The following is a 47,258-nucleotide window of genomic DNA, read 5'->3' as shown; positions in this document are numbered from 1 at the left end:
ACCCACGTGTTACTCACCCGTCCGCCGCTAACATCAGGGAGCAAGCTCCCATCTGTCCGCTCGACTTGCATGTATTAGGCACGCCGCCAGCGTTCGTCCTGAGCCAGGATCAAACTCTCCGATAAAGCGTTTGACTGACTACGCACATCACTGTGCGATTTATTTAAAACTATGAATTAACAGGTACGTTTTGTCTTGTTTAGTTTTCAAAGATCATTATAATGGAGCGGGTGATGAGAATCGAACTCACGACATCAGCTTGGAAGGCTGAGGTTTTACCACTAAACTACACCCGCGTTTGTATTGGCGCGCCCGAGAGGAGTCGAACCCCTAACCTTTTGATCCGTAGTCAAACGCTCTATCCAATTGAGCTACGGGCGCTTATCAGGCGACTTAACTATCATACTACCAATCAGTTATGATGTCAAGTGTTTTTTTATTTCTTTCGAAGTCTTTTTCTCGACTTCATTTATTATACACGATTTTGAGAATTTGTAAAGTCTTTTTTCAAAAGATCATTTTCTCATTTGTCGTTATCGCTTTGTTCATCAGCGACGTTTAATAATATACCATGCACTTTAAATGAGGTCAACACTTTTACGAAACTTTTTTCTCACTTATTATTCCCTTCTATATAATAAATAAAAAAGCAGGATTCCTAGGAACCCCGCGTCTATTCAGATTACCCGCTCACCTCAGCTTCTGCGCTATTACGATCTGTTTTTTCATAAGCACGGAAGTTTTGTTCAAGCTGTTCGAGCGACAGACCTTTCGTTTCCGGAAGGAACCTTTTCACAAATATAACGGACGCTATCCCTAACAGGACAAAAATGAAGAAGGTTGCAGACAATCCGATGTTTGCGAGCAGGACCGGAAAAGTTAAACCAACAAGGAAGTTCACGATCCAGAGGCAGAAGACAGTGACCCCCATACCAAGCCCCCGCAATCGAAGCGGGAATATCTCCGACAGCATCAGCCAGGTCACCGGAGAGACAGCCCCCTGCTGAAACGCAAGGAAAGTGACTGTTAATGAAAGAACCACATAAGGAAGAGCAGGCGATCCTTTCAGCACGACAGACAGAACTCCGATCAAAAGCAGCACCGCAGTCGTTCCGATCAGCCCCGTCATCAGCATCGGGCGGCGGCCGACTTTGCCGAGAAGCCATATTCCCACAAAAGTCGCGAGCACCGAAATCACACCGTTGGCAATATTGCCGATTAATGCGGCTTTTGTCTCGAAACCGGCATCTTTTAAAATTTGAGTTCCATAATACATAATTGAATTCACGCCGGTGAGCTGCTGCACTACCGCAATTCCGATCCCGATAAACACAATGCGGCGCACCCACGGAACGGCAAGATCCTTAAAGGAGGCCTGCTCCATCTCAGCTTCCTTATGAAAGGCAGATTCAATCTCAGCGAGCTCAGACTTCGCTTTCTCTTCATTCCTTATTCGCCGGAGAACGTGCAGAGCATCTTCTTTTCTTCCTTTAGAAACCAGCCAGCGCGGACTTTCAGGAACTTTCAGCATACCGAAAAACAAGAATACCGCCGGAAGGGCCGCGATAACGAGCATATAACGCCAGGCGTGAGAGGTATCACCAAGCACATTGCCGATGATAGCATTACACGTGAAGGCAAGCAGCTGGCCCGTTACAATCATCAATTCATTTTGAGTAACCATTCTCCCTCGGCTTTTCGCCGGCGACATTTCAGCCAAATACGCCGGAACGGTTACGGATGCTCCCCCAACGGCAAGCCCCAGCAGAAAACGGGAGATGATCATAACCGATACGTTAGGCGCCAGTGTACATCCAAGCGTCGCTGCAAAGAACAAAACGGCAAGGATAAGGATATTTTTACGTCTGCCGTTATAGTCCGACAATCTCCCTCCGAAAACTGCTCCGATCGCAGCCCCCAAGAGCAGGGAGCTCGCCACCATCCCTTCAGTCAAAGCCGTAAGATTAAGCTGGTCAGCTTCCGCCATAAACGGCAGCGCCCCATTAATTACACCTGTATCGTAGCCGAAAAGTAGACCCCCGAACGTCGATACTAAAATGATGGTTCTTAAAAATGAATGCTGGCTGCTATTTTTATTCATCTTCAAATCCTCCTAGTTTTTACACAGAGATAATATCGGAATATTCAGTTATCAATATTTACACCTATAACGTCTGCATACAAGTTCTGACCGTCCAAAACAGTTATATAAGAAGAAAATGATCTGAAAGCGTTATCATTTATAGTGATTATTCGCTCTCCCCTCTCGTCAAATTGTTATTTTATAGTTACTTTGTAGTGAAGTTATAATGATATTATTGGTACTTATGTTATCATCATAATTTTAAAAGCGCTTTCAGTCAATAAATATTTCAGAAAATTTTATATCTTACCTTTATATTACCTATATGTAATCAATTTATATTTTTAATCAACTCATTTTCACTATATACTCAATAGTTAATCTCTTTTCAATAAATAATTGATTATATATTGAAAACCCCCAATCAGCAGTTGGGGGTTTTTGTTTTATTCTTCGTTTATCGTAACGATCGTTCTCCCTCTCGCTTCTCCTTTTAAAAGGGCAGGAAGCGTATCCGGCAGCTCTTCAAGTGTAATTTCCTTTTGAATAAAGGCCTCCAGATCTGCAGGCTTGAACTCATCAGCTAAACGCTGCCATGTTTTCTTTCTTGTCTCCATCGGACAGAATACGGAATCGATTCCCAAGAGACTGACGCCGCGCAATATAAACGGGAAGACTGTAGCAGGGAGTTTCGTTCCCGCTGTCAGTCCGCTCACAGCAACTGATCCGCCGTACTGAATCTGGCTGAGAACTGAAGCAAGCGGCTCACCTCCGACCGGATCGACGGCCGCTGCCCATTTTTGTTTTTGCATCGGTTTTAACGTGCCGTTATACACTTCATCACGGTGAATGACCGTCTTCGCTCCGAGGCTCTTCAAATAGCCGCTTTCTTCCTCTTTTCCCGTACTGGCCTCGACCTCGTAACCTAAGGTTGAAAGAATGGAGACGGCAAAGCTTCCGACGCCGCCTGTCGCTCCCGTCACCAGCACCTTCCCTTTTTCAGGAGCGGCATGGTTTTCTTCAAGACGCTGGACGGACAATGCGGCAGTGAAGCCGGCGGTTCCGATCGTCATGGCTTCTTTAAGTGTCAGACCTTCAGGCAGCGGCACGATCCAATCTGCCGGAATGCGGGCCATCCCGCTATAACCGCCAAAGCGGGAAACACCTATGCCGTAGCTTGTCGCAATGACTTTGTCCCCCTCTTTGAAACGGGCGTCATCTGAGGAAACGACGATTCCCGCTAAATCAATTCCCGGCACGAAAGGATACGACGTTACAATCTTGCCGTCAGGAATGGCAGCCAAGCTGTCTTTATAATTCACCCCTGAGTAGCAAACCTTAATCAGCACTTCACCCTCGGGAAGGTCCTGAACCGCCAGCTCCCGTACGCTGACTGAAAACCGGTCTTCACGTTGATCGACTACTAACGCTTTAAATTGATCTGTCATCACTACGTCTCCTTAAAATGAATTGAATGGCTTTGGAAAAGCATAGAATAAGTTTGATTTGATTTCAAATGTCCTGCCCCGTGTAGTATGATCAAAAGTAAAAACAGCGAAAGAGTGGTTACGCATCATGTCTGATAAACAAAACAAAGATAACAACAACAACAGCGGCAATCAGCCATTACCGGACATTATTCATACCGCCGTTTTCAAGGCGCCGATACAAGTTGTCTGGGATACGGTCTCCACTGCGGACGGCCTGTCTCTCTGGTTTATGCCGAATGATTTCACACCTCAAGAAGACAGTGAGTTTCAGCTGGAATCTCCGTTCGGTCCGTCTCCTTGCAAGCTGCTGGATATTGAAGCGCCGTACCGCCTTTCTTTTTCGTGGGATACGGAAGGCTGGATCGTTTCTTTTGTCTTAAAGGAAACGGAAAGCGGAGATACGGAATTCACTCTCATTCACGGCGGATGGAAAGAGCCGGAAGCCGTCATCAATAAAGTCAATCGGAAAAGCTCCGAGATTCACAGTACGATGGATCAAGGATGGAACGGGCTTGTCAACACGAAACTTCGCGGGGCGGTTGAGGCTTAACACAAAAGGACGGACACGCTTTCCGTCCTTTTTTTGATGCCGATACATAAAAACTGACTTTGCAAAGACACTAACAGAAGAACCAAAAACTTCTTTCAGGGGGCGCTGTTTATGTATTATTACAAAGAAGAGCTGATCAATATCATTAAACCGGACAAGCCGGACCCGGCCGCGGCCAAGGTGCTTCAGGAAATTTTAGGCGGGCACTACGGAGAAATGCGGACGATGATGCAATACTTTTTCCAAAGCTCTAATTTCAGAGGAAAAGAAAAACAGTTCCGCGATCTGCTTCGCGGTGTATTTTTAGAAGAGATCGCACACGTTGAACTCGTCCAAAGTACGATCAATGCGCTGCTAGATGAAAGCGGCGGTGAGGGCGCCGGAAATCAGGCAGCAGATCAGGCGCCGCTTGATGAAGCGGTGAAACACGCCAATCCGCACCATTTTATCATCGGGGCGCAAAGTTCTCTTCCTGTAGACGCCGGCGGCAATCCATGGAACGGGTCTTGGGTATACAACCACGGGAATCTGATTTCCGATTTATTGGACAATGTCGTGCTGGAATCAACCGGCGTGCTGCAAAAGACACGCATTTATGAAATGAGTTCAAATCAGACGTTCAGAGAAACACTCGGATTTCTGATCGTCCGTGACAACGCCCATCAAAATGCATTTACAAAAGCGTTGGAAACACTGGGTGTCGAATGGGGCAAATTATTTCCCGTGCCGAATTATGATATTGAAAAATACCCGGAATGCCGAAAATTCGTTGAGATGGGTTATCATAATACCCAATTTAATTTCAGACTGGATCCGACACGGATCGGAGAAATTCTGCAGGGAACGACGCCGAGCCGAAACGGCGGCGAATTAAGTGTGTCCGAGCCTCCTAAAGGTTTCCCCGTGCCGGAACTTCCCGAGCTTCCGAATGAGCACAGCCCCGGACTGAAAGATATGAACTTGTAACAAAAAACGCCTGTTTCGGGCGTTTTTTGTTTTTCTGAATATGAGGTTTGAATGTGTTTAAAACGGGGAATATAAGCCGGGAGATCTTGCCATACGGCCGTTATTATAATGTGAGCACATTGCTGTACATACTTCGTTTCGAAAGTTGTCCTAATTTTCCAGCCGGCCGGCTGGGTATGTTTGAATGATAATGGGAATTATGTAAAGAGAACAATGTCTTTTCTAAGGAGGCAGCGAATGTCTAAGCAAGGAAACTTCCAGAAAACTATGTCACTTTTTGATCTTATTTTAATCGGCATGGGAGCCATATTCGGTTCGGCATGGCTGTTTGCCGTCAGTAACGTCGCCTCTAAAGCGGGCCCATCAGGCATTTTTTCCTGGCTGATCGGCGGGGGAATCATCTTATTGATCGGCTTGGTTTATGCGGAACTGGGCGCCGCGCTGCCGCGGACCGGGGGAATTATCCGGTACCCCGTATATTCACACGGACACCTGGTCGGATATTTAATTTCCTTTGTCACCATTGTGGCATACACGAGTCTTATTTCTATAGAAGTCACGGCAGTCCGCCAATACGTGGCGTATTGGTTTCCCGGTTTGACCGTAAAAGGCTCCGATTCTCCGACAATTGCCGGGTGGATATTGCAATTTGCGCTGCTCTGCCTGTTCTTCCTCCTCAATTACTGGAGTGTCAAAACCTTTGCGAAAGCAAACTTCATTATTTCGATTTTTAAATATGTCGTACCGATTACGGTAATTGTGGTACTGATTTTTCATTTTCACCCGGGCAATATGACCGTTCACGGATTCGCGCCTTTTGGCTTCACCGGAATTCAGGCCGCGATTTCCACAGGCGGCGTCATGTTTGCATACCTTGGGCTGCATCCGATTGTGGCTGTCGCGAGTGAAGTGCAGAATCCGAAGCGGAACATTCCGATCGCATTGATTGTCTGTATTATCGTGTCTACTATTATTTACACCGTGCTGCAGCTCACTTTTATCGGGGCGATCCCGGCGGATACCCTGAAGCACGGATGGCCGGCTATCGGGACTGAATTCTCCCTTCCGTTCAAAGATATCGCCGTTTTGCTCGGTTTGGGGTGGCTGGCGACATTGGTCATTTTAGATGCGATTTTATCACCGGGCGGTAACGGAAATATCTTTATGAATACGACTTCACGTCTCGTCTATGCCTGGGCCAGAAACGGAACATTATTCAGCATTTTTTCTAAAGTCAATAAAGAAACCGGGACACCGCGTGCCTCCCTTTGGCTTTCGTTCGGTCTGGCTGTTTTTTGGACGCTTCCGTTCCCTTCTTGGAACGCTCTTGTCAACGTTTGCTCCGTCGCATTGATTCTGTCTTATGCGATTGCGCCGATTTCTTCTGCAGCGCTGAGAGTCAACGCGAAGAATATTAACAGACCGTTTTATTTAAAAGGGATGAGCATCATCGGACCGCTGTCGTTTATTTTTACCTCTTATATTGTATATTGGTCCGGATGGCGCACCGTATCCTGGCTTCTCGGTTCTCAAATTGTCATGTTTCTGATCTATCTCTGTTTCAGTAAATATGCTCCCAAAGATGATGTCAGCATACGGCAGCAGCTGAAATCAGCATGGTGGATCGTCGGCTTTTATGTCATGATGCTGATTTTCTCCTATCTCGGCTCGTTCGGCCACGGATTGGGCATTATCAGCAATCCGCTTGACCTGATTCTGATCGCCATCGGTTCGCTCGGTATTTATTACTGGGCAAAATATACGGGACTGCCGAAGGCTATGATCGACAGTGATAAATGACGAATGCCGGAAAGAAGTTTGGTCTTCTTTCCGGTATTTTTATTTTAAAGGATGACAAAAAAGCGAACATGCGATAAAATGAATGACAGTCATTCATAAAAGGAGGAACCCCTCTATTGGCAAAACAAAGCTCGGGAAAATACGAAAAGATCCTGCAAGCCGCGATTGAAGTCATTTCTGAAAAAGGATTAGACAAAGCATCCATTTCAGAAATCGTCAAAAAAGCCGGCACGGCCCAAGGTACGTTTTACTTATATTTTTCTTCTAAAAACGCACTGATATCCGCGATTGCAGAAAACCTGCTCGACACTACGCTGGACAGAATAAAAGGGAAAACGGACGGTTCTGAAGATTTTTGGACGTTGCTGGACATTTTGGTAGATGAGACATTTCACATCACCCGGCTTCATAAAGATATTATCGTTCTCTGTTATTCCGGTCTTGCCATCGATCATTCAATGGAGAAATGGGAAGCCATTTATCAGCCTTATTATTCCTGGCTGGAAGGCGTGATCAATACGGCCATTGAACAGGGTGAGGTCCACAGCGGCATTCATGTCAGATGGACAGCCAGAACGATTATCAACGTTGTCGAGAACGCGGCTGAACGGTTTTATATCGGCTGTGAACAGGATGTCGATCTCGAAGTATATAAAAAAGAAATATTCAGCTTTCTCAAAAGAAGCTTGCAGAAATGATTGGCGAAGACCGATCATTTTTGAACGCCGTAAAAATGACTGACATTCATTCATAACTGAGGTGACTGTATCATGTATTGGCTGCTTGTATTGATAGCCGGACTGTTAGAAGTTGTTTGGGCGTCCGCCCTGAAGCATGCGGATTCGCTCTTTGATTGGATCGGTATTTTCCTTCTGATTGCCGTCAGCTTTCTGATGCTGATCCGCTCTTATAAAAAAATTCCGATGGCTGCCGCATACACCGTTTTTGTCGGAATAGGCACCGTCGGCACATATGTAACGGGCGTCATTTTAGGCGAATCGTTTTCAATCGGGCAAATATTCTTTTTGGCTTTGCTGTTGTCCGGCATTTTAGGAATGAAGGTATTTACGAAAGAAACTGAAACAAGGGGTGAACATTAATGGCATGGCTGCTGTTATTTATTGCCGGAGCGGAGGAAGTTGTAGCGGCCGTTGCCATGAAACATATTGACGGTTTTAAAAAAAAGTGGCCGCTGATTGTCATGGTAACAGGCTTTATGCTTTCATTCTTTTGCCTTTCCGGAGCGATGCAGGTTCTTCCCACAGGTGTCGCGTATGCGGCTTGGACCGGCATGGGAAGCATCGGCGTTTCGGCCGTGGGCATACTTTGGTTTAAAGAAAAATTCAATCTGTCACAATTGGTGTCTCTGGGGCTTATCCTCATCGGTGTCATCGGCTTAAAACTGACAGCGTGACGGCCTGAGACAGCTTTTTAAATAAAAAACAAAGGACCCGAAGCGGGCCCTTTGTTTTTTTATGCTGTTTTGATCTGTTCCGCTTTTCCCGCTCCGACTCCGAAAATGAAAATCAGAACGGAGACTGCGATCAGCATGAATAACGGAACCGTCCAGCCGTGCGTGATGTCATGCAGCAAACCGAATACGAGCGGCCCGAACGCGGCAAGCAGGTATCCGAATGACTGTGCCATGCCGGAAAGCGCCGCGGCTTCATGAACATGCCGGGTCCGCAGGCTGAAGAACATCATCGCCAGACTGAACGCACAGCCTCCCGCAATTCCGATCAAAATGACCCATAGCGGAGTGAGAGCCGGGCTTCCGAAAAGAACGCCGGCAATGCCGATAAGGAAAAATAAAGCCGTCAGTCCGGCGAGTGCGCGCTGATTTTTCATTTTAGCGGCAGCGATCGGCACGATAAAAGTAATCGGCAGGACTGAGAATTGCATTAATGAAAGCATCCATCCCGCCTTACTTGAGCTGAGTCCATTCTGCTGAAGAATTTCCGGCAGCCAAGCGATGACGGTGTAAAAAATAAGGGATTGCAGCCCCATGAACATCGTCACCTTCCAAGCCAGCGGAGACCGCAGCAGACTGCTTTTCTTCTCTCCGTTTGTCCCAGTCGTGCGGACGGGCAGTTCGCGTCCTCGCATTTGCGGAATCCACATGACAAACGCAATGAAAGAAAGGATAGCCCAGCAGCCGAGCGCGCCTTTCCAGCCTAACCCCGCTGAAGAGGCGATCGGCACGCTGATGCCGGATGCAATCGCGCCGCACAGATTCATAGAAACCGAGTAGACGCCGGTCATGATGCCTAAATTTCCGGGAAACTTATGTTTAATGAGACTCGGCAGCAGGACGTTGCATACGGCGATCGACAATCCCAACAGGATCGTTCCGAAAAAGAGAGTGCCGATTCCGGCGATGGAGCGCAGCAGAGTTCCGGCTGTCAGGACAATTAATGATGACAGTAAGACAATCTCGGTCCCGAAGCGCCGGGACAATAAAGGAACAAACGGCGACAGACATGCAAAGGCCAAAAGCGGCACTGTCGTAATGGTGCCGGCAGCCGCATTGGTCATGCCGAGGCTGTCCCGAATTGAGGAAACGAGCGGCCCGACCGATGTCAGAGGCGCTCTGAGGTTGGCCCCTATCAATATGACTCCGATGACCAGCAATATCAGTTTTTTACGCTGACTTGCTTGCAGAATTTGATGTTCGTCTTTAATTTTCATGTTCATCCTCCATGTGTATTGTATCTTTAAATACTCTGATGTATTGGTTGACGGCCTCCATGGCCTGATCCGGTTTCTGTCCGATAATCGCGGCGGCAAGCTGGGTGTGGATCCGGATAGCAGGGGTGATTTCCAACAGGTTATGGACTGACGCACAAAGCGCCTCCGTCATATGCTCGTATAGATCAGAAAGCATGTTGTTATGGGCCGCCTGTACAATGGTTTTGTGCAGCTTAATGTCGGCTTCGGCATACCGTTTTCGATCTTCATTTTGCAAGGCCGCTTCACATTCATCCAAGCATGCCTTCAGTGCTTTCAGGTCTTCGTCATTACGCCTTTCCGCCGCCAATCGTGCAGCTTCTCTTTCGAGTGCGTACCTGACTTCTAATGTTTCAAGCAAATTTGATTTTTTAATATGGCGGTAAAATGCCGCGCCGAGAACACTGGATGAGCTGACATACGTACCGCTTCCCTGCCTTGTCTGAAGCAGGCCGGCATGTACGAGCGCCCGAATGGCCTCACGCAATGTGTTTCGGCTCACATCAAATTGCTTCATTAAATCCAGCTCAGGGGGAATGCGCGTCCCGACCGGCCATTTATCCGATTGAATTAACGATTCAATTTGCGCCACCACTTGTTCTACGAGCGACAGTCTGCTTGTTTTGGATATCTCCATCAAAACACCTCTGAAATTTGTAGGATGATTCTATCATTGGGTAATATAACATAAAAGAAGCGAAGATGTAAATCAGCGGCAACAAAAAAAGAGTGAGTTTTTCTCTCACTCTTCGGCGCTTTATGAACGTTTTATATTGACTGAGGTCACGACAAACTTGTCATGACGGTGGCGGGAAAATGAATATTCAAAGGGAGTGCCGTTGTCCAAAAAGCCTACATGCTCGACTTCAAGTATTGGGTCATCCGGCCGGCAGCCGAGATATTGCTGATCCATATCATCCGACTTGCACGCTCTGATTTTTCTGTGTGAGCCTGCGATTTTGAGCTGGAGTTCCCGCGTAATATGATCGTAGATGGAATGGTTGAGCACCTCGTCATTAATGCCGGGTATAAGGCTCGCCGGCATGTACGTTTTTTCAAGAACGTACGGTTCGCCTTCAACGATTCTGAGCCTCACTACATAATAGACGGGAGTCTTTTCATCGATGGCCAAATGTGCGGCGACATCTTGAGACGGAAACTGCACTTCAAACCGGATGACCTTGCTCTTGATATTCTTTCCTTTTAACAAATTGCTCAGGCCGAGAATTTCGTTGCTGACTACGTGAACGTGCTCATCCTGCATGGCTGATTGAATGATAAACGTGCCGTGCCCTCTTTTTCTGAAAAGCATTCCTTCAGCCGCAAGTGTATCAAGCGCCCGCTTCATCGTCATCCGGCTGCACCCGAACTCCGCAGCGAGCGTCTTTTCATCCGGGATCGGCTGATCTATGTCATATACACTGCTTTTAATCCTCTTTCTCATTTCGTTGGCGATTTTTTCGTACTTATTCATCGGTTTCCTCCGGCTGTATAATGTTTGATCTGTATAGACTCCTTACGGTTATCATAAATTTTTTTCCCTGCTTCATCAATGACGTTACAGCCGCCGATATTGAAATTTGAAAGGATTTCCTCGAATTTTCTATGGAATATCCCTCACTATTATGGTAGAATTTTTTGCAGAAACGGACACAACCGAATATTGCATACATTGTATAACCTCAATGATATGGTTTGAGGGTGTCTACCAGGAACCGTAAAATCCTGATTACAAAAATTGTCCCGTACACTTTTTGTAATCAGGATTTTTTATTTTCTAAAAAATAAAAAAAGGAGTATCTGTACATGAATTTCAAAGTATTTCTGCTTGCAGCATCTACCATCGCAGTCGGATTGGTTGAATTAATTGTGGGCGGTATTCTTCCGCAAATCGCTTCCGACTTAGATATATCCATCGTCAGCGCAGGGCAGCTGATCAGCGTGTTTGCGCTCGGTTACGCGGTATCCGGCCCGCTGCTTTTGGCAGTGACGGCAAAGGCTGAACGAAAGCGGCTTTATTTAATCGCACTGTTTATTTTCTTCCTAAGTAATCTGGTCGCTTATTTCAGTCCCAATTTCGCCGTACTTATGGTGTCACGGGTGCTCGCTTCCATGAGCACAGGGCTGATTGTCGTCCTTTCTTTAACGATTGCTCCTAAAATCGTGGCACCTGAATACAGAGCGCGGGCGATCGGCATCATTTTCATGGGGTTCAGCTCCGCAATCGCTTTAGGCGTGCCTGTCGGTATTATCATCAGCAATGCCTTCGGATGGCGCGTTCTGTTCTTGGGAATCGGCGTATTATCTCTCGTTTCCATGCTGATTATCAGCGTCTTTTTCGAAAAAATACCTGCTGAAAAAATGATTCCGTTTCGTGAGCAGATCAAGACGATCGGGACCGCCAAAATTGCCAGCGCACATCTTGTCACCTTGTTTACATTGGCGGGGCATTACACACTCTATGCCTACTTTGCGCCTTTTTTGGAAAGAACGCTTCATTTGAGTTCCGTTTGGGTCAGTGTATGCTACTTTTTGTTCGGTCTGTCAGCGGTATGCGGCGGCCCGTTCGGAGGCTGGCTGTATGACCGTTTAGGAGCATTTAAAAGCATCATGCTTGTGACCGTTTCTTTCGCTCTGATCCTGTTTATTCTTCCGCTGACAACGGTTTCTTTAATCATTTTCCTGCCTGCGATGGTGATCTGGGGATTGCTCAGCTGGAGCCTTGCGCCGGCGCAGCAAAGCTATTTAATCAAAATTGCGCCTGAGTCTTCCGATATTCAGCAAAGCTTCAACACGTCCGCTTTGCAGATCGGCATCGCGCTCGGGTCAGCCATCGGCGGCGGCGTGATCGGACAAACCGGTTCAGTCACAGCAACAGCCTGGTGCGGAGGTTTGATTGTCATTATCGCTGTCGCGTTAGCTGTATTCTCTTTAACGAGACCTGCTTTGAAAAGAAAATCCGCATAAATGTGAGACCGCAAAAAAGCCAAAGGAGTTCCTTCGGCTTTGGCGGTCTTTTTATTTTGCGGCAGCAAGCTCGTCTTCTGTCACCCATTTATGATTGGTTACTTTTTGGCCGCCGTCAGTCGGTGTATAGTCGACCATATAAACGGTTGTCTTTTTGGCTGAATCAATAACGGCTTCGGCGCCCTTCATGCCTTTCATATGGGATGCCTCGATCACGGCCTTGTCACCCGGTTTTAACGTTTTATTACCGGCGCCCTTCAGCTCTTCCTGAATGACCCATTTATGATCTTCGACGCGCTTTCCTCCCGTTTCCGGAGTGTAAGATACACTGTAAACCGTTGTATCATAAGCACCTTTTACGGTTCCTTGCGCATTTTTCATGCCTTTCATATGAGAAGCTAAAATCATGACGTCACTGCCGACCTTATAAGTCGGATTTTCGGCCTTCTTTAAACCTTTCGGCACCTCGGATGAACCTGAGTGATTCATGTCTTCGTGAGAGTGCGTTTCTTTGTCTTTCGCTTTTTCGCTTCCTCCTGAAGATTGGCTGTTGCATCCGGCAAGCGCCAGAACGGGGATCAGGAGAAACATGCTGAATAAAAATAGTCTCGCTTTCATTTCAAGAACTCCTTTGCCTTTTTGATTTTTCACTTTCCCTTTCGTTTCTTCGGTAAAACAAAAAGATGGCCTGTCATTTCTCCTAATTCTTCAAATCTCTCTTTATTGCCTTTCATCAGGTGAAATTGTTCACAAAATGTACACATTAATGGAGATGCAGTATAATTCAATTATCAGATAATAGGGGGAACTCATCATGAAAACGAAGGTTTTTGCGGTGGTATTGGGCGCTGTTTTAATGATTGCGGGGTTGGTTTTGGCAGAAGTTTCGCTTTATATGGAATACATCACAATGCTCGGAGCTATGATTTTTTCTTCTATATTTATGTCAGAGCCGAAAAGAAAATTTCGCGTCATCAAAGGGGTTTGACTTTTCTATTACCGCCGTCTTCTCAGGACGGCGGTTTTGTTTTGCATGTCACTCAGTCTATCCGCACAGCCGTTTCTTCTGTGCCGTCCTGATATAAAACAAAATGTGGGGCTGTTTGTGCTTTATCACCTGCAAATTCAATTTCAAGCGGCAGCGCCCTGACAAAATAACGGGTTTCCGTTATTGGGAATAATTCGAATGGTGTCTGCCCGTCTATTGTAAGATACAATCGGTTTTCTTTTACCGCCACCGATGCATGTGTGTCATCCTGAAATGAGTAATTGCCGGTAAATCTGCTGTAAATCGCAGGATCGATATCTGCTTTTTTCTGATCTGCCGGACGTTTCGGAATCACGTATGGCTGATCAAATAAGATGTTTACAGCCGCGGCAATTACAGCTTGTTCAAATTGATACGATTGTTCCATATTGCTGAGATAAATCAATGTTTTATTCTGGTCAATATACCGGATCATCAGAGTTGAATAGCCCGGCCAGCCTCCGTCGTGACTGATAACCTTCCCTTTTTGCCGGCTGTTTTGAATCATCCAGCCAAATCCGTATCCGAATTGCTCTTCTTCATTCCAATAGCCCGGTGTAAACGCTTGATCTTTAGACTCTTTGCCGATGATTTCTTCCGTATAAAGAGCCTGATCAAACAGATATAAATCTCTAATAGCGGAGTTAACGGTTCCGTCACCTTGAATCCCGTCAAGAAAGACGACATAATCGGTTTCCTCAAGTTCATCCGGCAGCACATATTCTCCGGAATGAACATCATACACATAGCCATATGCATAGTTCGGAATGTTTTCTTTACTCAGCCTTCTGTTATAAATCCGCGTATCGTGCATACGAAGCGGATGAAATACGGCTTGTTTCATAAATTCAGCAAAACTCATGCCTGATACAATTTCTATAATAACCGCTAACACCACATACCCCGTATTACTGTACAGCCACTCCTTGCCCGGCGGGAAATAAGCATCCGGCTTATGCTGCTTAAGCATATCGATCACATCTTGATTAACGGCAATTCTGTCCCGGTCCCAATGTGTTAAGAACAACTCCATATAGTCCGGCAATCCTGACGTATGATGGAGTAAATGCCGAATGGTAATGCCCGGATAAGGAAAATCAGGAAGCCATCGCTCTATCATATCGTCATAACGCAGCTTCCCTTGCTGCTCTAAAATGATAACGCCTAAAGCTGTAAACGGCTTCGATACTGAGGCCAATTCAAAGACCGATTGGTCATTCAGCATCCTCTTTGTTTTCAGTTCCGCAGCGCCGAATGAACCCTGATATAAGATGCGGCCGTTTTCCGCTGCCAATACAGCGCCGTTTATTTCATCTCTTTCGTCTAAAGTGCTGAAAAGCTGTTCAAAAGCTTGTTTTTTCTTATCGTTCATTTCACGAACCTCCATATACAAGCTGATTTACTCTTTTATACGAACGGCCGCTATAGAAGTTTCAATATTTTCCCTTCTCGAAACACCAGTCAGTATACTGCCGCTTCAGGCAGCCGCGGAGGTTTGATGAATGTCTTTTATTCACACAATACTGTGCAGGCTTCAAATTCAACATGCTTCTCGTCTTTATTTGCACCGGCAATTTCCATGGTCGAAAACATCGCGCAGACGACGGCTTTGTATTCGTTCATGACGGTTTGAATTTCAATCAGGAACCGTTCGGATGAAGCCGCGTATTCCGTTACGTACTCTTTCATTTTGCCGATAATATCATCTGCCTGACGGCTGAAGCCGGCCGCCTCCAAGTCACTCTCAAACTGGTTTTTGTTGATCATATGAATATGCATTTTTTAAAGGCTCCTTTCAGCAGCATTTTGTGGTTAGATCTACTGTAAAGGACAGGCTTGGATAAACTTTTAATAAAATATGAACAAAATATGAATTGGCTCATCGGCCTGACCGGCGGGCTTTCGGCTGTGCTCCGTTTCATTTGGACTACATGAAATAATGACTTCTTTACTCTGTTAAAAACAGCTCATATATGATCTAATACCAGTAAAATGTTTAGGAGGCGGCCTATGTCAGCAGCAGGAAATCGGCAAAAATTTTGGGTCATGGCGATGCTTATAGCGGTCTTTGCCGTGTTCGTTTTCTCTTTTTCTGAGAATCATTCACAAAAGGACTGGCACACGGCGGTTGACCAGGCGTCTGTGAATGTCTTCGGCCAGCAGATCTTTGAAAAAAACCGTCTGGCAAAAACACTCGACGCACGTGAGGCAGAATCTCTTCTGACTCTTGTGAAACTTGCAAATGAAGAACATCACATCATCTAAAAGCCATTATAAAAAGCCTGTTTCCCTTTGGCAGAGGAAACAGGCTTTTTCCATGTATTATTGAGCATGTTTTTGTTCAATAAACCGGTCGATCCGGGCGAGAACATCCTTCATGTTCGTACATTCTTTAAAGCTTTCATTAATGGCTTGAATGCCTTGTTTGTATTTTCCGTTATGCAGCACTTCTTCCGCGGCAAGCTTTACCTTTTCAGCGCTTACTTCATCTTTTTGCACGGTATAGCCTGCATCCAATTCAGTCAGGCGGCGCGCAACCATCGGCTGGTCTTTATCGTGCGGGATGACGACCAGCGGCACTTGATAATGAATGCCTTCATTTACACTGTTCATTCCGCCATGCGTGACAAACACGTCGGCCTGCTCCAGCACTTCAAGCTGCGGCACGTACGGTGCGATGATAAAGTTTTCCGGCGCCTGTTTGATTTTTGACAGATCGGCTTTTTCCCCGGCGGCAATGACTACTTTTCCTTCAAAATCTGAGAACGCGTCTATGCACAGATTGAAAAACGCTTCCGTGTCCCCGAGCACCGTTCCCATTGAGATATAAATGACTTTTTCATTCTTTAATGCGTCAATCGGGAAGTCGACGCGCCCTTTTCTCTTCGGAAAACTCGGACCGATAAATAAATACTCATCTCCGAATGTCTCACTTTCGGGCTGAAAATATCTGCTTGTATAGACGACGTTCAATTCACCTGTGTTGTTCATAAATTGAACCATGCTGTCAGGGGCGACACCGTATTTGTCTTTCATCTCGGCCAACAGCTCTTCACATTCCCTGTCCGGCTGAAACGGCACGGCCGATTCCGGGTGGAGCGGCAGTATTTTCAGACGGTCTTCATTGAACAGGAAGGACGCTGAAGAAGAGATGCCGGGAATGTTGAGATAATCCCGCACCAGCTCTCCCGCACCGAATTTATCATAATAGACGGCGTCGAATTGAATGTCCTCTGCCAGCCGCTGCACAATATGTAAAATCTCCAGTGACGTTTTGATATGAACCTTTAAAAATGCAAGTATGCCGGACGGACTGCCGGGATCAATGGGTGTCATTCTGAGCAGATCGCTGTGAAGATGAACTTTCGCCCCTACTCCTTCCAGTCTGCTTTTGTATTTTTCCGTTGAGATATAATGAACGTGATCGCCCCGTTCGCTGAAGGCCTTTGTCATACCCAATGTCGGGTTTACGTGTCCTTCTGCAGGAAAATTGATCATCAGAATATGTTTCGCCATTTTTCAAACTCCTTTGCCTTTTTTGCGTCTCTTCCATATCCATCATAAATGACGCGGAAAAAATCATGCAAGGAACATCCGTCAGGTCTTTATGACGGTTCGATGACATCGGCAAAAAAAAAGACAAGGCTTTTCACCTTGTCTATCGTGATGATTCGTCTGTTTCTTCCGCTCTCAGCACGCCTTTCAGATGTTCTTCATCATGCTTGAGATGCTCCGTCATATATTGCACGGCTTTTGTTTTGTCGCCCTTTTTTATTTCTTCAAAGATTTTTCGGTGCTCATGCAGAATAACCTCCGCACGGTCATCGCCTTTAAAATTAAGAACTCTGCAAAAATGAATCAGCACATTGACATGCTCAAGCAGCATGGCCAGCCGGCTGTTATGGCTGAAATCCACAAGGAGCTGATGAAACGTCTCGTTCAAGGAAATAATCTCAGTCTCTTTGACGCCTTTATTGATGGCTTCTTCCGTCTTGCGCAGCTGTTTTTCAATGAGGTCAATTTCACTCTCAGCCGCTTCATCAATAACCAGTTCGACTGCCAGTGATTCAAGTGACATTCTGATTTTATAAATCTCTTCAACATCCTTAACGGACAAAGAATAAATGACAAAGCCGTTTCGATCGTCTGCCGTCAGAAGCCCGTCCTTTTCAAGGAGCCGCATGGCTTCTCTGACCGGCGACCGGCTGACTCCGAAATCCTTGGCCAGCTGAGTCTCATTCAGCCGTTCACCCGGTTTAAAAATCCCGTCAAATATCATTTTTTTCAATTGGGAATAAAATTGCAGATAATACGGGATTGGCTTATCTAATTTAAAATTATCCATCTTTCCTACCTCTTCATACAATTTAGGCCTTATTGTTACCAAGATCATATAACAGTTTATCTATGGAAGCAACATTCCCGAGCTTGTCAGCATATCGGAGGTGGCGTAATATGGAATTATAATGAACGACGGTCGACGGTCTGCCGTAAACCGAAAACAATTCATTCAGAGGTGACGGAAACATGAAAACATACAAGATTGCCAGCATACCGGGGGACGGTGTGGGGAAAGAAACAGTTCCGCAAGCGGAACTGGTGTTGAACGCGATCGCCGAATTACATGGAGGCATTGCCTTTGATTTCACTTCTTTTCCGTGGAGCTGCGAGTATTATTTGGAGCACGGGACTATGATGCCGGATGATGGATTAGAAACGTTACAGCACTTTGATGCTTTGTTTTTGGGAGCGGTGGGGAATCAAAAACTCGTCCCCGATCATGTTTCGCTGTGGGGGCTGCTCATCAAGATACGCCGGGAATTTGAACAGGTGATTAATGTGCGGCCGGCGAAGCTCCTGCCGGGAATCACTTCCCCCCTCGTTAACCCGAAGGATTTTGATCTGATAGTCGTCCGCGAAAACAGTGAGGGCGAGTACAGCTCTGTCGGCGGCAGAATCTATCAGGGTGAGGACGAAATCGCCATACAAAACGCGATCTTTTCCCGCCGGGGTACGGAAAGAGTGATGCGGTATGCTTTCGAACTGGCGGAAAGTCGGCGGAAACACGTCACAAGCGCGACGAAATCAAACGGTATTGTTCACTCGATGCCGTTCTGGGATGACATCTTTAAAGAGGTCAGCCGGGAGTACGCCGGGATTGAGACGGATTCCCAGCATATAGATGCACTGGCGGCCTTCTTTGTCACGCAGCCGGAACGCTTTGATGTCATTGTCGCTTCGAATCTGTTCGGAGATGTGCTGACAGATATCGGTGCGGCGATTATGGGAAGCATCGGAATCGCTCCCGCAGCCAACATCAATGTAAACGGCAAATATCCTTCCATGTTTGAGCCTGTTCACGGCTCCGCCCCGGATATTGTCGGAAAAGGAATTGCCAATCCTATAGGCCAAATATGGACGGCGAAATTAATGCTCGATTCATTCGGAGAAGAGGAACTGGGCCATCTCCTCTTACAATCTATTGAAACGGTCACAAACAGCGGCATTCTGACTCCTGATGTCGGCGGAAAACATTCAGCGGAAGACGTCACTTCCGCTATTATTTCTCAAGTCAAGAACAGATAATACGAAAAAACCGCGGGCAGGAAAACTGCACAGCGGTTTTTTTTCGTCTCAGACGGGACGGACCGCGCAGAAACAGGCCGATTCACCTGTGAAGCCCGCAATACGGCCTGATTGATCCTTTTCTACAGAAAAAAACCGCTGTATATCACGAGGAGCATCCAGCATCTGTTTTTCCAGTAATGCGGCTTTCTCTTCAGTCAGGCCTGCCCGTTCACACCAGACGGTAAATTGAAATGGTTTCAAAAAGCAGACAGCGGATTCAATCCGGAAGCCGGCTGTCTCCAGAAATCGGAGCCATTCTGTTTTTTTCCACGCCCGAAAGTGGCTCTGATCCCGTTTCTTTTCAATGTCATTATAAAAATCGTCATATTCATCCTTTTCAGGTGCGGTATTGTCAATGAGAAGCAGTCTGCCGCCCGGTTTGACAACCCGAAACGCTTCATGAACAAAGGCTCTGACATCGGGAAAATGATGCGCCGCGATTCTGCATGTGACGATATCGAAAGCAGCATCGGCAAACGGCATCTTTTCAGCATCGCCTTTTTCGAATGACACGTTCGTCCATCCGTTTCCGGTTATAAATGCTTCAGCGGCTGCTAACATTTCTTCCGTGAGGTCATATGCGATAACAGAGCGTACGAGAGGAGCGAGAGCGTTAGCCGTATGTCCGCCTCCCGTCGCGATATCCAGCACGTCCATATGCTTTTCGGCACCGGAAGCTGAAACGAGATACGCCAAATCCTCTCCTGCGGCGTGTCCTGGACTAGTCACATATTTCGCGGCGTTTTTGGCAAATTGCCGCTGCGCCTGCTGTTTAATTGAATCCTCCATTATACTCGGGCCCCCTTTTCTTTCTGTTTGCTGCCTTAATCAAAATAAACGGGTTCGTCCGGATGTTTGAGATATGCAAACATCCTTTCAACCTGACTTTCCGTATTGCGGGCTTCAGATAGCGGCGGCAGTTCCGTTTCCGCAAAAAAGCCGGCTGCGCTTGTTTCCGTTCCCTCCCTGAGCCGGCCGCCGATGATCTCGCATTTGATAAACACTTTGTAAACGTGGACGGCGGACGGCGGATGGGAATGGCATTTCTTATCCATTACAGCTAACAGTTTAACGGGCTTTACGTCGATTCCCGACTCCTCTTTTACTTCTTTGACAGCGGTCTCGCCCGGAGAAATCCCAATATCAGCCCATCCGCCCGGCAGCGCCCATCTGCCGTCGCTTTTCTCTCTTACCATTAATATGCTCTGATCTTTAAAAACTGCCGCTCTGATATCAACTTTCGGAGTGGGATAGCCCGTGTCACCGGCGAATACGTCTTTAATGATTCTTTTGTCGATGCCGGTATGATGCGCCATGATATCCACGCTTATTTTTCTTATTTCTTCAAATCTCTCAATATCATATATGTCTTTGGAATAAGCCAGCCCCGCTTGCGCCGCGGATTGAAGCTGTTTTGCCCAATCTAGCCATTTTGGCTCCATTTTTTCACCGCCTGTTATATTAATTGACGAAAGCTTGAGGGTCCGGGTATTGCACCTTGAGAGTACCGGTGCCCATGATCCGTTTCTGCTCCTTGTTTTCTGTGTATGGAGGGGCGAATCCTGCCGGGAAAATCAGAAAAAAGCCATTCATTTGCTGAATGGCTTTTTTTCATTTTCTATTTTTCTTTCATGACGAGAACGACGCCTGAAACAATAAGGGCCGCCCCGATCCAGAAGGTTCCTCCGATCGTCTCTCCCAGCAGCAGCCAGCCGAGCAATGTCCCGGAAAGCGGCTGAAAGAAGAAAAACAGACCGCCGCTTGCCGCATTCAGTAATTGCAATCCGCGATTCCAAAGCATGAACGCGCAGGCGGTTGAGATCACACCCAAATATAAAAGTCCGCCCCATATCTCAGACCGGGCAAGCTGAGACAAAGGAATCTCCTGAAGCGGGCCCGCTGTAAACGGGGTCAGGATGACAAATGCGACGCAAATGGAATACGTTGTGACGACAAGCGGTGAGTAATGGCCGGGAACCCGTTTCATCAGCACGGACATCAAAGCCCATGTCAGCGCCGCAGCCAGAAGCGAGAGACCGCCGAGCTGGCTCGACATATCGAGATCTCCGTTCCCCACAATGAGCAATACTCCGATCGTCGCCAGCCCTGTCGATATTCCTTTTTTCAGCGTTAACCGCTCTTTCAACATCAGCCGGGCAAATACAACCATAAATGCGGGAGTGGATGCCGTAATAATCGCACCCATCTGCGCGGTTGATAATTTCGTGCCGATTTCCTGCGTGACGATCGAAATCGTGTTGCCGATCAATCCGATCGCAGCGATCAGTAATAAATCACGTTTATGAACTTTCCAGGATTGGCGTGTAAACAAACTGAGAATCAAAAGCGAAAGAAGCGCCACCGCATATCTCAGCCATACCAGTTCAAGCGGCGGAATGACCGCTACCACAACTTTTACAACGACATACATACCTCCCCAGATACTGGCGGCCAATGTCAAATAAATCGAACCGAACAATGTATTTTTCAATTTGATGCACCCTCCGTTATCATATTAGGTCACGTCATATGCCCTAACGGAGAGAAGCGCAGTCACTTTCCTCCATTAAGGGCGGAGAAGTGCTGCCGGTACATCATGTTCAAATAAGGGCGCTAGAAACATATCGTGTTTCACCTCAATTGCAATCTGATTTTTCTCATTATACAAGGTTTGTTAGAAGACGTAAACGAACGGCGGCACCGGCTTTATCGATTGCGGACTTGCAGCTGGATTCTTGTGATCTGATTGTCAAACCCGTCCGCCACAACCTCATCAAACATATATTCTTCATATGCATAATCGCCCATTTCCAGCCCATACTCTTCAATAAACTGCATGATGCTGCGGTAAGCCGCTTCCGCTTCATCCCCTATTTGGTACCCGACGGCATAAAGCCCTTTCGGCTTGATATGGAGGTCTCTATTCTCTATGCCTTCTTCTGTCTTCATATAAAAATGGGTGTAGTTGTAGAATTCTTTTTTCAGAATCTGCTCCCGCGCAAACAGTCCGCCGACCGGATGCCCCTGATCGAGTTCATGTACCCGCATATAGCGGATCAATTCGGAAATGGCGGCAGTGTATTGCCGTTCTGGCAAATGGAGTACGGGTCGTCCTATCATAAGTGTCTCTTCATCTAATCGCTGCAATGAGACGGAGGAAAAGTCTGTCTCCAAGGCTTGTTCGGTCAGCTTCACCTTTGTCTGAATCATCCTTTGCAGGTGCTCCAGCTTTTTGATTTTGCTTTCGATTTCTGAAGATTTCTCTTTTAAAAGCGTGATGATACCCTCAGGAGTTTTGTCTGTTAAGAGCGGTTTGATCTGCTTTAAGGGCACGCCGACCTCCTTAAACAGACCGATGACCTGGAACAGTTCGAATTGATGATAGGAATAGTATCTGTATCCGTTCGCTTTTTTGATTTCCGGAGAAAGCAGGCCGATCTCGTCATAATGGAACAGGGTTTGTTTTTTTACGTGGCACAGTTTTGCAAATTCACCCGTTGTGAAGTATTTTCTGACGTCTTCGCTCATAATGCCTCCTTGACTATACGGTAACCATATCCTTTATGATGATCATTGTATCCGAGAGAAGGCTGATTCACAAATGGCTTACGCAATGAAAGCTTTACCGTCTCAAAAAAAGCGGAAGAGGAGTATCAAGTATGACGATTGAAATCAGAACAGTCACGGAAGAAAACCGTGCCGATATACTGGCGCTTCATGTAAGTGAAAGCCAGACTTCATTTATTGAAACCGCGGAAGAGTGCTTACAAGATGCTGAGGATTGCCGGCATTATCAGCCGGCCGGTCTTTATGTTAACGGGGAATTGGTCGGCTTTGCCATGTACGGATGGTTTCCGGAATATGATGAGGAAAATGAAAACGGAAGAGTGTGGCTTGACCGTTTTTTTATTGATGAACGTTATCAGGGACGGGGATTGGGCAAGCTGTTGCTTGATGCCCTTATCCGCCATCTCGTTCGAATATATGATTGCAGACGGATTTATTTAAGCCTGTTTGAAGATAACGTCCACGCATTGCGGCTTTATCAAAAATTCGGCTTCTTATTCAATGGAGAGCTGGACTCAAACGGGGAAAAAGTGATGGTGAAAGAGCTGTAAACCCTCTGTATAAAAGCGATTCGGCTTCTTGCCAATACCTTAAATTTGAGGTAACATAAAGATATCAGACGACGGTCGACGGACTACGGTCGATTATTAAAACCTGATACAGCGGAGCGGAACATGGTGATCAGGCATCTAAATGGAGGAGAAGATTGTGCTTATTATACTCGTTATGTTTCTTCTCGGGATTATTCTCGGGTTTATCGGCGCCGGGGGAGCCGGTTTTGTCATTGCACTTTTAACTATACTGTTTCACGTACCGATTCATACGGCTTTGGGCACCTCCCTCGCCGGAATGGCTTTCACAAGTTTGTCGGGGGCTTTCAGCCACTACCGTGAAGGCAATATTCAGATGAAGATCGGCCTCATCGTCGGCGTTTTTGCGGCATTCGGTTCGTTTTTCGGGGCAAGGCTTACTTCCCTTATCCCCGCAGATTTGCTGCATTACTTGACGGCGGGCATGCTGTTTTTATCTGCTCTGCTTATTTTAGTCCGGTTATTTATTGTAAAAGAAACACATGAAGATTCCGGACGGCAAAGCAATCTGAACATATGGGTGAAAGCCGTTGTACTCGGTGTCATCGCAGGAATCTTGTCCGGAACGTTCGGCATCGGCTCTGCTCCTTTTATCCAAATCGGCTTAATGATTCTTTTGCGCTTATCCATCCGCCAGTCGGTCGGCACCACCATGCTTGTCATTATCCCGCTTGCGGTCGGCGGAGGACTCGGTTATGTGACGGAAGGATTTGTCGATTATATGCTGTTGGTCAAAGTGCTGATCGGAACGATGTGCGGCGCATATGTCGGAGCGAAATTCACCAACCTCGTGCCGAAAGTCATTCTGAAATCAGCCATCTTTTTAACACCGGCCATCGCCGGTCTCATGCTTTTATTTTAAACTGAAACGGGAGGCGGCCGCCTCCCGTTTTTTACTGTTCTTCACCTGTTTTCGAAGAGCTTTTTCAGCTTTGCTTCCGTTTCGGTATGATCTACCGGCGTATACACACTGCAGCGCAGATCACTGTTGCCCTGAACCTGAAATGAAGTCAGGTTAAAGACCATTTTTCCCGCCTTCGCGTGGCGGAACTCAATTAATACTTCGGGTGCCGAGCTGACTTCGCTCTCATTCCACAGCGTATGAAATTCCGAATACGTTTTCTCCATTTCTTCTATAAACTGAGAATACCACGTATCAGCTACATACTGGCCGTAATACGTTCTGAAAATGGCGATGAATCCTTTCACAAAGTGCTCCCAGTTCACGGCTAAACTTCTTAATTCTTTTCTGGAAAACAATAGCTCTATGAGATTCCGTTTTTCAGGAGGAATTTGTTCAAAATCTAAAAACACGTGAGCCGCGGCCTGGTTCCATCCTACGATATGACACCGCCTGTCCGAGATAATGGTGGGACAATAACGGAGCTCCTGCAGGATTTTTGAAAGCGACGGGCTGATAACCGCTTCTTCCTCCGCGGTAAACGGCTGCTTCACGCCCTCCTCAATGGCAAGCGCGTATAAATAATTTCTCTCATCTTTGTTGAGCTGCAGCGCATCGGAAACGGCGTCCAATACGGCTGCGGACACTTTAATGTCTCTGCCCTGCTCCAGCCACGTATACCACGTGGTGCTTACGCCGGCTAATTGCGCGACCTCTTCTCTTCGGAGTCCGGGCGTTCTTCTCCGTGTGCCCATCGGCAGCCCGGCCATCTGCGGAGAAATTTTGGCCCGCTGCGTTTTTAAAAACTCTGAAAGCGCCTGCAATCTTCCTTCTGGTATCATACCGAATCTCTCCTCTCTTACCCTGGTATTCATTATACTAGGATAATCAACAACTTGTAATAGGATAATTGCGAGTTACAATAAATACATACCGAAGGAGGAATGACCATGAAAAGAGTTGTGATCACCGGAATGGGAGTGATTTCACCTCTCGGCAATGATGTGCATACATTTTGGAAACACCTGACGGAAGGAAAATCGGGAATCTCTTTCATCGATTCGTTTGATGTCTCCGGTTCAAAGACAAAAATAGCCGGTACCGTCCGTGATTTTGACGCAGAAGAAAGATGGGGCAGAAAAGAAGCGAGACGGCTTGACCGTTTCAGCCAGTTTGCTCTAGCGGCAGCGGAACAGGCGCTTGAAAGCTCCGGGATTCAGCTCGATCAGATTGACCGTGAACGCCTCGGCGTGTACGTCGGCTCGGGAATCGGCGGCATCACGACTTTGATTGATAACGTTCATACTTTAAATGAACGGGGAGCGCGAAAAGTGAGCCCGAGCCTTGTCCCCATGATGATCTCAAACGCGGCCGCCGCTCAAATCAGCATCAGATTAGGCGCGCTCGGCCCCTCACTTTCTCCCGTCACCGCGTGTTCCATCGGCAATACGTCGATCGGGGAAGCATTCAACGCCATTCGGAATGATGACGCAGATATCATGTTTGCCGGGGGAGCGGAAGCGGCGATTACGAATTTGTCATTAGCCAGCTTCGGCAATGCCCACGCGCTGTCAGCGAGAAACGAAGACCCCGCCGCGGCAAGCCGGCCGTTTGACGCGGATCGCGATGGGTTTGTCATGAGTGAAGGCGCGGGCATCTTAGTATTGGAATCATTGGATAGCGCAATCGGCAGAAATGCCCCGATCCTTTGTGAGGTGCTCGGCTACGGCGCAAGCTCTGACGCCTATCATATGGTAGCCTCTCATCCGGAAGGAACGGGCGCTTACCTGGCGATGAAAAACGCTTTGAAAAAGGCGAACGTTTCAGCGGAAGACATTGATGTCGTAAGCGCCCATGCGACAAGCACAAAAGCCGGAGATCTTTCTGAAACATTGGCCATCAAGACATTATTCGGGGAGCTTGCCTATGACATTCCAGTTACGGCCAACAAATCAATGCTCGGCCACATGCTTGGCGCGGCAGGCGGCGTTGAAGCCATCGCTTTGACAGAAAGCCTGAGACACGGCATCATTCCGCCGACGATCAATCTGCAGCACCCTGATTCGGCGTGTGATTTGGACTATGTAGCAGACGGGCCCCGCCAGCAATCGTTAACGATCGGCCTTTCCAACTCATTCGGCTTTGGCGGGCATAATTCGGCGATCGTGCTGAAGAAATATGAATAGCGGGCATCAAAAAAAGGAGTGAATCATTTCACTCCTTTTTTGCTTTCTCCGGTTTTGTTGTTAAGGCGAAAAAAGCGATGGAACCGATAACGGATGTCGTGAACATTATTGCCCCCATCGGCACGGCCGTCGCTTCATTCATCCCCACAAGCGGCGACACGATGGAACCGAGAAGAAGCGGAAGCATGCCGAGCAGTGCGCTTGCGCTTCCCGCGCGGTGTCCCTGCTTTTCCATCGCCAATGTAAAGGTGCTTGTCAGTGTCATGCCGATCGTAATCATATAAATAAAAATGGAAATCACCAGTGCCGCCAGCGGCCCGTGAATGATTGTCATGACGAGCAGAACGGCAGTCGCCGTCATCGCTGTAATCACGCCGATTCTCAGCAGGCTTTTTTCGTGAATGATCCCGCCGAAACGCCCGATGATAAAGCTTCCGGTAATGATCGCCAGACCGTTTATGCCGAATAAAACACTGAATACCTGAGGCGATACTCCGTAAATATCCTGATACACGAAAGGCGTTCCGGAGACATACGCAAAGCTCCCGCCGTGAATAAAACCGACCGTCAGCGCATAGCCGATAAATGACCGATCCTTCAGCAGGCTTCCCATTGTCCGCACGGAATTTCCGATGGAGCTCGGAATCCGCTTTTCCGGCGGCAGGGTTTCTGTCAGCTTGAGCGCAATGATGAGAACAAGCAAAAACCCGATAAACGTTAAAAAGAGAAAAATCGTATGCCATGATGCAAACGGAAGCAGTAAAATCGCGCCTCCCGTCATCGGCGCCACCATCGGCGCGACGGCGGTAATGACCATCAGCAGCGAGAAAAATTTAGAAAGCTCTCTTCCCGTAAACACATCTCTGACGATTGCACGGGATAAAACGAGTCCTGCCGAAGCGGTGAATCCTTGAAGAAAACGGGCAATCACTAGTGTTGCAATGTTCGGTGCAAGCGCGCAAAACAGAGAAAACAACGCAAATAAAAAAATACATAGTAATAACGGTTTTCTTCTTCCCTTCGCGTCACTTAACGGGCCGACAACAACCTGTCCGATTGTCAGCCCGATCAGACATGCGGTTAAACTGAGCTGGACAAGCGATGCGCGGGCGCTTAAATCTTCAGCGATTTCAGGGAAACTCGGCAGATACATATCTATATTGAGCGGCCCCAGTATCGCAAGCATTCCGAGAAGAAAAGCAAGCGCAAGCCGCTCCTTACCGGTCGGATTATGCAGCATATCGTTCCCACCTTTCCTTTGTCAATCTCTCAAAACATTTGTATATTGTATCATAATTTTTTCTTTATTTTTAAAAGTTTTCAAAGAGCACAAAAAAACCAAGGGCTGTAACAGCCCTTGGTTCCGGGTCACGCGATAAAAGGTTTTACGCGTGTTTTTCTTTAAATGCTTTTGCGTATTGATCAGCCGCTATAATGGCATCCGCCACGTCGTCAGCCGTCACGTCAAAAGCGGCATGAATCGTTTCTTCTTCAATCGTCGCGGCTTCTGCCACTTTCATAATGTCCTCTTTAGATGCGTCTTTCAATTTGATGTCTTCAAGTGTGACAGGCAGCCCCAAGCTGATATAAAACGCGGTATACCGCTCAATTTCCTCAAGCGAACGTTTTTCCAGCGCCAATTGAACGAGCGTGCCGAATGCCACTTTTTCACCGTGGGTCAAGTGATGGATTTCACCTTCAAGCGCGGTAAATCCGTTATGAATGGCATGTGCCGCAGCTAAGCCGCCGCTTTCAAATCCCAGTCCGCTCAGAAGTGTATTGGCTTCAACCACCGCTTCCAATGCGGGCGTAACGGCTTTCGCTTTCACAGACTCATAAGCGAGACGGCCGTATTTGAATAACACCGCTTCACATTTTTCCGCGATAGCTTCTCCGGCGATGGTAGGAATTCCGCCTGCCATCGTTTTACCGCCATTGGCGATGACACTGCGCGCCTCTATCCACGTCGCCATCGCATCGGCAATCCCTGATGCTAAAAAGCGCGGCGGAGCTTCCGCGACGATTTTCGTATCGACCAGAACCAAGTCAGGATTCTTATGATAGAAACGATAGTTTTCGAACGCGCCTTGTTCAGAATATACGACAGACAGCCCGCTTGTCGGAGCATCCGTTGAAGCGGCCGTCGGCACGATAACGGTGTAGCCGTTTATTTCATCTGATACGGCTTTGGCCGTATCAAGCGTTTTACCGCCGCCGACTCCGATGACAATAGTCGCGCCTGCTTTTTCTGCGATGCCGGCAATTCTTTTCATTTCTTCCTGGGAGGCTTCGCCGTTGAAAACCGCCTCTTCAGAAGAAATATTGCTTTTCTTTAATTCAGCCGTCACCTTGTGGCCCGCGATATCCCATACGGTTTTGTCCGCAATGACGACGGCTTTTTCACCAACGCCCTCCAGATGTCCGCCGATCGTTTCAATGGCGTTTTTTCCCTGCACGTATTTGGCCGGACTGATAAAAATTCGTTCCAATGTCATCATCCCTTCTTCGTTGTCTTTCATTACATTTCTCTTATTGATAGAGCAGAAATGAAAACTCTTCTGATATAATTCCTCGTTTTAACTTGATTTAAACCTCATATACACTGCAGAAAAATCAATTTTCACGGCATTGACAAGATGTGAAGGTGTCTATATAATCTTCGATATTGAAGCTGATCATTCTTTACTGAATGAACAAACGAGATTGTGAATGATTCGTCTTAAAAATTATTTAGTTCTGCTGGATAATTTTTGAGGCGTTTTTGTTTTTTATATATTTTTGACTGCAGAGGAGGTTTGCACATGAAGAACATTTGCAAGGATATACTGATGATTATGGCCGGAGCCTTTCTTATTGCGGCGTCCGTGGAATTTTTCGTCATCCCGAATCATTTAGGGGACGGCAGCACCGTGGGAATCGCTCTCGTGTTATATTATCTTTTCCATATACCTGCAAGTATTACGACTCTGGTTGTAAATTTGATTTTTATCGGGCTGGCTTATAAATTTTTAACGAAAAAAACGATTTTATACACGATACTCGGTACGGGGATGACTTCTGTTTTTCTCAGCATCGTCAGCTTTATTCCGTTCGGCGTGCACGACATGGTGCTCGGGATTGTATTCGGCGCTCTGCTGATGGGAGCGGGGCTGGCATTGATCTTTATCGCTGACGGATCTACCGGCGGGACCACGCTTTTGGCGTATTTATTGAATTACACAAAGGGCTTTAACATCTCGAAAAGCATGTTTTATATGGATTGTGTCATCATTTTCGCATCCGTTTTAGCGATCGGCATCAATCACATGCTGTATACGTTTATATTCGTATATCTGTGCGCCAAAATCGTCGATATTGTCATTGAGGGTTTCCATAATAAAAAAGCCCTCACCATTATGTCTGACCAATACGAAGAAATCGCCAAAGCCATCACCTCTGAGTACGGCAACGCGGCGACGATTTTTTACGGATACGGGTATTACGGCAGCAAAGACAAGCGCATTATCTATGTCGTCATTAAAAAGAACGAATTGCTGAAAATCAAAAAACATGTTCAAAAAATTGACCCGAAATCATTTATCGTTATTCATGAAGTAAAAGAAGCTGTCGGAGGGCAATTCGGATTTACAAACCTGCCCGCCGCCGCAAATGAAAAATAATCGCCTGCAGTGTATAGCTGCAGGCTTTTTTTATTCGGCTCTTCTCCGCTCAAAGGTTTTTACATCTTTCAATCGAAGTAGTAAATGAAATCTTTTTTGATGGAGGAACATAAAAAATGAATATCAAAACTGACAGGCTCGTCATTCGGACATTTGAGCCGGAAGATTGGCAGGATGTCTATGCGTACACGTCAAATCCGAATGTCATGAAATATATACCAGAGGGTGTCTTTACCGAAGAAGATGCCAGGAAATTCGTTACTGAAAACAGCGGTGAACATGCCCGGAAGTTTCCCGTTTTATTGAAGGATGAGAAAACGGTCATTGGCCACATTGCTTTTTTTCAGTATTTTGGCGATCATACGTATGAAATCGGCTGGGTGTTTCACCCGGAATACCAGGGCAAAGGATATGCTTCAGAGGCGGCGCGCGCCGTGCTGGCATTCGGGTTTAACAAGATGAACTTACACCGGATCATTGCGACATGTCAGCCGGAAAACACGGCTTCGCACCGAGTGATGGAAAAGATCGGGATGAGACGGGAAGGCTTTTTTAAAAAATGCATCCCCCATGATAATGAATGGTGGGATGAATATTATTATGCCGTTTTAGAAGAAGAGTGGGAAGCCTCCAATCTGGAATAAAAAGGCTTATACCCTTTGCTTTTACAGATAAGTGTGTGCTACACTGTTTGTAACAAATACGAAGGGATGATGGGTGGACAATGATTAACTAATCTTATTTTGACCGTTTGAAATCAAATATTTCAAATCAGAAAAAATAGGATTAGTCTGCCCATTTTCTATACGATACGAAAGCTATGTGAAAATAGCTTATTTGATCATGCACAGGTACGGCTAATCCTTCCAAATCAATTGGGAGGATTTTTTTGTCCTCCCTTTAAAGCGAGGGATTGACATATGAAAGAAATGTTAAAAATAAGCGGCATCAGTTATGAAATCAACAGCGTTCCCCTTTTTGAACAGATCAGCGCGAGCGTTCAGCAAGGTGACATCATCGGCGTTATCGGTAAAAACGGCGCCGGCAAATCGTTATTGCTGCAATTGATCTGCAATCAAAAAGCGCCGTCACAAGGACAGATTCAGATGATGCAAGATGTGAACATATATATGGTGGAACAAGAAACGGAAGCTTATGATTCCGGCCATCCGGAGCCTGCGGAGGCAGCCTTGTTAGAAAAGTGGAACGTGCCCGCACGCGCCTTTTCGCAATTGAGCGGCGGAGAAAAACTGAAAGCCCGTCTTGCCAAAGGTTTCTCCTCCTCAAGCAGCCTTTTATTATTAGATGAGCCGACGAACCACCTCGATCAGCACAGTTTAGAAATACTGCTGAATCAGATCAAGAATTACAAAGGCACCATTATTTTCGTTTCGCATGATCGTGCTTTTATAGATGCAGCGGCGACAAAAATCTGGGCCATCGAAGGAAAGAAACTCATTGAACATAAAGGGAATTATTCAAGCTATATGGAGGTCCGCAAACAGAGAAGGCTGACACAGCAGCGGGAATATGAGAATCAGCAAAATATGATCAGACGGATTGAAGCTCAAATGAACGAGCTGAGCGCCTGGTCGAAAAAAGCCCACGCCCAATCAACGAAAATAGAAGGCTTTAAAGAATACCATCGTGTAAAAGCAAAACGCACCGACGCCCAGATTAAATCAAAGCAGAAGCGTCTTGAAAAAGAGCTTGAAAAAGCGAAAGCAGAACCGGTTGAAGCGGAGTATGAAGTCCGTTTTTCCATTGAGCACCGCAAAAAAGCGGGAAAGCGTTTTTTAGAAGTAAGTGATGTCACAAAGTCATATGACGGCCGAACGCTTTTCAAAAACGTGAATTTCACTGTGATGCACGGTGAAAAGATCGCGATTACAGGCCCGAACGGCAGCGGGAAAACAACATTATTGAAGGTCATCCTCGGTCAGGAAAAAGCACAGGACGGCAGCATATGGATTTCTCCGTCTGCAAACGTCGGATATTTAACCCAGGAAGTATTCGACCTCCCGCTTGATAAAACCCCCGAACAGCTTTTTTACAAAGAAACGTTCGAAGCAAGGGGAAATGTTCAATCCCTCATGAAGCATTTAGGATTTACCGCAGCGCAATGGACGGAACCCATCGGCAAGATGAGCATGGGAGAGCGGGTCAAATGCAAACTGATGGCGTTTATTTTAGAGGAGAAAGATGTGCTGATTCTGGATGAGCCGACAAACCACCTTGATCTGCCGTCACGCGAGCAGCTTGAAGACACTTTGGCCCGATACGACGGAACGCTTATCATCGTATCTCATGATCGTTACTTTCTCGAAAAGACGACGGACATCCGGCTTGATATCTCAAATGGCAGCGTCCGAAAACAATGGAAAGAATCCCCCTCTGTCAGGGACGATGCTGAAGAACTGCGATTAAAGCTTGAAACCGAACGGCAGGAAGTCCTCGGAAAACTCAGCTTCATGACTCCGGCTGATAAACAATATCGTGAGCTTGATCAAAAATTCAAAGAGCTGACGGAAGAAATCAAGAAATTGAAATGAATGTAAAAACCCGTGATTGTCACGGGTTTTGTTTTGGAAAGTTCACGTATCATGAAGAATAATTTCAAACTGATTTGTACAACCTACGTTCAGATTTATTATGAGCATGGTTCAGGGGGGCAAAGAATGGCCAAACGCATCGGAATTACGGGAAACATTATGGCTGATCAATCCGGTCCTTTCCCGGGTTATAATCGGGCATATGTCAATAATGATTATATTCAGTCTGTTTCTGAGGCCGGCGGTGTGCCGTTTATACTGCCGGTGATTCAAGAGACGGCGCTTGTAAAGGAACAGGTCTCTCATGTTGACGGGATCATTCTGTCCGGCGGCCAGGACATAGACCCGCTGTTTTACGGCGAAGAACCTTTACAGGCTTTAAGAAAGACCTTTCCTGATCGGGACGCCTACGAGAAGGAGCTGATTCTCACGGCGGTTGCTTTAGAAAAGCCGATTCTGGCCATCTGCCGGGGGATGCATATGTTAAACGTCACTTACGGGGGAACTTTATATCAGGATCTAACACACGCTTCGTTTGCTGACATTAAGCATGACCAAGAAAAAGACCCGCCGTTAAAAACCCATCATGTTTCCTTTGAAAAAGGGACACGTCTCCATTCCTTGTTTGGCGATTCAGCGCGGGTGAATTCATTCCATCACCAGATCATAAAAGAGACGGCGCCTTCGTTTAAAGCCGCGGCTTATGCGAAAGACGGGGCCATTGAAGCGATTGAACGGACGGGTGAATTATTTGTCGTCGGCGTGCAATGGCATCCTGAAATGCTGACAAAAAAACATGAAGACATGAAAAAGCTTTTTTCTCTTTTCATGAATGCGGTCAGCACATAAAAAAAGCAGATCATAACGATCTGCTTTTTCATTTTATTCTTCCGGTTTCTCCGGTGTTTTGCCTTGTGTCAGCTTATGGCCTTCGATATCCACGTTCGGAATGATTTTATCCAGCCACTTCGGCAAGTACCAGGCCGCATGTCCCATCAGCTTCATGACACTCGGAATAATGGTCATTCTTACAATGAACGCATCAAAAAGAACACCGAAGGTCATTGCCAAGCCCATGGATTTGATCGTAGCTTCTCCCGCAAAGATGAACCCCGCAAAGACGAAAATCATGATCAGTCCCGCCGCTGTTACGACAGGTCCGCTATGTTTCAATCCGGCATGGATGGCTTGTACCGGATTTTTTGTTTTGACATATTCTTCTCTCATTCTGCTGACAAGGAATACTTGATAATCCATCGCCAGTCCGAAAAGAATACCGATCGCTAAAATAGGCAGGAAGGCGAGAATCGGGCCTTTTTCCGGAATGCTGAGCAAGCCGGTGAAATTCCCATCCTGCAGAACGAATACCGATAAGCCGAGTGTAGCGGTCATCGTCAGCAAAAAGCCGACGACGGCGGCAAGCGGCACGAGAAGCGAGCGGAAAACAACGGTCAGCAATACAAACGCAAACCCGACAATGAGAATGGCGAATTCCGGAATGGCATCGTTTAACCGGTCTGAAATATCAATGTTTACCGCGGTTGAACCGGTGACGAGCAGGCGGATGCCGTTTTTGTCTGATCGTTTCCGTATATCCTGCACTAACTCTTTCGTTGCCTTATCATTCGGCCCGGTTTCAGGCACTGCCGTAATAATGGCATAGTCCCCTTTTTCGTTCGGCATGGCCGGTGTGACGCTCGCCACATTGTGCAAGTCCTTCATTTCGTTCACGGCGTCTTGAAATGCTTCACTTTTGTTCTCCTTGACCCCTTTTGCATCGGCAACAATTGTCAGCTTGCCGTTAAAGCCTTCGCCGAATCCTTTAGACAACAGATCATAGGCGCTGCGATCCGGGCTGTCTTTCGCTTTCATTCCCGCATCAGGCAGCCCCAGCTCTAAATGCATGGCCGGCAGACTGATGACGGCTAAAAGAATAATGCTGAAAATGCTTAACAGAATAGGCTTCTTTGTAACGAAGCGCCCCCAGGCATTCGTGTCGGCGCTTTTCTTTTCTTTCTTCTTGTTTGATTTCGGAATCATCCGTTTTCCTGCGATTGACAACACCGCAGGCACCAGCGTAACAGAAGCCGATACAGCCATCAGCACACTGAGTGCCGCAGTCAATCCCATGGCAGACATGAACGGAATGCCGACAACGGTCAATCCGCAAAGCGCGACGATCACGGTCAGTCCCGCAAAAACGACGGCGCTGCCAGCCGTTCCCGCGGCTTTAGCGATCGATTCATTTTTTTGTACACCTTCGCCCAAAAACTGACGATGCTTCGTAAAGATAAACAGCGCATAATCAATCCCGACGGCCAGTCCGATCATTCCGGATAATGAGAGACTGACCGAGGCTATCGTAAAGAACTGTGTCCCGATTAACGTCAGCGCGACGCTTACGCCTAACCCAATCAGGGCCGTGACAATCGGAAGCCCCGCGATGACTAATGAACCAAACGTAATAGCCAGTACGACGAATGCCAGCACAACGCCGACAATTTCAGATACACCGCCGATTTCAACACCGGCCCCCGGCACATCGCCGCTGAGCTCCGTCTGCAGACCTTTGTCTCCTGCGGCGGACAGACTGTGTTTAATATGTGAAACAGACGCATCCGTAATGTCATCCGCCGCTTTTTTGTACGTAATATCGGCATATGCTACTGATCCGTCTTTAGAAATGGTTCCTGTCTCAAAAGGACTTGCAATCGAAGCGACTGAATGATCTGTTTTGATCTTCTTTAATGTCTCTTCAATCGCTTGTTTTTCCGGTTTTGACGTCAATTTCTTCCCGTCTTCAGCTCCGAAAATAACCCGTATGCTTCCTTTATCGGGACCCTTTGAAAATTCTTTTTGAATCATATCCATCGCCTTTTCAGAAGGTGTGTCGGGAATTGACATATCCTCAGAAAAAGCAGGTTTTAACGAGATGGCGATCACAATCGAAGCGATCAGTATCACGAGCCACGCACTGATCATTTTTAATCGATTGCGGGCAGACCATCCCCCTAATTTATATAAAAAACCAGACATCGAATACTCCTCTCCAATCATTACTTTCTGCCTAATTGTAGTTCACATTCACATAAAAAAAACGTACATAGGGGCATGTACGTTTGGGCAGTTTTTCATTATATATTCAGTTTCAGAATGCCTTTTTGCATGGCAATGGTGACGGCTTCCGTCCGCGAATCAGCGCCTAATTTGTTATAAATTGATGTTAATCTCGCTTTTACCGTCCGCTCTGAGATTCCTAAATCGAAGGCGATCGCTTTGCTTTTATGTCCTTGCGCAACGGCTTGCAGAACTATGATTTCCTTGTCCGTCAGCTGTGTTTCATTGGCATTTGCCCGTTCCATTTTCATTTCCCGGAAACGCCGCAAGATGTCCGGCTGCAGAAGCACTTCTCCCCTGACTGCCGCATCCATCGTATGAAATAAGGTTTCTGAGCTTGTGTCCTTCAGCAGATAACCGTTCGCGCCTGATTCGATGCCTTCTATCATCAGATGATCTTCATTATAGGTCGTCAAAATAATGATCGGCACATCAGAATGCTCTTTTATCTGTTTAATGGCTTCCAGCCCGCTCATTTCCGGCATGTACAGATCCATGAGAATGACATCGGGTTTTAGTTCTTCTGCGAGCCGGACGGCGGTTTTCCCGTTTTCCGCCTCTCCCGTTATGGTGTAATGGTCATTTGTTTCTATCAAAAGCTTCAGACCTTCTCTGACGACAAGATGGTCATCTGCTATTAACACTTTATACATGTTCCGCCTCTCCCTGAATTGGTATGATGATCTCAATTTGAGTCCCCGCTGATCTGGCGCTTGTTATACGGAAAGTGCCGTTCATCATATTGACGCGTTCTTGTATCCCAAGCAGCCCGTAATGTCCGCTTTTTCTCATTTCTGTTCCGGCATCAAAGCCTTTCCCGTCATCTTTGACGGTTATGCGGATCTGTCTCTCTTCTTCCCGAACGGACACCCAGACATTCTTTGCTTCTGCATGCTTGGCGGCGTTTGTCAGGCCTTCTCCGATCATGTAATGGCAATTCTCCGCCGTATGAACGTCAAGCACATGATGCACGCTGTAATCTAAAAAACAAGACAGCCCGGAGGCTTCTGTAAAATGGTTGATTTGTTCAGTGATGCTTTCTTTTAAGAAGCCGATCTCTTCTGATTTACTGCGAAGGTTATCAATGGCCGAGCGCGCATCAGCCAATGTGCCCTTCACTCTGTCCATTGACTGGCTGATGATGTCTTTCGCTCTGTCAGTGTTATCTTTCGAAAGATGAACTTGCACCGCTTCAAGCTGCATGTGCAAGCTGACCAATCCTTGGGCAAGCGTATCGTGTAAGTCTCTCGCCATCCGCTGTCTTTCATTCTGAAGCGTCAGCTGTTTCACTTGCCGGTGAGCGAGCTCTAATTTTTCAAGCGTCATCTGTGTTTTTATTTTTTCATCAACTTGCGCGAAAAATGTGGCCGCATACGTGATAATCACGATCATGATGGGAGCGGCGATAACGATGAAACGCAGCAGATGATGCGGATGCTCCTGATGCAGGGCTGTTATGGACATTAAAATGAAAAGATAGAGTATGAGCAGCGTTTTTCCCTTATCCGCCATTCCGATAATCTGCCCGATTAAAAAGGCATAGAGACCGATCACCAGCGCGATATAGCCGCCGGTCATCAAGTTAGCCGATGTATATATGATAAATCCCTGTATGATGAAATAAAGAAACGTCTTTTTCTTCACCCAGCGATGGGAATGCCAGTGCAGCACGGTAAAAATGACGATCAATATCGTGAATAACAGCTGCAAAAAAACCGTCCAGCTTTCATAAATGTACTGCAAACAGACTGATGCGGCATATACCATTAAAATAAACGCCAGACCGGGCACCCGAAGCGCAAGCATATTCAATGAGCGTCTGTCACGGGAGACGTAGTCTTCTTGATGTTTTGTACCAAACAATCTCTGTCCACTTCCTTTTAGCCGACCGGCCTCACGAGGTTTTATTCTATTTGTCATCATACCATATGTGCCTTCTTCTCACCTTCCCCTTCTGTCCCTGCATGACGGGTGAAAGAAAAAACAGCCTGCGGGATTGTTCGCAAGCTGTTTTTTGCGGGATTGATTATATTCGGGCTTGCGTTCGGCTCATTGATCGGCCTGTTAAGCGCCAGCCGGATGATCTCGCCGAAGGGAACCAGGTTCGTTGCCCCGGTCAGCGTTCTGTTTGTTATCAGCGCAGGTGCTTTTGCCGCTTTCAAAAGAATCGTATTTGCCGACTTATCATTTTCGGCATATTTTGACAAGAGGAAGCGATTGTGCTTCCTCTTTTTTTTGATGCATCGTCAGGCTTTTTCTCCACTTTTTCTTACAAACAAAATTTGTAAGACTAGAGCTCTTTTCTCAGGGGAAATTAATTACGTATTTTTAGAAAGGGAGGTTTCAGACGATTATGGAAAAGCGTGAATTAGCGGCTCACGAGTCGCTGGACTTACATGAAATCATTAACTTCAAGACGCTTTGTGTAGCGAAATCCAAGCTCATGCAAGGGCTTGTGTTTGATCAGGATCTGAAAACGTTAATGGAAAAAGACGTTCAGCAAGCCTCTCAAGACCTGGCTGATCTGCAGGCGGTTTATGAACGGGCAACGTTTCAGGCCCCCGTTCCTCAAAACCGGCCGACTTCGATCATCAATTGAAAGGAAGGTAAGCATCATTGAATCATGACCATTTAGATCCGATCAATTCATTACATGTCCCTGAACTTGCGGATATGACATTCGCAATGGATTTTCTCATACGCGCCAAAGAAGGCGTCAGAAATACCGCCGTCGCTTTAACAGAAACCGCTTCACCTGATGTAAGAGCTTTGCTGCGCAAACAGCTCATGCAGGGAATCGCGATGCATCAGGAGATAACAGACTTGATGGTCAGCAAAAAGTGGTTTCACCCGCATGATTTGAGCGAACAGTATAAATTGGATCAGCTCTCTGCAAAAAATACCCTCATGGTCGGAAGCATGAACCTGTTTCCCGTTGAAACGAACAGAAAAGGGATGTTTGACCGCACACCTGATGAACACTAACACTGGAGGTATTACAGCATGAAGGCCGTAACGTATCAAGGAGTGAAAAACGTCGTTGTCAAAGACGTGCCTGATCCGAAGATTGAAAAACACGATGACATGATTATAAAAGTCACAAGTACGGCAATTTGCGGATCAGATTTACATTTAATCCACGGACTCATCCCGAATTTGCAGGAAGACTACATCATCGGCCATGAACCGATGGGCATCGTGGAAGAAACCGGTCCCGGCGTGACGAAAGTCAAAAAAGGCGACCGCGTCATTATTCCTTTTAATATCGCCTGCGGAGAATGCGTTTATTGTAAGAATCACCTGGAAAGCCAGTGTGATCAATCAAATGAGAACGGCGATATAGGCGCTTATTTCGGCTATTCAGGAAATGCCGGCGGCTATCCGGGAGGCCAGGCCGAATATTTGCGCGTCCCATTTGCGAACTTTACCCACTTTAAAGTTCCCGAAACATGCGAAGAACCGGATGAGAAACTGAGTGTTATTTCCGATGCGATGACAACCGGCTTTTGGAGCGTCGACAATGCCGGCGTAAAAGAAGGCGATACAGTTATCGTTCTCGGCTGCGGGCCCGTGGGCCTTTTCGTTCAAAAATTCTGCTGGTTAAAGGGAGCGAAACGCGTAATAGCCGTAGACTATGTCAACTACCGTCTCCAGCATGCGAAACGGACGAATAAAGTGGAAATCGTGAACTTCGAAGACCACGAAAATACGGGCAGCTACCTGAAGGAAATCACCAAAGGCGGCGCCGACGTGGTCATTGACGCCGTCGGCATGGACGGGAAAATGACAGACCTTGAGTTCCTCGCCAGCGGTTTAAAACTTCAAGGCGGGGCGATGAGCGCATTGGTCATCGCGTCCCAAGCGGTGCGAAAAGGGGGAACAATCCAGATTACGGGTGTGTACGGCGGCAGATACAACGGGTTTCCCCTTGGCGATATCATGCAGCGGAACGTCAATATCCGATCAGGACAAGCTCCGGTCATCCACTATATGCCGTATATGTTTGAATTGGTGTCAACCGGCAAAATTGATCCGGGCGATGTTGTAAGCCATGTCATTCCGCTCAGTGAAGCGAAGCACGGCTATGAGATGTTTGACACGAAAACAGATGATTGTATTAAAGTTGTACTCAAACCTTAAAGAACGGAGGCTACAGAAATGGCCAGCGCCTTACATGAATTACTCGAAATTCAGGAGATGGCTTCTTTTAAGTCACTTTGTCTGACGAAATCCAAAACCATGAAAGCGCTCGTATCCGATCCGCAGCTGAAAGAAATCATGCAGCAGGATGTGGATACATCAACAAGGCAATTGCAGGAATTTGCCTCGATTTTATCTGATGCACAGCATGAAATGAGGAGATGAATCACGAATGAATCCGATTATTGAATACTTGACGGGTATGAATGCACTGACAGACCAAATTGTCGCAATGGATTTATTGAATTCGGCAAAAAGCGGTGTCAGAAACTATGCGATGGCGGCGACGGAAGCCGGAACGCCTGAAGTGAAAGCGATCCTCACCCGGCACTTAGAAGAAGCCCTTGACATGCACGAGCAAATCTCACGCTATATGATGGAAAAAGGCTGGTATCACCCGTGGAACACAAATGAACAAGTCCGGCTCAATTTGCAAAATATTGATACGGCGCTCCGCCTGCCCGTCCTATAAATCGTTTTGCTGCTGAGACTGCACCCCTGACTCAAGCTTCAGTATTTCAAACTGTGAGCTGCCTTTTACAGCGCCCAGGCGGCTCTCAGTTTTTTTATACCTTCTTGTATATTGGTTTCAGAAACCCCCGCGAAACCGAGAGAAACTGTTTTTTCAGGGAGCTGTTTTTGATAGGTGAGAGACACGGGATAGATTTTGACTCCTTGTTCCTCCGCCTTTTCAATCAGCTCTTTTTCACTGAAAGGCAGCTGAACGTCAAGTAAAATCCGCAGCCCGGAATTTTCTCCGCGAATCCTGACGTATTGTCCCAGCTCGCGCCGCACGGCCTCTAATAATACCGCTCTTTTTTTCCGGTACAGCTTTCTCATTCTGTTAATATGTTTCTGCCACTCTCCGCTTTTGATAAATTGAGCCAGCGTCAGCTGACTGTGGCAGGAGACGGTCTGCTTATATAAAGAAGCGATTTCCCTGCCTTTTTCGATAAGCGGCAAAGGAAGAATCATATAGCTGATGCGCAGCGAAGGAAGCAGAGATTGGGAAAACGTTCCCATATAAATAACACGGTGATGCTGATCAAGCCCTTGCAATGATGGGATCGGCTGGCCGGTGTATCGGAATTCACCGTCATAATCATCTTCTATAATGAACGATTGATGTTCCTTCGCCCATTTCAGCAGCTGAATCCTTCTGTTTACCGGCATAATCATTCCTAACGTAAATTGATGAGAAGGCGTGACATATACAAGACGCGGCCGCTCTTCATTCAGCTTCCGGATACAGACTCCTTCATTATCGACGGGTATCGGAATGATCTTCATGTGATTGGCTTTAAAAATCTCCCTCGCTCTCGGATAACCCGGATCTTCATATCCGATGGATAGATTTGCTTCAAATATTTTGCACAGCATTTGCAAAAGAGCAGGGTTCCCGGCGCCGACTATCACTTGTTCAGGACGGCAATTCACGCCGCGCGACTGATATAAGTATTCTGAAATGAGCGTTCTCAGTTCAAGCTCGCCCAAATCATCCCCGGGCCGATACAGCTCGTGCCCATATTGATCTAAGCTTGCAACCATGCTTTTGCGCCATGCCGAAAAAGGAAAATGAGCGGCATCCACAGTGCCGTAGTGAAAATCAATCCATTGGCGGTCTTCCTTCGCCTTTGTTTGAACAGGCGAAGCGCCCGGCTTTTTCACATAGACGGCGTCCGAGTCATAATCGGCAAACCATCCGCTTCTCGGCTTACTGACAATATAGCCTTCGGCGGCAAGCTGTTCATAGGCACGCTCCACAGTCGTCTGACTGACGGAAAGCTGACTTGACAAAAGCCTTTTTGAAGGAAGCTTCAGTCCTTTAGGAATACGTCCCTGATGCATATTTTCCTTAAAATGCCGATAAAGCTGCTGATAAAGCGGAATATCCAAATCTCTATTTAAAAATGGCGTGATATCCATTTTTACTCCCTCCAAACTGGCATTCTTCTTTTTATAAAAACTGGCCATTTGTATAAGGCCAATTTCAGTTTATAGTCATTATAAACTTTGAAAATGGGTTTAGAAATATATATTGGAGTGATTGGAATGAATAAAGCCGCAAACGGCTGGATTAACGGATTTATCGGCGTGCTCATTTTCAGCGGCTCGCTTCCCGCGACCCGCTTGGCTGTAGCGGACTTTGACCCGGTATTTCTCACCGTATGCCGCGCCGCTATAGCCGGTATATTGGCAGGCGCTCTGCTCCTCATTTTTCAGGAGAAACGCCCTGCCAAAAGCGACATCATTTCACTACTAACAGTAGCGCTCGGCGTCGTGATCGGTTTCCCGCTGCTTACAGCCTTAGCGCTTCAGCATGTCACATCCGCTCATGCCATTGTCTACATCGGGCTTCTCCCGCTTGCGACGGCGATCTTCGGCGTACTGCGAGGAGGCGAACGGCCCAGACCGGTCTTTTGGATTTTCTCGGCTGCCGGCAGCATCCTCGTAGCCGGATATGCTCTGCTGCAAGGAGGGGAATCCTCTCCGCTCGGTGATACGTACATGATCGCTTCGATTATCGTGTGCGGTCTCGGTTATGCCGAAGGCGCCCGCCTCTCCCGGCGGCTTGGCAACTGGCAGGTGATCTCTTGGGCTCTCGTTTTATCGCTTCCCCTTATGTTCATCCTGTCTTTCTGCTTCATGCCGGACTCATGGTCAAACATCGGCGCGCCCGCACTGCTCAGTCTTGCATATGTCTCAATATTCAGCATGCTGATCGGCTTCGTATTCTGGTATCGCGGACTCGCCCAGGGAGGCATCGCCGCGGTCGGACAGCTGCAGCTTCTGCAGCCTTTCTTCGGACTGTTACTGGCCGCCATGATTCTCCATGAAAAAGCGGGATGGGAACTTGCGGCGGTGAATGTCGGCGTTATCGCTTGCGTGGCGGCCGCCCGGCGGTTCGCAAATCAATCAGAAAAGGCCGAACAATGAACTTGTTCGGCCTTTTCATTATGTTCCGCCCATAGGCAGCAAAAGTCTGCATCTCTTTCACATGATCCGGGTATTTTTCAGGCAGGCTGAACTCCCTTAAACGCACTCATCACCAGATCATGCACATAGGAATCATTCACCTCATCACCTGTGATCAACAGGCGATAGAAAATCGGTCCGTAAATGAGATCGATGCTTACGTCAATATCAAGATTCTCTCTTAATTCACCTTTTTGAATTCCCTTTTCCAGAAGGCCTTTCGCTTGGAGGCGGCGGGGCTGGAAAAATCGCGTGCGATATTCTTCCGCCAATTTTGCATCCAGCTGCCCCGCACCGATTAATTCCTTAATAACGGTTCCTTCCCGGCTCGTCAAAAACCTTGCTAAATTCGTGGCGTGGGTCAATATATCTTGCACTGTTGATCCTGTATCGGGCACAGGCAGTCTGTCCGTAGCGGTCGAAAGAAAGCTGTCCATGATAACGGCAGCCTTGTTTGACCACCATTTATAAATCGTTGCCTTACTCACTTTGGCACGCTCAGCAATTTTATCGACTGTCACCGCGTCAAAGCCATTTTCCAACAATAGGTCATAGGCTGCAGAAAGAATCGCCTTATGTGTTCCTTCATCGCGCGGCCGTCCTCGTTTACTCTGCACATGAATCATTCCTTCCCGAATTATAAACGATACGTTCAGTATACTTAACCTGTATAAAAAAAGAAAACAGAAACCCATTTACAAAACTGAACGTTTAGTATATTATTTTCTTATAACAAAACTAAACGTTCAGTTTACAAAATAACTTGAGGGAAGTCTTGATGAAATGCAGACTCCAAAAGCCTCTGCGTAAAGGAGATGAATCAGCAAATCATTTATCAAGCATCATAAAAACCACTTAAAAAGGAGTTCATTCATATGGCTAAAGAAAACAAACAGACAGCAGATCAGGGAATTTCATCTGGTTTAACCCTTCTTCTCGCAACGGCATGCGGTATCATTGTCGCTAATCTTTATTATGCACAGCCCTTGGCAGGATTCATTAGTGCGGCAATCGGGCTTTCTCCAAGCAGCGCCGGATTAATTGTCACGCTGACTCAAATCGGATACGTTGCCGGCTTACTGTTTCTCGTCCCTTTGGGAGACATTATCGAAAACAAAAAACTTGTCGTTGTATCGCTCCTTCTAAGCGCAGCCGCTTTGACACTGACAGCATTTGTGAAGCATGGAACACTGTTTTTAGCCGCTGCGTTTTTCATCGGACTGGGATCAATCGCGGCCCAAGTGCTAGTTCCATTCGCATCATACCTTGCACCAGATGCCGCACGCGGCCGGGTTGTCGGCAATGTGATGAGCGGCCTGCTGCTCGGTATTATGCTTTCCCGTCCGATATCCAGCCTGGTCGCTGATATATGGGGGTGGAATGCCATATTTGCTTTATCCGCCGCGTTAAGTGTTGTCCTGGCAATCATCTTATCAAAAGTGCTTCCTGCCAGAAAACCAACAGCAAACACAAGCTACACCGTCTTACTCGGTTCAATGTGGAAGCTGCTGCGCACGACTCCGGTCTTACGCCGCCGTGCCATTTATCATGCGTTTGTATTTGGCGCTTTCAGCTTATTCTGGACGACTGTGCCTTTATTATTGTCCGGTCCTGCTTTTCATTTTTCTCAAAAGGCAATCGCGCTGTATGCATTAGCGGGCATTGCGGGTGCAGCGGCTGCACCGATAGGCGGCCGTCTGGCTGATCGCGGCTTGACCCGGCTTGCCACCGGAATCGCTCTCGGTGTTGTCATCGTTTCTTTATTACTCCCGCTCATGATTCAGAGCAGCTCCCCCGTCGGAATAGCAGTTCTGGTGGCCGCTGCTATCCTGTTGGATATGGGGGTATCTGCCAATCTCGTACTCAGTCAGCGTGCCATTTTTTCGTTGGCACCTGAATTTCGCAGCCGATTAAACGGATTATTTATGGCAATCTTCTTTCTCGGCGGTGCTATAGGATCATCAATCGGAGGATGGGCATACGCCTCAGGCGGGTGGAGTATCACATTATGGATTGGAATCGCTTTTCCGGTCATAGCATTGCTTTATTTCACCACGGAGAAATAAGCCTTTCACCAAAAATAAGCCGTCAGGACCAAGCTGACAGCTTTTTTTGGTGTATTCTTCTTTACATCCATCCGAACAAAAAATCCGGATTCATGAAAAGATGATATTGATTCTTTACGCCCCGCTCACATAGCAGAAACGGTAAAACCATGTCATAATATGTTAAGAAATAATTGCGCCATAGGCAGGTGAACACATGAAGAAGTATTTATATAAACACCTTTTGTTAGCTCTCGTTTCGTCCGTTTGCTTTTTATTGGTCTTTTATGTGGGTTTAAAAATGACACAGGAAGACACACCGCCGTTGTCTTCTTACCCGTTTTACCTTTTTATTTATCTTTACATCGCAGCCGGATATTTGACGGTCGGCCTTGTTTTAGCTTGTATGACTGATATCTTGAAAAACCGCTGGACATTGAATAAAACGTCTTCCATTCTATTGAAACTTATCGTTTACTTACTCATACCGTATGCTATTTTTCATTCTTTCTTCATTTTAATGGCGCCGTTGATTTATGTGCTGTTTGAGTCGTTATTCATCCTGAAAAAAGCTTCGTAACCTGAAAAAACATACCGCATGCTGCCGGTATGTTTTTAATATGCTTGTCAGTTGTTCGCAGTGATCCGTTTGATGTTTTCTTCCATCAAGCCGGAAATGAGCTGTTCGTTTGTATGAGGAATCTGTTTGAGCTGTTGTACGACCAGCCCTTGTCTTGCGGATGAATGATTTTGACTCAGCTTTGCTTTCCCCTCTATTTTGCTGATTTTGATTTTAAAACCTTTTACCCCTTTGTTCTTGCCTGCCAGCAATTTCGCATCGACATCCTCTAATTTGTACGGGCTGTCGGGGCTTTCGTATTTCAATACGAGATCACTCATCGACTGCACGGTTTCTTCCTCATCCAAAAGCTCCGCCTCTCCGTAAACATGAACCGCCACATAATTCCATGTGGGAACAGCCTGATTCGTCTCATACCATTTAGGCGAGATATAACAATGAGGCCCTTGAAAAACGGCTAACACGTTTTGGCCATCAATCTCTTTCCATTGGGGATTCGGCAATGCAAAATGACCGTATAAGCATTCGTTATCCTTACTCATCATCAATGGCAGGTGGGTTGCATACGGCATGCCTTCCGCCGTTGAAAACAATGCTGCGAAACCATACTCTTTGATTACATCGCACGCTTCAGCTTCACTCAGCTGAAATGGAGCGGGAATATACATAAAAACTCTCCTCTCTGAACATGGATTGATAAAGCGCTTTCCGCTATAATAAGATATCAACTGACATTTAAAAAGGTACAGTTTTAAATAAATATACATGTCAGAGGAGAACATCTGATGAAAAATATGATTTTCGCTTTCGAAAGCGATACCCCGAAATACAAACAAATTTATGAGCAATTTAAAACATTGATTGAGCAGGGAAATATTCAGGCAGATGAGCGGCTGCCTTCAATTCGGGAGCTGGCAGATTCCCTGCGGGTAAGCCGTAATACAACGCTGATGGCCTATGATCTGCTTTTAGCGGAGGGATACATTCGCGGAGAAACACGCAAAGGATATTTTGCTAATGAAATAGAACCCTCTTTATTTCAACAAGAACATGATGTTGTTTACGCTGAGAAAACCGAATCAGCTCAGCCGGCCCTGATTGATTTTCGCGCCGGAGCCGTCGATCAAAATCATTTTCCTCTGAAAACATGGAGAAAATTATACAATCAAGTTTTGACATCAGAGAAAAGCTTTCTGTACGGTGAACCGTTCGGCGAGAGAGACCTGCGTGAACAAATTGCCGCTTATCTCTTGGAATCCCGCGGAGTGAAAACAGATGCGGATTCCATTATCATCGGCAGCAGCACCCAGCAGATGCTGATATATCTCAGCCGGATTCTGAAAGAGGATTTTTCGGGAATGATCGTTGAAGACCCGGGATTTGACGGTGCCAGAGCGGCTTTTCAATTTCACGGGCTTTCTCTGGAAACGATGCCTGTCTATGAAAACGGAGCTGATTTTTCTCAATTACATGCAATGAAAGAAAAATTAATCTATGTGACCCCTTCCCATCACAGCCCTTACGGCGTAAGCATGTCCATTCAGCAGCGCCAAACTCTGATCAATTGGGTGAATCATAGAGAGGGTTATATTCTTGAGGATGATTATGACAGTGAATTCCGTTATACACAGCAGCCGTTTCCCGCTC

General features: G+C 46.7%; 50 protein-coding genes, 2 tRNA genes, 1 rRNA gene and 1 riboswitch (1 of these 54 only partly in view). Of the genes, 26 read left to right on the top strand and 27 right to left on the bottom strand.

Translation table 11 applies throughout. The features are described 5' to 3' along the window. The 5 genes from RUW00_RS19235 to RUW00_RS19215 all read right to left on the bottom strand — a co-directional run. A 16S ribosomal RNA gene (locus RUW00_RS19235) occupies positions 1-125 on the bottom strand; the annotation flags it as partial. A 97-nt stretch (positions 126-222) separates the two neighbouring features. Further along, positions 223-296, bottom strand: a tRNA-Gly gene (locus tag RUW00_RS19230). An 8-nt stretch (positions 297-304) separates the two neighbouring features. Next, positions 305-381, bottom strand: a tRNA-Arg gene (locus RUW00_RS19225). Positions 382-682: 301 nt separating this feature from the next. Next, complete coding sequence (locus RUW00_RS19220; RefSeq protein WP_280144896.1) at positions 683-2,101, bottom strand: sugar porter family MFS transporter; 1,419 nt, start codon at positions 2,099-2,101, stop codon at positions 683-685. Between the two features lie 428 nt (positions 2,102-2,529). Beyond that, entirely contained in the window at positions 2,530-3,531 is a 1,002-nt protein-coding gene (locus tag RUW00_RS19215) for an NADPH:quinone oxidoreductase family protein (RefSeq protein WP_014417061.1), read from the bottom strand. A 127-nt stretch (positions 3,532-3,658) separates the two neighbouring features. Here RUW00_RS19215 and RUW00_RS19210 point away from each other — a divergent pair, with 127 nt between their 5' ends. The 6 genes from RUW00_RS19210 (at position 3,659) to RUW00_RS19185 (ending at position 8,303) form a co-directional block, all read left to right on the top strand. Continuing rightward, on the top strand, positions 3,659-4,123 hold the full coding sequence (locus RUW00_RS19210) for an SRPBCC family protein (protein ID WP_014417060.1): 465 nt from the start codon (positions 3,659-3,661) through the stop codon (positions 4,121-4,123). A gap of 111 nt (positions 4,124-4,234) precedes the next feature. Beyond that, a complete protein-coding gene (locus RUW00_RS19205) occupies positions 4,235-5,089 on the top strand; it encodes a manganese catalase family protein (protein ID WP_022552682.1) in 855 nt (284 codons plus the stop codon). A gap of 237 nt (positions 5,090-5,326) precedes the next feature. After that, on the top strand, positions 5,327-6,889 hold the full coding sequence (locus RUW00_RS19200) for an APC family permease (protein ID WP_017419163.1): 1,563 nt from the start codon (positions 5,327-5,329) through the stop codon (positions 6,887-6,889). 116 nt (positions 6,890-7,005) lie between these two features. Then, complete coding sequence (locus tag RUW00_RS19195; protein WP_007409294.1) at positions 7,006-7,587, top strand: TetR/AcrR family transcriptional regulator; 582 nt, start codon at positions 7,006-7,008, stop codon at positions 7,585-7,587. A gap of 72 nt (positions 7,588-7,659) precedes the next feature. Continuing rightward, complete coding sequence (locus RUW00_RS19190) at positions 7,660-7,989, top strand: DMT family transporter (RefSeq protein ID WP_003156023.1); 330 nt, start codon at positions 7,660-7,662, stop codon at positions 7,987-7,989. Further along, entirely contained in the window at positions 7,989-8,303 is a 315-nt protein-coding gene (locus RUW00_RS19185) for a DMT family transporter (protein WP_003156024.1), read from the top strand. Before RUW00_RS19190 ends, RUW00_RS19185 begins: the two co-directional genes overlap by 1 nt. Before the next feature lie 59 nt (positions 8,304-8,362). On the opposite strand, the gene RUW00_RS19180 is transcribed toward RUW00_RS19185, so the two are convergent. The 3 genes from RUW00_RS19180 to RUW00_RS19170 form a co-directional block, all read right to left on the bottom strand. Next, positions 8,363-9,577 (bottom strand): CynX/NimT family MFS transporter, encoded by a 1,215-nt coding sequence (locus RUW00_RS19180; protein WP_012116961.1) that lies wholly within the window; start codon positions 9,575-9,577, stop codon positions 8,363-8,365. Next, the gene (locus RUW00_RS19175; protein WP_014417058.1) at positions 9,567-10,253 is read right to left on the bottom strand and encodes a FadR/GntR family transcriptional regulator; all 687 of its coding nucleotides are present in this window, start codon (positions 10,251-10,253) and stop codon (positions 9,567-9,569) included. Before RUW00_RS19175 ends, RUW00_RS19180 begins: the two co-directional genes overlap by 11 nt. Positions 10,254-10,373: 120 nt before the next feature. Beyond that, entirely contained in the window at positions 10,374-11,090 is a 717-nt protein-coding gene (locus tag RUW00_RS19170) for a GntR family transcriptional regulator (RefSeq protein WP_007409298.1), read from the bottom strand. A 178-nt stretch (positions 11,091-11,268) separates the two neighbouring features. Further along, positions 11,269-11,368, top strand: a riboswitch (purine riboswitch). Positions 11,369-11,422: 54 nt separating this feature from the next. Here RUW00_RS19170 and RUW00_RS19165 point away from each other — a divergent pair. Further along, positions 11,423-12,583 (top strand): MFS transporter, encoded by a 1,161-nt coding sequence (locus tag RUW00_RS19165; RefSeq protein WP_007409299.1) that lies wholly within the window; start codon positions 11,423-11,425, stop codon positions 12,581-12,583. Between the two features lie 51 nt (positions 12,584-12,634). Here the strand turns inward: RUW00_RS19165 and RUW00_RS19160 are convergent, their stop codons facing one another. After that, entirely contained in the window at positions 12,635-13,201 is a 567-nt protein-coding gene (locus RUW00_RS19160) for a YdhK family protein (protein WP_014417056.1), read from the bottom strand. A 196-nt stretch (positions 13,202-13,397) separates the two neighbouring features. On the opposite strand from RUW00_RS19160, the gene RUW00_RS19155 reads away from it, so the two are divergent. Then, positions 13,398-13,571: a hypothetical protein gene (locus tag RUW00_RS19155; protein ID WP_007409301.1), complete on the top strand. Its 174-nt coding sequence runs from the start codon at positions 13,398-13,400 to the stop codon at positions 13,569-13,571. A 52-nt stretch (positions 13,572-13,623) separates the two neighbouring features. On the opposite strand, the gene RUW00_RS19150 is transcribed toward RUW00_RS19155, so the two are convergent. Continuing rightward, positions 13,624-14,982 carry a serine hydrolase gene (locus tag RUW00_RS19150; RefSeq protein WP_280144894.1) on the bottom strand — a complete coding sequence of 453 codons (1,359 nt, stop codon included), beginning with the start codon at positions 14,980-14,982 and terminating at the stop codon, positions 13,624-13,626. A gap of 137 nt (positions 14,983-15,119) precedes the next feature. Beyond that, a complete protein-coding gene (locus tag RUW00_RS19145; protein WP_007409303.1) occupies positions 15,120-15,389 on the bottom strand; it encodes a hypothetical protein in 270 nt (89 codons plus the stop codon). A gap of 231 nt (positions 15,390-15,620) precedes the next feature. Here RUW00_RS19145 and RUW00_RS19140 point away from each other — a divergent pair, with 231 nt between their 5' ends. Next, positions 15,621-15,875 (top strand): hypothetical protein, encoded by a 255-nt coding sequence (locus RUW00_RS19140; RefSeq protein ID WP_031378602.1) that lies wholly within the window; start codon positions 15,621-15,623, stop codon positions 15,873-15,875. 57 nt (positions 15,876-15,932) lie between these two features. Here the strand turns inward: RUW00_RS19140 and RUW00_RS19135 are convergent, their stop codons facing one another. Together RUW00_RS19135 and RUW00_RS19130 are read right to left on the bottom strand one after the other, a co-directional pair. Continuing rightward, positions 15,933-17,126 (bottom strand): macrolide family glycosyltransferase, encoded by a 1,194-nt coding sequence (locus RUW00_RS19135; RefSeq protein WP_061890450.1) that lies wholly within the window; start codon positions 17,124-17,126, stop codon positions 15,933-15,935. Between the two features lie 142 nt (positions 17,127-17,268). Further along, on the bottom strand, positions 17,269-17,955 hold the full coding sequence (locus tag RUW00_RS19130) for a GntR family transcriptional regulator (RefSeq protein ID WP_039252541.1): 687 nt from the start codon (positions 17,953-17,955) through the stop codon (positions 17,269-17,271). 182 nt (positions 17,956-18,137) lie between these two features. Between RUW00_RS19130 and RUW00_RS19125 the strand changes: the two genes are divergently transcribed. Then, the gene (locus RUW00_RS19125; protein WP_280144893.1) at positions 18,138-19,196 is read left to right on the top strand and encodes a tartrate dehydrogenase; all 1,059 of its coding nucleotides are present in this window, start codon (positions 18,138-18,140) and stop codon (positions 19,194-19,196) included. Between the two features lie 48 nt (positions 19,197-19,244). On the opposite strand, the gene RUW00_RS19120 is transcribed toward RUW00_RS19125, so the two are convergent. The 4 genes from RUW00_RS19120 to RUW00_RS19105 form a co-directional block, all read right to left on the bottom strand. Continuing rightward, on the bottom strand, positions 19,245-20,027 hold the full coding sequence (locus RUW00_RS19120) for a class I SAM-dependent methyltransferase (protein WP_280144892.1): 783 nt from the start codon (positions 20,025-20,027) through the stop codon (positions 19,245-19,247). Positions 20,028-20,062: 35 nt separating this feature from the next. Further along, positions 20,063-20,680 carry an NUDIX hydrolase gene (locus RUW00_RS19115; RefSeq protein ID WP_280144891.1) on the bottom strand — a complete coding sequence of 206 codons (618 nt, stop codon included), beginning with the start codon at positions 20,678-20,680 and terminating at the stop codon, positions 20,063-20,065. 176 nt (positions 20,681-20,856) lie between these two features. Continuing rightward, complete coding sequence (locus RUW00_RS19110) at positions 20,857-21,729, bottom strand: DMT family transporter (RefSeq protein ID WP_280144890.1); 873 nt, start codon at positions 21,727-21,729, stop codon at positions 20,857-20,859. Positions 21,730-21,944: 215 nt separating this feature from the next. Then, positions 21,945-22,766, bottom strand: a complete 822-nt coding sequence (locus tag RUW00_RS19105; protein WP_014417047.1) for a MerR family transcriptional regulator — start codon at positions 22,764-22,766, stop codon at positions 21,945-21,947. Between the two features lie 131 nt (positions 22,767-22,897). On the opposite strand from RUW00_RS19105, the gene RUW00_RS19100 reads away from it, so the two are divergent. Both RUW00_RS19100 and RUW00_RS19095 read left to right on the top strand, forming a co-directional pair. Continuing rightward, complete coding sequence (locus RUW00_RS19100; protein ID WP_017419174.1) at positions 22,898-23,356, top strand: GNAT family N-acetyltransferase; 459 nt, start codon at positions 22,898-22,900, stop codon at positions 23,354-23,356. A gap of 157 nt (positions 23,357-23,513) precedes the next feature. Further along, positions 23,514-24,257 (top strand): sulfite exporter TauE/SafE family protein, encoded by a 744-nt coding sequence (locus RUW00_RS19095; protein ID WP_021495024.1) that lies wholly within the window; start codon positions 23,514-23,516, stop codon positions 24,255-24,257. Positions 24,258-24,298: 41 nt separating this feature from the next. On the opposite strand, the gene RUW00_RS19090 is transcribed toward RUW00_RS19095, so the two are convergent. After that, positions 24,299-25,138 carry a helix-turn-helix transcriptional regulator gene (locus RUW00_RS19090; protein WP_014417044.1) on the bottom strand — a complete coding sequence of 280 codons (840 nt, stop codon included), beginning with the start codon at positions 25,136-25,138 and terminating at the stop codon, positions 24,299-24,301. Positions 25,139-25,246: 108 nt separating this feature from the next. On the opposite strand from RUW00_RS19090, the gene fabF reads away from it, so the two are divergent. After that, complete coding sequence (gene fabF, locus RUW00_RS19085) at positions 25,247-26,482, top strand: beta-ketoacyl-ACP synthase II (RefSeq protein ID WP_021495025.1); 1,236 nt, start codon at positions 25,247-25,249, stop codon at positions 26,480-26,482. A 28-nt stretch (positions 26,483-26,510) separates the two neighbouring features. On the opposite strand, the gene RUW00_RS19080 is transcribed toward fabF, so the two are convergent. Both RUW00_RS19080 and RUW00_RS19075 read right to left on the bottom strand, forming a co-directional pair. Then, complete coding sequence (locus tag RUW00_RS19080) at positions 26,511-27,722, bottom strand: Bcr/CflA family efflux MFS transporter (RefSeq protein WP_017419177.1); 1,212 nt, start codon at positions 27,720-27,722, stop codon at positions 26,511-26,513. 145 nt (positions 27,723-27,867) lie between these two features. Then, positions 27,868-29,001: a glycerol dehydrogenase gene (locus RUW00_RS19075; RefSeq protein ID WP_021495026.1), complete on the bottom strand. Its 1,134-nt coding sequence runs from the start codon at positions 28,999-29,001 to the stop codon at positions 27,868-27,870. A gap of 282 nt (positions 29,002-29,283) precedes the next feature. Here RUW00_RS19075 and RUW00_RS19070 point away from each other — a divergent pair, with 282 nt between their 5' ends. The 4 genes from RUW00_RS19070 to RUW00_RS19055 all read left to right on the top strand — a co-directional run bounded on the left by RUW00_RS19070 (position 29,284) and on the right by RUW00_RS19055 (position 33,542). Next, positions 29,284-30,141 carry a YitT family protein gene (locus tag RUW00_RS19070; RefSeq protein ID WP_003156057.1) on the top strand — a complete coding sequence of 286 codons (858 nt, stop codon included), beginning with the start codon at positions 29,284-29,286 and terminating at the stop codon, positions 30,139-30,141. A gap of 116 nt (positions 30,142-30,257) precedes the next feature. Then, positions 30,258-30,785, top strand: a complete 528-nt coding sequence (locus tag RUW00_RS19065) for a GNAT family N-acetyltransferase (RefSeq protein WP_022552674.1) — start codon at positions 30,258-30,260, stop codon at positions 30,783-30,785. Positions 30,786-31,061: 276 nt separating this feature from the next. Further along, the gene (gene abc-f / locus RUW00_RS19060; RefSeq protein WP_022552673.1) at positions 31,062-32,693 is read left to right on the top strand and encodes a ribosomal protection-like ABC-F family protein; all 1,632 of its coding nucleotides are present in this window, start codon (positions 31,062-31,064) and stop codon (positions 32,691-32,693) included. A gap of 126 nt (positions 32,694-32,819) precedes the next feature. Next, positions 32,820-33,542, top strand: a complete 723-nt coding sequence (locus RUW00_RS19055) for a gamma-glutamyl-gamma-aminobutyrate hydrolase family protein (protein ID WP_022552672.1) — start codon at positions 32,820-32,822, stop codon at positions 33,540-33,542. Between the two features lie 33 nt (positions 33,543-33,575). Here the strand turns inward: RUW00_RS19055 and RUW00_RS19050 are convergent, their stop codons facing one another. The 4 genes from RUW00_RS19050 to RUW00_RS19035 form a co-directional block, all read right to left on the bottom strand. Then, the gene (locus RUW00_RS19050; RefSeq protein ID WP_280144889.1) at positions 33,576-35,729 is read right to left on the bottom strand and encodes an MMPL family transporter; all 2,154 of its coding nucleotides are present in this window, start codon (positions 35,727-35,729) and stop codon (positions 33,576-33,578) included. Positions 35,730-35,827: 98 nt separating this feature from the next. Next, positions 35,828-36,463 carry a two-component system response regulator YdfI gene (ydfI, locus tag RUW00_RS19045; RefSeq protein WP_053285505.1) on the bottom strand — a complete coding sequence of 212 codons (636 nt, stop codon included), beginning with the start codon at positions 36,461-36,463 and terminating at the stop codon, positions 35,828-35,830. Beyond that, the gene (locus tag RUW00_RS19040) at positions 36,456-37,673 is read right to left on the bottom strand and encodes a sensor histidine kinase (RefSeq protein ID WP_280144888.1); all 1,218 of its coding nucleotides are present in this window, start codon (positions 37,671-37,673) and stop codon (positions 36,456-36,458) included. The genes ydfI and RUW00_RS19040 overlap by 8 nt, the downstream gene beginning before the upstream one ends. 56 nt (positions 37,674-37,729) lie before the next feature. Next, complete coding sequence (locus RUW00_RS19035; RefSeq protein WP_160216742.1) at positions 37,730-38,017, bottom strand: hypothetical protein; 288 nt, start codon at positions 38,015-38,017, stop codon at positions 37,730-37,732. 146 nt (positions 38,018-38,163) lie between these two features. Between RUW00_RS19035 and RUW00_RS19030 the strand changes: the two genes are divergently transcribed. Genes RUW00_RS19030 through RUW00_RS19010 form a run of 5 tightly spaced genes read left to right on the top strand, consistent with a single transcriptional unit; the run spans position 38,164 to position 40,482 of the window. Further along, a complete protein-coding gene (locus tag RUW00_RS19030) occupies positions 38,164-38,409 on the top strand; it encodes a hypothetical protein (RefSeq protein WP_007409324.1) in 246 nt (81 codons plus the stop codon). A 17-nt stretch (positions 38,410-38,426) separates the two neighbouring features. Then, positions 38,427-38,795: a spore coat protein gene (locus tag RUW00_RS19025; RefSeq protein ID WP_014417029.1), complete on the top strand. Its 369-nt coding sequence runs from the start codon at positions 38,427-38,429 to the stop codon at positions 38,793-38,795. Between the two features lie 18 nt (positions 38,796-38,813). Next, a complete protein-coding gene (locus RUW00_RS19020; RefSeq protein ID WP_160216741.1) occupies positions 38,814-39,950 on the top strand; it encodes a zinc-dependent alcohol dehydrogenase in 1,137 nt (378 codons plus the stop codon). A gap of 18 nt (positions 39,951-39,968) precedes the next feature. Further along, positions 39,969-40,175 carry a hypothetical protein gene (locus RUW00_RS19015; protein ID WP_014417027.1) on the top strand — a complete coding sequence of 69 codons (207 nt, stop codon included), beginning with the start codon at positions 39,969-39,971 and terminating at the stop codon, positions 40,173-40,175. Between the two features lie 7 nt (positions 40,176-40,182). Then, positions 40,183-40,482 (top strand): spore coat protein, encoded by a 300-nt coding sequence (locus RUW00_RS19010; RefSeq protein WP_014417026.1) that lies wholly within the window; start codon positions 40,183-40,185, stop codon positions 40,480-40,482. Between the two features lie 65 nt (positions 40,483-40,547). On the opposite strand, the gene pdxR (RUW00_RS19005) is transcribed toward RUW00_RS19010, so the two are convergent. Further along, positions 40,548-41,936: a MocR-like pyridoxine biosynthesis transcription factor PdxR gene (gene pdxR, locus RUW00_RS19005; protein ID WP_021495035.1), complete on the bottom strand. Its 1,389-nt coding sequence runs from the start codon at positions 41,934-41,936 to the stop codon at positions 40,548-40,550. Positions 41,937-42,062: 126 nt separating this feature from the next. Between pdxR (RUW00_RS19005) and RUW00_RS19000 the strand changes: the two genes are divergently transcribed. Then, positions 42,063-42,947 (top strand): DMT family transporter, encoded by an 885-nt coding sequence (locus RUW00_RS19000; protein WP_095273184.1) that lies wholly within the window; start codon positions 42,063-42,065, stop codon positions 42,945-42,947. 77 nt (positions 42,948-43,024) lie between these two features. Here the strand turns inward: RUW00_RS19000 and RUW00_RS18995 are convergent, their stop codons facing one another. Continuing rightward, entirely contained in the window at positions 43,025-43,603 is a 579-nt protein-coding gene (locus RUW00_RS18995) for a TetR/AcrR family transcriptional regulator (RefSeq protein WP_021495037.1), read from the bottom strand. A 258-nt stretch (positions 43,604-43,861) separates the two neighbouring features. Here RUW00_RS18995 and RUW00_RS18990 point away from each other — a divergent pair, with 258 nt between their 5' ends. Together RUW00_RS18990 and RUW00_RS18985 are read left to right on the top strand one after the other, a co-directional pair. After that, positions 43,862-45,052 carry an MFS transporter gene (locus tag RUW00_RS18990; RefSeq protein WP_280144886.1) on the top strand — a complete coding sequence of 397 codons (1,191 nt, stop codon included), beginning with the start codon at positions 43,862-43,864 and terminating at the stop codon, positions 45,050-45,052. Between the two features lie 196 nt (positions 45,053-45,248). Continuing rightward, positions 45,249-45,611, top strand: a complete 363-nt coding sequence (locus RUW00_RS18985; RefSeq protein ID WP_280144885.1) for a hypothetical protein — start codon at positions 45,249-45,251, stop codon at positions 45,609-45,611. A gap of 47 nt (positions 45,612-45,658) precedes the next feature. Here RUW00_RS18985 and RUW00_RS18980 read toward each other — a convergent pair whose 3' ends face one another. Continuing rightward, positions 45,659-46,279 carry an FMN-binding negative transcriptional regulator gene (locus RUW00_RS18980; protein WP_280144884.1) on the bottom strand — a complete coding sequence of 207 codons (621 nt, stop codon included), beginning with the start codon at positions 46,277-46,279 and terminating at the stop codon, positions 45,659-45,661. Positions 46,280-46,396: 117 nt separating this feature from the next. Here RUW00_RS18980 and pdxR (RUW00_RS18975) point away from each other — a divergent pair, with 117 nt between their 5' ends. After that, on the top strand, positions 46,397-47,258 hold the 5' portion of the coding sequence (gene pdxR / locus RUW00_RS18975) for a MocR-like pyridoxine biosynthesis transcription factor PdxR (RefSeq protein ID WP_280144883.1). Its footprint extends 521 nt past the window's final position; only the first 862 of its 1,383 coding nucleotides appear in the window; the start codon lies at positions 46,397-46,399; its stop codon lies off the right edge, out of view.

This window comes from Bacillus sp. IS1, assembly GCF_032461585.1.
In the GTDB taxonomy this organism is placed as follows: Bacteria; Bacillota; Bacilli; order Bacillales; family Bacillaceae; genus Bacillus; species Bacillus velezensis.
The sequence above is the reverse complement of the archived record's forward strand: the minus strand, read 5'-3'. Positions and strand labels throughout refer to the sequence as shown.

Coding starts and splice junctions, on each gene's coding strand:
- RUW00_RS19150 (WP_280144894.1), bottom strand. CDS start 14,982: ATGAACGATAAGAAAAAACAAGCTTTTGAACAGCTTTTCAGCACTTTA.
- RUW00_RS19050 (WP_280144889.1), bottom strand. CDS start 35,729: ATGTCTGGTTTTTTATATAAATTAGGGGGATGGTCTGCCCGCAATCGA.
- RUW00_RS19065 (WP_022552674.1), top strand. CDS start 30,258: ATGAATATCAAAACTGACAGGCTCGTCATTCGGACATTTGAGCCGGAA.
- RUW00_RS19115 (WP_280144891.1), bottom strand. CDS start 20,680: ATGGAGCCAAAATGGCTAGATTGGGCAAAACAGCTTCAATCCGCGGCG.
- RUW00_RS19175 (WP_014417058.1), bottom strand. CDS start 10,253: ATGGAGATATCCAAAACAAGCAGACTGTCGCTCGTAGAACAAGTGGTG.
- RUW00_RS19155 (WP_007409301.1), top strand. CDS start 13,398: ATGAAAACGAAGGTTTTTGCGGTGGTATTGGGCGCTGTTTTAATGATT.
- RUW00_RS19020 (WP_160216741.1), top strand. CDS start 38,814: ATGAAGGCCGTAACGTATCAAGGAGTGAAAAACGTCGTTGTCAAAGAC.
- RUW00_RS19165 (WP_007409299.1), top strand. CDS start 11,423: ATGAATTTCAAAGTATTTCTGCTTGCAGCATCTACCATCGCAGTCGGA.
- abc-f (WP_022552673.1), top strand. CDS start 31,062: ATGAAAGAAATGTTAAAAATAAGCGGCATCAGTTATGAAATCAACAGC.
- RUW00_RS19200 (WP_017419163.1), top strand. CDS start 5,327: ATGTCTAAGCAAGGAAACTTCCAGAAAACTATGTCACTTTTTGATCTT.
- RUW00_RS18985 (WP_280144885.1), top strand. CDS start 45,249: ATGAAGAAGTATTTATATAAACACCTTTTGTTAGCTCTCGTTTCGTCC.
- RUW00_RS19215 (WP_014417061.1), bottom strand. CDS start 3,531: ATGACAGATCAATTTAAAGCGTTAGTAGTCGATCAACGTGAAGACCGG.
- RUW00_RS19135 (WP_061890450.1), bottom strand. CDS start 17,126: ATGGCGAAACATATTCTGATGATCAATTTTCCTGCAGAAGGACACGTA.
- fabF (WP_021495025.1), top strand. CDS start 25,247: ATGAAAAGAGTTGTGATCACCGGAATGGGAGTGATTTCACCTCTCGGC.
- RUW00_RS19160 (WP_014417056.1), bottom strand. CDS start 13,201: ATGAAAGCGAGACTATTTTTATTCAGCATGTTTCTCCTGATCCCCGTT.
- RUW00_RS19180 (WP_012116961.1), bottom strand. CDS start 9,577: ATGAAAATTAAAGACGAACATCAAATTCTGCAAGCAAGTCAGCGTAAA.
- RUW00_RS19120 (WP_280144892.1), bottom strand. CDS start 20,027: ATGGAGGATTCAATTAAACAGCAGGCGCAGCGGCAATTTGCCAAAAAC.
- RUW00_RS19125 (WP_280144893.1), top strand. CDS start 18,138: ATGAAAACATACAAGATTGCCAGCATACCGGGGGACGGTGTGGGGAAA.
- RUW00_RS19090 (WP_014417044.1), bottom strand. CDS start 25,138: ATGATACCAGAAGGAAGATTGCAGGCGCTTTCAGAGTTTTTAAAAACG.
- RUW00_RS19130 (WP_039252541.1), bottom strand. CDS start 17,955: ATGGATAATTTTAAATTAGATAAGCCAATCCCGTATTATCTGCAATTT.
- RUW00_RS19210 (WP_014417060.1), top strand. CDS start 3,659: ATGTCTGATAAACAAAACAAAGATAACAACAACAACAGCGGCAATCAG.
- RUW00_RS19205 (WP_022552682.1), top strand. CDS start 4,235: ATGTATTATTACAAAGAAGAGCTGATCAATATCATTAAACCGGACAAG.
- RUW00_RS18980 (WP_280144884.1), bottom strand. CDS start 46,279: ATGTATATTCCCGCTCCATTTCAGCTGAGTGAAGCTGAAGCGTGCGAT.
- RUW00_RS19185 (WP_003156024.1), top strand. CDS start 7,989: ATGGCATGGCTGCTGTTATTTATTGCCGGAGCGGAGGAAGTTGTAGCG.
- RUW00_RS19145 (WP_007409303.1), bottom strand. CDS start 15,389: ATGCATATTCATATGATCAACAAAAACCAGTTTGAGAGTGACTTGGAG.
- RUW00_RS19105 (WP_014417047.1), bottom strand. CDS start 22,766: ATGAGCGAAGACGTCAGAAAATACTTCACAACGGGTGAATTTGCAAAA.
- RUW00_RS19140 (WP_031378602.1), top strand. CDS start 15,621: ATGTCAGCAGCAGGAAATCGGCAAAAATTTTGGGTCATGGCGATGCTT.
- pdxR (WP_021495035.1), bottom strand. CDS start 41,936: ATGGATATCACGCCATTTTTAAATAGAGATTTGGATATTCCGCTTTAT.
- RUW00_RS19000 (WP_095273184.1), top strand. CDS start 42,063: ATGAATAAAGCCGCAAACGGCTGGATTAACGGATTTATCGGCGTGCTC.
- RUW00_RS19055 (WP_022552672.1), top strand. CDS start 32,820: ATGGCCAAACGCATCGGAATTACGGGAAACATTATGGCTGATCAATCC.
- RUW00_RS19030 (WP_007409324.1), top strand. CDS start 38,164: ATGGAAAAGCGTGAATTAGCGGCTCACGAGTCGCTGGACTTACATGAA.
- ydfI (WP_053285505.1), bottom strand. CDS start 36,463: ATGTATAAAGTGTTAATAGCAGATGACCATCTTGTCGTCAGAGAAGGT.
- RUW00_RS18990 (WP_280144886.1), top strand. CDS start 43,862: ATGGCTAAAGAAAACAAACAGACAGCAGATCAGGGAATTTCATCTGGT.
- RUW00_RS19220 (WP_280144896.1), bottom strand. CDS start 2,101: ATGAATAAAAATAGCAGCCAGCATTCATTTTTAAGAACCATCATTTTA.
- RUW00_RS19190 (WP_003156023.1), top strand. CDS start 7,660: ATGTATTGGCTGCTTGTATTGATAGCCGGACTGTTAGAAGTTGTTTGG.
- RUW00_RS19010 (WP_014417026.1), top strand. CDS start 40,183: ATGAATCCGATTATTGAATACTTGACGGGTATGAATGCACTGACAGAC.
- RUW00_RS19170 (WP_007409298.1), bottom strand. CDS start 11,090: ATGAATAAGTACGAAAAAATCGCCAACGAAATGAGAAAGAGGATTAAA.
- RUW00_RS19075 (WP_021495026.1), bottom strand. CDS start 29,001: ATGAAAGACAACGAAGAAGGGATGATGACATTGGAACGAATTTTTATC.
- RUW00_RS19015 (WP_014417027.1), top strand. CDS start 39,969: ATGGCCAGCGCCTTACATGAATTACTCGAAATTCAGGAGATGGCTTCT.
- RUW00_RS19100 (WP_017419174.1), top strand. CDS start 22,898: ATGACGATTGAAATCAGAACAGTCACGGAAGAAAACCGTGCCGATATA.
- RUW00_RS19080 (WP_017419177.1), bottom strand. CDS start 27,722: ATGCTGCATAATCCGACCGGTAAGGAGCGGCTTGCGCTTGCTTTTCTT.
- RUW00_RS19070 (WP_003156057.1), top strand. CDS start 29,284: ATGAAGAACATTTGCAAGGATATACTGATGATTATGGCCGGAGCCTTT.